Source organism: Kribbella hippodromi (assembly GCF_039531045.1).
Lineage (GTDB): Bacteria > Actinomycetota > Actinomycetes > Propionibacteriales > Kribbellaceae > Kribbella > Kribbella hippodromi.
Map to the genome: position 1 here is coordinate 1 of NZ_BAAAPH010000019.1, position 55,075 is coordinate 55,075.

General features: G+C 67.9%; 58 protein-coding genes and 1 tRNA gene (1 of these 59 cut by a window edge). 21 read left to right on the plus strand and 38 right to left on the minus strand.

What is annotated here, in order from left to right; genetic code table 11:
• Positions 1-916: 916 nt before the first annotated feature.
• Together ABD260_RS26395 and ABD260_RS26400 are read right to left on the minus strand one after the other, a co-directional pair.
• The gene (locus ABD260_RS26395) at positions 917-1,753 is read right to left on the minus strand and encodes an ABC transporter permease (RefSeq protein ID WP_344237478.1); all 837 of its coding nucleotides are present in this window, start codon (positions 1,751-1,753) and stop codon (positions 917-919) included.
• Entirely contained in the window at positions 1,750-2,619 is an 870-nt protein-coding gene (locus tag ABD260_RS26400; protein ID WP_344237480.1) for an ABC transporter ATP-binding protein, read from the minus strand. Before ABD260_RS26400 ends, ABD260_RS26395 begins: the two co-directional genes overlap by 4 nt.
• Positions 2,620-2,773: 154 nt before the next feature.
• On the opposite strand from ABD260_RS26400, the gene ABD260_RS26405 reads away from it, so the two are divergent.
• Complete coding sequence (locus tag ABD260_RS26405; protein ID WP_344237482.1) at positions 2,774-3,577, plus strand: GbsR/MarR family transcriptional regulator; 804 nt, start codon at positions 2,774-2,776, stop codon at positions 3,575-3,577.
• Here the strand turns inward: ABD260_RS26405 and ABD260_RS26410 are convergent.
• From ABD260_RS26410 to ABD260_RS26420, 3 genes are all read right to left on the minus strand, one after another.
• On the minus strand, positions 3,569-4,681 hold the full coding sequence (locus ABD260_RS26410; protein WP_344237484.1) for an NAD(P)/FAD-dependent oxidoreductase: 1,113 nt from the start codon (positions 4,679-4,681) through the stop codon (positions 3,569-3,571). The genes ABD260_RS26405 and ABD260_RS26410 overlap by 9 nt on opposite strands.
• Positions 4,682-4,812: 131 nt before the next feature.
• Positions 4,813-5,565, minus strand: a complete 753-nt coding sequence (locus tag ABD260_RS26415; RefSeq protein ID WP_344237486.1) for a hypothetical protein — start codon at positions 5,563-5,565, stop codon at positions 4,813-4,815.
• A gap of 121 nt (positions 5,566-5,686) precedes the next feature.
• The gene (locus ABD260_RS26420; RefSeq protein ID WP_344237488.1) at positions 5,687-6,520 is read right to left on the minus strand and encodes a SigB/SigF/SigG family RNA polymerase sigma factor; all 834 of its coding nucleotides are present in this window, start codon (positions 6,518-6,520) and stop codon (positions 5,687-5,689) included.
• Positions 6,521-6,843: 323 nt separating this feature from the next.
• Here ABD260_RS26420 and ABD260_RS26425 point away from each other — a divergent pair, with 323 nt between their 5' ends.
• On the plus strand, positions 6,844-7,077 hold the full coding sequence (locus ABD260_RS26425; protein WP_344237490.1) for a DUF397 domain-containing protein: 234 nt from the start codon (positions 6,844-6,846) through the stop codon (positions 7,075-7,077).
• A gap of 239 nt (positions 7,078-7,316) precedes the next feature.
• On the opposite strand, the gene ABD260_RS26430 is transcribed toward ABD260_RS26425, so the two are convergent.
• Both ABD260_RS26430 and ABD260_RS26435 read right to left on the minus strand, forming a co-directional pair.
• Positions 7,317-7,535, minus strand: a complete 219-nt coding sequence (locus ABD260_RS26430) for a hypothetical protein (RefSeq protein ID WP_238352478.1) — start codon at positions 7,533-7,535, stop codon at positions 7,317-7,319.
• Positions 7,532-7,726: a hypothetical protein gene (locus ABD260_RS26435; protein ID WP_344237493.1), complete on the minus strand. Its 195-nt coding sequence runs from the start codon at positions 7,724-7,726 to the stop codon at positions 7,532-7,534. Before ABD260_RS26435 ends, ABD260_RS26430 begins: the two co-directional genes overlap by 4 nt.
• Positions 7,727-8,177: 451 nt before the next feature.
• On the opposite strand from ABD260_RS26435, the gene ABD260_RS26440 reads away from it, so the two are divergent.
• Positions 8,178-9,050 carry a helix-turn-helix domain-containing protein gene (locus ABD260_RS26440; RefSeq protein ID WP_344237495.1) on the plus strand — a complete coding sequence of 291 codons (873 nt, stop codon included), beginning with the start codon at positions 8,178-8,180 and terminating at the stop codon, positions 9,048-9,050.
• Positions 9,051-9,081: 31 nt separating this feature from the next.
• Here ABD260_RS26440 and ABD260_RS26445 read toward each other — a convergent pair whose 3' ends face one another.
• The 6 genes from ABD260_RS26445 to ABD260_RS26470 form a co-directional block, all read right to left on the minus strand.
• Entirely contained in the window at positions 9,082-10,236 is a 1,155-nt protein-coding gene (locus ABD260_RS26445) for a methyltransferase domain-containing protein (protein WP_344237497.1), read from the minus strand.
• Positions 10,229-10,483: an MvdC/MvdD family ATP grasp protein gene (locus ABD260_RS26450; protein ID WP_344237499.1), complete on the minus strand. Its 255-nt coding sequence runs from the start codon at positions 10,481-10,483 to the stop codon at positions 10,229-10,231. The genes ABD260_RS26445 and ABD260_RS26450 overlap by 8 nt, the downstream gene beginning before the upstream one ends.
• Positions 10,441-11,172: an MvdC/MvdD family ATP grasp protein gene (locus tag ABD260_RS26455; RefSeq protein WP_344237501.1), complete on the minus strand. Its 732-nt coding sequence runs from the start codon at positions 11,170-11,172 to the stop codon at positions 10,441-10,443. The genes ABD260_RS26450 and ABD260_RS26455 overlap by 43 nt, the downstream gene beginning before the upstream one ends.
• A 5-nt stretch (positions 11,173-11,177) precedes the next feature.
• Complete coding sequence (tgmA, locus tag ABD260_RS26460) at positions 11,178-11,447, minus strand: putative ATP-grasp-modified RiPP (protein WP_344237503.1); 270 nt, start codon at positions 11,445-11,447, stop codon at positions 11,178-11,180.
• A 268-nt stretch (positions 11,448-11,715) separates the two neighbouring features.
• A complete protein-coding gene (locus ABD260_RS26465; protein ID WP_344237505.1) occupies positions 11,716-12,576 on the minus strand; it encodes a helix-turn-helix domain-containing protein in 861 nt (286 codons plus the stop codon).
• Positions 12,577-12,831: 255 nt separating this feature from the next.
• Positions 12,832-13,458: a DUF2461 domain-containing protein gene (locus ABD260_RS26470; protein WP_344237507.1), complete on the minus strand. Its 627-nt coding sequence runs from the start codon at positions 13,456-13,458 to the stop codon at positions 12,832-12,834.
• A gap of 40 nt (positions 13,459-13,498) precedes the next feature.
• Between ABD260_RS26470 and ABD260_RS26475 the strand changes: the two genes are divergently transcribed.
• Positions 13,499-14,452 carry a quinone oxidoreductase family protein gene (locus ABD260_RS26475; RefSeq protein WP_344237509.1) on the plus strand — a complete coding sequence of 318 codons (954 nt, stop codon included), beginning with the start codon at positions 13,499-13,501 and terminating at the stop codon, positions 14,450-14,452.
• A gap of 5 nt (positions 14,453-14,457) precedes the next feature.
• Here the strand turns inward: ABD260_RS26475 and ABD260_RS26480 are convergent, their stop codons facing one another.
• The 3 genes from ABD260_RS26480 to ABD260_RS26490 form a co-directional block, all read right to left on the minus strand.
• Positions 14,458-15,585, minus strand: a complete 1,128-nt coding sequence (locus ABD260_RS26480) for an epoxide hydrolase family protein (protein ID WP_344237511.1) — start codon at positions 15,583-15,585, stop codon at positions 14,458-14,460.
• A 30-nt stretch (positions 15,586-15,615) separates the two neighbouring features.
• Complete coding sequence (locus ABD260_RS26485) at positions 15,616-15,882, minus strand: hypothetical protein (RefSeq protein WP_344237513.1); 267 nt, start codon at positions 15,880-15,882, stop codon at positions 15,616-15,618.
• A 221-nt stretch (positions 15,883-16,103) separates the two neighbouring features.
• On the minus strand, positions 16,104-16,391 hold the full coding sequence (locus ABD260_RS26490) for a DUF1905 domain-containing protein (protein ID WP_344237515.1): 288 nt from the start codon (positions 16,389-16,391) through the stop codon (positions 16,104-16,106).
• Positions 16,392-16,460: 69 nt separating this feature from the next.
• On the opposite strand from ABD260_RS26490, the gene ABD260_RS26495 reads away from it, so the two are divergent.
• On the plus strand, positions 16,461-16,982 hold the full coding sequence (locus ABD260_RS26495) for a GNAT family N-acetyltransferase (RefSeq protein WP_344237517.1): 522 nt from the start codon (positions 16,461-16,463) through the stop codon (positions 16,980-16,982).
• On the opposite strand, the gene ABD260_RS26500 is transcribed toward ABD260_RS26495, so the two are convergent.
• The 8 genes from ABD260_RS26500 to ABD260_RS26535 form a co-directional block, all read right to left on the minus strand.
• A complete protein-coding gene (locus ABD260_RS26500; protein WP_344237519.1) occupies positions 16,933-17,955 on the minus strand; it encodes a cation diffusion facilitator family transporter in 1,023 nt (340 codons plus the stop codon). The genes ABD260_RS26495 and ABD260_RS26500 overlap by 50 nt on opposite strands.
• Positions 17,952-18,353, minus strand: coding sequence for an ArsR/SmtB family transcription factor (locus tag ABD260_RS26505; protein ID WP_344237521.1), 402 nt, complete (start codon positions 18,351-18,353; stop codon positions 17,952-17,954). The genes ABD260_RS26500 and ABD260_RS26505 overlap by 4 nt, the downstream gene beginning before the upstream one ends.
• 43 nt (positions 18,354-18,396) lie before the next feature.
• Positions 18,397-19,035, minus strand: coding sequence for a response regulator (locus ABD260_RS26510; protein WP_344237523.1), 639 nt, complete (start codon positions 19,033-19,035; stop codon positions 18,397-18,399).
• A 76-nt stretch (positions 19,036-19,111) separates the two neighbouring features.
• Complete coding sequence (locus ABD260_RS26515) at positions 19,112-20,266, minus strand: sensor histidine kinase (RefSeq protein ID WP_344237525.1); 1,155 nt, start codon at positions 20,264-20,266, stop codon at positions 19,112-19,114.
• A gap of 7 nt (positions 20,267-20,273) precedes the next feature.
• Positions 20,274-20,756 (minus strand): hypothetical protein, encoded by a 483-nt coding sequence (locus ABD260_RS26520; RefSeq protein WP_344237527.1) that lies wholly within the window; start codon positions 20,754-20,756, stop codon positions 20,274-20,276.
• Positions 20,757-20,889: 133 nt separating this feature from the next.
• Complete coding sequence (locus ABD260_RS26525) at positions 20,890-22,500, minus strand: ABC-F family ATP-binding cassette domain-containing protein (protein WP_344237529.1); 1,611 nt, start codon at positions 22,498-22,500, stop codon at positions 20,890-20,892.
• A gap of 123 nt (positions 22,501-22,623) precedes the next feature.
• Positions 22,624-24,000, minus strand: a complete 1,377-nt coding sequence (locus ABD260_RS26530; RefSeq protein ID WP_344237788.1) for an ATP-binding protein — start codon at positions 23,998-24,000, stop codon at positions 22,624-22,626.
• Positions 24,001-24,035: 35 nt separating this feature from the next.
• Entirely contained in the window at positions 24,036-24,719 is a 684-nt protein-coding gene (locus ABD260_RS26535) for a response regulator (RefSeq protein WP_344237531.1), read from the minus strand.
• A gap of 167 nt (positions 24,720-24,886) precedes the next feature.
• Here ABD260_RS26535 and ABD260_RS26540 point away from each other — a divergent pair, with 167 nt between their 5' ends.
• The 6 genes from ABD260_RS26540 to ABD260_RS26565 all read left to right on the plus strand — a co-directional run bounded on the left by ABD260_RS26540 (position 24,887) and on the right by ABD260_RS26565 (position 31,759).
• On the plus strand, positions 24,887-26,680 hold the full coding sequence (locus ABD260_RS26540) for an ABC transporter substrate-binding protein (protein WP_344237533.1): 1,794 nt from the start codon (positions 24,887-24,889) through the stop codon (positions 26,678-26,680).
• Between the two features lie 4 nt (positions 26,681-26,684).
• Positions 26,685-27,665 (plus strand): ABC transporter ATP-binding protein, encoded by a 981-nt coding sequence (locus tag ABD260_RS26545; RefSeq protein ID WP_344237535.1) that lies wholly within the window; start codon positions 26,685-26,687, stop codon positions 27,663-27,665.
• Positions 27,662-28,675, plus strand: a complete 1,014-nt coding sequence (locus ABD260_RS26550) for an ABC transporter ATP-binding protein (protein ID WP_344237537.1) — start codon at positions 27,662-27,664, stop codon at positions 28,673-28,675. The genes ABD260_RS26545 and ABD260_RS26550 overlap by 4 nt, the downstream gene beginning before the upstream one ends.
• Positions 28,672-29,598, plus strand: a complete 927-nt coding sequence (locus ABD260_RS26555) for an ABC transporter permease (protein WP_344237539.1) — start codon at positions 28,672-28,674, stop codon at positions 29,596-29,598. The genes ABD260_RS26550 and ABD260_RS26555 overlap by 4 nt, the downstream gene beginning before the upstream one ends.
• 2 nt (positions 29,599-29,600) lie before the next feature.
• The gene (locus tag ABD260_RS26560; RefSeq protein ID WP_344237541.1) at positions 29,601-30,560 is read left to right on the plus strand and encodes an ABC transporter permease; all 960 of its coding nucleotides are present in this window, start codon (positions 29,601-29,603) and stop codon (positions 30,558-30,560) included.
• Positions 30,561-30,763: 203 nt separating this feature from the next.
• Positions 30,764-31,759, plus strand: a complete 996-nt coding sequence (locus ABD260_RS26565) for a 2-dehydropantoate 2-reductase (protein ID WP_344237543.1) — start codon at positions 30,764-30,766, stop codon at positions 31,757-31,759.
• Between the two features lie 63 nt (positions 31,760-31,822).
• On the opposite strand, the gene idi is transcribed toward ABD260_RS26565, so the two are convergent.
• On the minus strand, positions 31,823-32,380 hold the full coding sequence (idi, locus tag ABD260_RS26570) for an isopentenyl-diphosphate Delta-isomerase (RefSeq protein WP_344237545.1): 558 nt from the start codon (positions 32,378-32,380) through the stop codon (positions 31,823-31,825).
• A gap of 224 nt (positions 32,381-32,604) precedes the next feature.
• Between idi and tyrS the strand changes: the two genes are divergently transcribed.
• The gene (gene tyrS / locus ABD260_RS26575; protein ID WP_344237547.1) at positions 32,605-33,831 is read left to right on the plus strand and encodes a tyrosine--tRNA ligase; all 1,227 of its coding nucleotides are present in this window, start codon (positions 32,605-32,607) and stop codon (positions 33,829-33,831) included.
• On the opposite strand, the gene ABD260_RS26580 is transcribed toward tyrS, so the two are convergent.
• Positions 33,815-36,994, minus strand: coding sequence for a DUF2961 domain-containing protein (locus ABD260_RS26580; protein WP_344237549.1), 3,180 nt, complete (start codon positions 36,992-36,994; stop codon positions 33,815-33,817). The genes tyrS and ABD260_RS26580 overlap by 17 nt on opposite strands.
• Positions 36,995-37,180: 186 nt before the next feature.
• On the opposite strand from ABD260_RS26580, the gene gndA reads away from it, so the two are divergent.
• Together gndA and ABD260_RS26590 are read left to right on the plus strand one after the other, a co-directional pair.
• Complete coding sequence (gene gndA / locus ABD260_RS26585) at positions 37,181-38,620, plus strand: NADP-dependent phosphogluconate dehydrogenase (protein ID WP_344237551.1); 1,440 nt, start codon at positions 37,181-37,183, stop codon at positions 38,618-38,620.
• Between the two features lie 74 nt (positions 38,621-38,694).
• Positions 38,695-39,183 (plus strand): DUF6319 family protein, encoded by a 489-nt coding sequence (locus ABD260_RS26590; RefSeq protein ID WP_344237553.1) that lies wholly within the window; start codon positions 38,695-38,697, stop codon positions 39,181-39,183.
• 244 nt (positions 39,184-39,427) lie between these two features.
• Here ABD260_RS26590 and ABD260_RS26595 read toward each other — a convergent pair whose 3' ends face one another.
• Positions 39,428-40,441, minus strand: coding sequence for an alcohol dehydrogenase catalytic domain-containing protein (locus ABD260_RS26595; RefSeq protein WP_344237555.1), 1,014 nt, complete (start codon positions 40,439-40,441; stop codon positions 39,428-39,430).
• Between the two features lie 166 nt (positions 40,442-40,607).
• Entirely contained in the window at positions 40,608-40,766 is a 159-nt protein-coding gene (locus tag ABD260_RS26600; RefSeq protein WP_344237557.1) for a hypothetical protein, read from the minus strand.
• A 227-nt stretch (positions 40,767-40,993) separates the two neighbouring features.
• Between ABD260_RS26600 and ABD260_RS26605 the strand changes: the two genes are divergently transcribed.
• The 3 genes from ABD260_RS26605 (at position 40,994) to ABD260_RS26615 (ending at position 43,341) form a co-directional block, all read left to right on the plus strand.
• A complete protein-coding gene (locus ABD260_RS26605; protein WP_344237559.1) occupies positions 40,994-41,530 on the plus strand; it encodes a DUF6817 domain-containing protein in 537 nt (178 codons plus the stop codon).
• A 21-nt stretch (positions 41,531-41,551) separates the two neighbouring features.
• Positions 41,552-42,481: an alpha/beta fold hydrolase gene (locus tag ABD260_RS26610; RefSeq protein WP_344237561.1), complete on the plus strand. Its 930-nt coding sequence runs from the start codon at positions 41,552-41,554 to the stop codon at positions 42,479-42,481.
• Positions 42,482-42,930: 449 nt separating this feature from the next.
• Positions 42,931-43,341: a hypothetical protein gene (locus ABD260_RS26615; RefSeq protein ID WP_344237563.1), complete on the plus strand. Its 411-nt coding sequence runs from the start codon at positions 42,931-42,933 to the stop codon at positions 43,339-43,341.
• A gap of 110 nt (positions 43,342-43,451) precedes the next feature.
• Here ABD260_RS26615 and ABD260_RS26620 read toward each other — a convergent pair whose 3' ends face one another.
• The 9 genes from ABD260_RS26620 to ABD260_RS26660 form a co-directional block, all read right to left on the minus strand.
• Entirely contained in the window at positions 43,452-44,174 is a 723-nt protein-coding gene (locus tag ABD260_RS26620; RefSeq protein ID WP_344237565.1) for a PIG-L deacetylase family protein, read from the minus strand.
• 78 nt (positions 44,175-44,252) lie between these two features.
• On the minus strand, positions 44,253-45,551 hold the full coding sequence (locus ABD260_RS26625; RefSeq protein ID WP_344237567.1) for a D-arabinono-1,4-lactone oxidase: 1,299 nt from the start codon (positions 45,549-45,551) through the stop codon (positions 44,253-44,255).
• Positions 45,548-46,702: an amino acid deaminase/aldolase gene (locus tag ABD260_RS26630; protein ID WP_344237569.1), complete on the minus strand. Its 1,155-nt coding sequence runs from the start codon at positions 46,700-46,702 to the stop codon at positions 45,548-45,550. The genes ABD260_RS26625 and ABD260_RS26630 overlap by 4 nt, the downstream gene beginning before the upstream one ends.
• Positions 46,703-46,762: 60 nt before the next feature.
• Positions 46,763-47,401 (minus strand): hypothetical protein, encoded by a 639-nt coding sequence (locus ABD260_RS26635; protein WP_344237571.1) that lies wholly within the window; start codon positions 47,399-47,401, stop codon positions 46,763-46,765.
• 107 nt (positions 47,402-47,508) lie between these two features.
• Positions 47,509-48,765: a M15 family metallopeptidase gene (locus tag ABD260_RS26640; protein WP_344237573.1), complete on the minus strand. Its 1,257-nt coding sequence runs from the start codon at positions 48,763-48,765 to the stop codon at positions 47,509-47,511.
• 71 nt (positions 48,766-48,836) lie between these two features.
• Positions 48,837-49,937, minus strand: a complete 1,101-nt coding sequence (dapC, locus tag ABD260_RS26645; RefSeq protein ID WP_344237790.1) for a succinyldiaminopimelate transaminase — start codon at positions 49,935-49,937, stop codon at positions 48,837-48,839.
• Positions 49,938-49,988: 51 nt separating this feature from the next.
• Positions 49,989-50,327, minus strand: a complete 339-nt coding sequence (locus ABD260_RS26650; RefSeq protein ID WP_184835751.1) for a GroES family chaperonin — start codon at positions 50,325-50,327, stop codon at positions 49,989-49,991.
• Positions 50,324-50,587 (minus strand): DUF3618 domain-containing protein, encoded by a 264-nt coding sequence (locus ABD260_RS26655; RefSeq protein ID WP_344237575.1) that lies wholly within the window; start codon positions 50,585-50,587, stop codon positions 50,324-50,326. The genes ABD260_RS26650 and ABD260_RS26655 overlap by 4 nt, the downstream gene beginning before the upstream one ends.
• A 76-nt stretch (positions 50,588-50,663) precedes the next feature.
• Positions 50,664-51,707 carry a glucose 1-dehydrogenase gene (locus ABD260_RS26660; RefSeq protein ID WP_344237577.1) on the minus strand — a complete coding sequence of 348 codons (1,044 nt, stop codon included), beginning with the start codon at positions 51,705-51,707 and terminating at the stop codon, positions 50,664-50,666.
• A 91-nt stretch (positions 51,708-51,798) separates the two neighbouring features.
• Between ABD260_RS26660 and bcp the strand changes: the two genes are divergently transcribed.
• The 4 genes from bcp (at position 51,799) to ABD260_RS26680 (ending at position 54,550) form a co-directional block, all read left to right on the plus strand.
• A complete protein-coding gene (gene bcp, locus ABD260_RS26665) occupies positions 51,799-52,266 on the plus strand; it encodes a thioredoxin-dependent thiol peroxidase (protein WP_344237578.1) in 468 nt (155 codons plus the stop codon).
• A 358-nt stretch (positions 52,267-52,624) separates the two neighbouring features.
• Entirely contained in the window at positions 52,625-54,226 is a 1,602-nt protein-coding gene (locus ABD260_RS26670; RefSeq protein WP_344237580.1) for a substrate-binding domain-containing protein, read from the plus strand.
• Between the two features lie 51 nt (positions 54,227-54,277).
• Positions 54,278-54,358: transfer RNA gene (locus ABD260_RS26675), tRNA-Leu, on the plus strand.
• A gap of 24 nt (positions 54,359-54,382) precedes the next feature.
• Positions 54,383-54,550 carry a hypothetical protein gene (locus ABD260_RS26680; protein ID WP_344237582.1) on the plus strand — a complete coding sequence of 56 codons (168 nt, stop codon included), beginning with the start codon at positions 54,383-54,385 and terminating at the stop codon, positions 54,548-54,550.
• Here the strand turns inward: ABD260_RS26680 and ABD260_RS26685 are convergent, their stop codons facing one another.
• Positions 54,551-55,075, minus strand: partial view of a PEP/pyruvate-binding domain-containing protein gene (locus ABD260_RS26685; protein WP_344237584.1) — the final stretch only. 783 nt of this gene lie beyond the right edge of the window; only the last 525 of its 1,308 coding nucleotides appear in the window; its start codon lies beyond the right edge, outside the window — the gene reads right to left on this strand; the stop codon is at positions 54,551-54,553.

Sequence of the window (55,075 nt, forward strand, 5' to 3'; positions counted from 1 at the left end):
CCTCACGGCATAGGCTCCCTACCCAGCCAGTCCAACTTTCGGGGACCAGTTCACATCTGAAGGGCTAGCCCCTCAAACGGAGGGTTCAGCGATAGGTCGGAGTTGCCGGCGCAGGGCGGCGGGTGGTGCGGGCGGCGGGCGGTGCGGGCGGCGGGCGGTACGGGGCGGCGGGCGGTACGGGGCGGTGAGTGGTGTGGGCGGCGGACGGTGCGGACGGTACGGGGCGGCGGGTGGAGTGGAGTGGCCGGCGACGGATGGGATCGTGTCGCCGCTGCGAGGTGGCGGTTGGTGTGGCTCGGGGCCGGGCGGGTGGTAAGTGGTCGCGCGGTGGATGCCCCGGCTGGTGGAACTGCTGACATGCGCCGCCATGCGTCCGGCCGCACCCGCCGCTCGACCCCGCCGCTCGACGGATTGCCGCAGACGGGCCCCAGCTTGCCCGCTGAGGTGGTGGGTTGCCCCCTGAGAATTTGAGGGGGCAACCCTTCATCTGAAGGGCTATCCCCTCAAACGCAGGGCTCGGCGACAGGTCGGACTCGCCGGCGCAGGGCGGCGGGTGGTGCGCGCGGCGAGGCGGGTGTTGCGCGCGGCGCGGGGCGGCGGGTGGGTGCGGGCGGTGCGCGCGCAGCGCGGGGCGGTGCGCGCAGCGCGGGGCGGTGAGCGGCGCGGGGCGGGGCGGTGAGCGGCGCGGGGCGGTGAGCGGCGCGGGGCGGCGGTAGGCAGCGGGAGGTGCGGGCGGCGGAGGTTGGCGTGGATGGCGAGGGGCGGGGATTGGTGTCGTCGGCGAGGGGAAGTGGTTGATGTTGCCGGCGAGGGGAAGCGGGGGTGTCGCCGGCGGGGCGGAGGGCGGCCGGGGTGGTGTGGACGGTGAGGGGTGGGAGTTGGTTTTCACGGGGAGAGGTCGTTGGTTGGGAGCTTGTTAGGCGGCTCGTTGTAGGGCTCGGGCTCGGCGGGTGGCTAGTTTAGAGCCGGATTCTCGGCGGGCCATTCGGCGGAGGACGGTGGGGGCGAGGAGGAGGCCGGCGACTGCCCAGGCGCCTAGTACGGCGGCGGTCTCCAGGTGGCGCCAGGAGTCGCCGACCTCGACGACTACGGCCGAGTCCGGCAGTAGGGCGGAGCGCATGCCCAGGCCCATCCAGTAGATCGGGGTGATCTGGCCGATCCACGCGATCCAGCCGGGTAGTGCGGTGAGGGGGTAGAAGATGCCGGAGATTGCGATCAACCCGAGTACGGGCAGCTGGATCAGGCCTTGGGAGCGGGCGGTGGTGAAGACCGAGCCGAGGATCGCGCCGATCGGCAAGGTCGCGACCAGGCCGAGGACCAGGACCCAGATGAGCGTGAACCAGTTCGCCGAGCCGAGGGCGAGACCTTCGACCAGGAACAGGCCGGGGATCAGCAGGATGGCCAGGTCGGCGAGCAGGCCGCCCGCGACCGAGACGACCTTGCCGACGACGTACGCGAGCATGCCGTTCGGGATCGCCTTCGCGCGGAGCAGCGTGCCGTCCTCGCGGTCGGCGGTGAGTTGCTGGCTCATGCTGACCATGCCCATCGCCGCGTTCATCCCGAGGATGCTCGGTAGCGCGAGCGCGCCGAGCAGGATCCCGGTCGAGCCGAAGTCGCGGTCGCGGAGGAAGAACAGCGCCACCAGCATGAGTACGGGCCAGAGGAAATGGCTGAACAGTTCGGCCGGGTTCGTGAACGACTGCCGTAGCTCGATCAGTCCACGCTGCCAGCCGATGCGGATCGCCGGGGTCATTTCGTCTCCTGTCCTCGTACCAACGTGAGGTACGTGTCTTCGAGGGAAGCTCGGCGTACTTCGAGCTCACGCAGCGCGTCGCCGTACGTGACGAACAAGCCGCGCACGAACCCGGTCGAGTCGGACGTCGATTCGCGGAAGTGCTGACCGTCCACGGACCACCGGACGTCGTCCTGACCAGCGATCAAGGTGGTCAGCTCGGCGGTCGTGCCGGATGCGATGATGCGTCCGCCCGCGAGTACGAGGATGCGGTCGGCGAGCTTGTCGGCCTCGTGCAGGTCGTGGGTGGTGAGCAGGATCGTCGTGTGCTGCTCGACCGCGAGCCGCCGGACCAGCTCGTGGAACTCCGACCGTGCCTCCGGGTCGAAGCCGACGGTCGGCTCGTCCAGGAACAATACGTCGGGGCGGCCAACGATTCCGATCGCGACGTCGAGGCGGCGGCGTTGGCCTCCGGACAGGGTTTTGATCTTCTGCTTGGCGAACGGGGTCAGACCGACCGCGTCGAGGAGTTCGCCGGTCGGCCAAGGGCGCGGCGCGGCGGAGGTCGAGTACGGCGCGTAGTACCGGCCGAGGTGGTGCAGCAGCTCGCGTACACGCCAGTTGCCGTGGTCGCGCCAGGACTGCAGCACGATGCCGAGCCGGGATCGCCACTGCTCGTCACCGGCGGCCGGGTCGACGCCGAGAACCTCGACCTCGCCCGCGGACCGGAGCCGGAAACCTTCCAGGATCTCGATCGTCGTGCTCTTGCCGGCACCGTTCGGCCCCAGCAGCGCGAGCACCTCGCCGGGGCGCGCGGCGAAGGACACGTCGCTGAGTACCTCGGTGTCGCCGTACCGCATCCGGAGTCCGTCCACTGTCATCACCATGGCCTGGAAACTACGTTGCGTTCACCAAACCAGCAATCAACTACAGGCCCAGAGGTCTGGAAAAACCTAATAAAACCAGGCATTCTGTGCAATGAGAGTGCGAGAGAACGCAACTCGTTGCAATGGGCTGACAGCAAACGCACGGAGGTACGGGATGCCTGGAGGTCGGCTGAGCCACGAGGACCGGCTGGAGATCGCGGCCGGCCTGACCGCCGGGCTCGGGTACGCCGAGATCGCGCGGCAACTCGGCCGCCCGACATCGACGATCACCCGCGAGGTCGCGCGCAACGGCGGCGCGGGCGGGTACCGGGCGGATCACGCGCACTTCGCGACCGCCTCCCGCGCCCGTCGCCGCCGGCCGGCCGCTCCGGGCGAGCGGCCGCGCACCGGGGACCCCCGGCAGGAGTACGTCGAGCGCTTCGCCACGATGATGGTCGAAGGCGGACTGCCCCGGATGGCGTCGCGCGTACTCGCACTGCTCTATACGTCAGACACCCGTACGCTGACGGCGGCCGAGCTCGTACGCGAACTGCACGTCAGCCCGGCGTCGATTTCGAAGGCGATCGGCTACCTGGAACGGGTCGGCATGGTGTACCGCGAGCCGGACCCGGAGCGCCGGCTCCAGCACTATGTGATTGCCGAGGACGTCTGGTTGAAGGCATGGGAGGTGAGCGCCGGCACCAATCTGAACTGGGCGGAGACCGCGGCCGAGGGCGCTGAGCTGCTCGGGCCGGACAGTCCGGCGGGCGAGCGGCTCGCGCAGATGGCGGCGTTCTTCGGGCGGCTCAGCGAGGACATGACCGGCGGCGCCGGCTTCGTCGATTGCTTGTCCGTACTCGCGACGCTCTGGGAGGCGGATCAGCTGCTCACGGTCGAGGAGCTTGCGAGCGAGCTGGAGTGGCCGGTTGAGCGGGCCGCCGACGCGATCACGTACGCGGTCAAGAACAGTTCACGGTAGGAGCGTACTGAGCATCCTTCGAGTGACGCCGCCGTCGGCCAGACCGAGCTCGACCAGATCGTCGAAGATCTGCTGGTCCCCCGCGGCCGCGCGAATCCCGGCGTTGAGGATCCGCTCCGAGCGACTGAGTTGAGCGATCAGCGCGGTGTGCCGGAGGTGCCTCGACAGCATGCGGGACGTGCGGCGACGATACGGCGTACCCGCGTCCGAACTGTTCGCGCGCAGAGCCTCCGCGACGGCGCGACCGGCATGCATACCGGTGGCGACCGCGTAGTAGATGCCTTCGCCCGTCATCGGGTTGATCAGGCCGGCCGCGTCACCGGCGAGCAGCACCGGGCCGCGCGGCGGACGCCAGGTCCAGCCGGCGAGTGGCAGGTGATGGCCCCACCACGATTCGCCGCCGTCGGTCGCGCCGGGGAGCAGCGTTTCGAGATTGCCGAGCAGATCGGTCCGCGTCGGGCGCGGGCGGTCGGCGGCGAGCAGTTCGCCGTACCCGACGTTGGACCACCCATCGCCACGGTCGAACGACCACGCGTATGAGGGCTGACGGCCGGGACCGTACGCGATCACCTGACTCGCGGCGCGATCCGGCGGCGTCGGCGCGTACCCACGAATCGCCAGCGCGACCGGGCCCGCTTTGGTGCCGAGCTCGCGGCGTACGACGGAATGCGCACCGTCCGCGCCGACCACGAACCGCGCCTTGAGCTCACCGTCCAGCGTGACCTCGCGATGGTCGATCGTCAGCTCGCGGACGCGCCGCCGGACAAGCTGCGCTCCCGCTGCCTGCGCCGCCGCGACGAGCCGCTCGTCGAACACCGCGCGCGGCACCACCCAGGTCGGGCGATGCATCTCCCGGTCGACGCCGACCTCGCCCTTGTTGAGCACGAACCGGCGCACCGGCGTCCAGTCGTCGAGGATCCCGGTCACCCCGACCTCGGCGAGCAGATCGAGTACGTGCGGCGCGATCCCGTCACCACACGCCTTGTCCCGCGGAAAGTCGTGCCGGTCCAGCAACAACACCGACAAAGTCGGATCCGCCGCCAACGCCCCCAACGCCGCACCAGCCCCGGCCGGCCCAGCACCCACAATCACCAGATCCCACACATCGCACAGTCTGGCAGACCGGATGACCTCGGCAGATGGACAGTACGTATACGCCCACTGACCGCTCAGCTGACCGTCCGCCCTGGGGGCGGAGGCGCGCAGTGGACATATACGTACTGTCCAGATGCTGCTCAGGTGCCGGGGCGGCGGCCGGGTTTGTTGGGGCGGCGGGGGGTGGGGGTGCGGCGGGTGCGGGGGGAATGAGGTGTGGCGGGGCCGGAGGTGGTGACTGGGCGGGCCTCGTCGAGGTCCACGATCTTGGGGGGCGGTGGGACGAAGAGGGGGATGGTGTCCTCCCTCGGCGGTGGTGGCGGCGGCGGTTCGGTTGGCTTGGCGCGGGCGGCGGATTCCTTGCTCACCTTCGGCCGGGGCGCCGCCACTGCGGGGGCCGCGACCGGCGGGCGGGTGGACTTGCGGTGCGGCAGCCGCGTACTCAACTCGATGCCCAGCGCACCGATCAACTTGCGGCAGGCAACGATCGAGACGGCGACCGCGAAAACGGTGCAGCCGGCGAACAGGACCGACTGACCACCGGCGGCCCAGTTGTGCGGGTCGGTACGGATCATCGCCGCGATCATTGCCACCACGATCGCGTTGGTGATGCCGACGGCAACGGCCAGCCCGACCGTACGCAGCAGCACCCGTCGTTCCAGGCCGACGTCGTCCGCGGCAGCGACCAAACCGGCGATCAGGCCGGCGAGTACCGGCACTGTATAGACAAGGGCGAGGGTGAGGCCCGGGCTGGCGACGAGATAGAAGATGTCGAACACCAGCGCGGTACCGGTCAGTGCGGCCGCGAAGCAGATCACCATCGGTGGGTACGCGCGTACCACCGCGACCGCGTCCGCGGGCACGGTCTTGAACATCCGCAATGCCAGAAGCAACTACCCATCCCCTCGTCAACCCCCATTGTGCAACCCGCCGCCACCGGGCGTGAGTCACGACCACCAGCGAGTCGTGACGCACGCCCGGTCGGAGCGCGGGCTGCCGTTGAGAGGCGAGGGGTTAGGCGGCGGCCTGGACCGGATCGAGCTTGTCCCGGAGGTCGTCGAGGATGCGGCGCAGCACCCGGGACACCTGCATCTGGCTGACGCCGATGTCGTTGCCGATCTCGGACTGGGTCCAGCCTTCGACGAACCGGAGCTGCAGGATGCGGCGGTCGCGCTCACCCAGATCGGCGAGCACCGGTTCCAGCATCTCGACCGTCTCCAGCTGGTCGATGGTCGCGTCCTCCTCGTCGGCGACCACATCGGCCAGGGTCAGCTCCGCGTCCACCTCGGCCGGCCGGTCCAGCGACAGCACGTTGAAACAGCCCCGGGCCGCAAGCGCCTGCTCGATCTCGGTCACCTCGACCTCGAGGTGCTCGGCGATCTCGACCGGGGTCGGTTCGCGGTTCAGCTCCTGCTCCAGCTCGGGCAGCTTGGTGGCGATCGTTCCTTGCATCTCCTGCAGCCGGCGCGGAATCCGTACCGTCCAGGCGCAGTCGCGGAAGTACCGCTTGACCTCGCCGCGGATGGTCGGGATGGCGAACCCGATGAACGGGGTGTCCGCCTCCAGCCGATAGTGGTGGGCGGCTTTCACCAGACCCAGGTAGGCGACCTGTTCCAGGTCATCGGCCTCGGCGCCCCGGCCGCGAAAGCGGCGCGCGATCCCCTTGGCCATTTCCAGATTGAGCTCGACGACTTGCTCGAGCAGTTCCTGCCGTTCGTCGGCATCGGTGCTGGCGGCCCGGCGTTCCATCAGTTCCCGGGTGGCTGCTTCTCGTGCGGTCCGATCGATCGGACCGGTCCGCTCAAGCGGACTCGGGGCCGAAGCCCGCTCCATGGTGCTCGTTCCCATTGGTATGACCTCGCGACTGTCTCGTCACGGCGTGGCACTTAGCTGAACCACGGTCATGCCTGCAGGAGAAGTCGTACCCACTACTCCGGATCTCATGCATCGCGTTCCGGATGTCGTACAGGCGGGGGTACCGGAGACGTACGCGTGGTCCATGAGCGGCTGATCCGTCACCGACGGCGACGAACACGCCGTTCCAACGAGCGTTTGACCTCGACACGGTGACAGGAAGTAAGGAAGCGGACACATGACCCCAAACCGTGTACGATGCAAATGCAAGCCCAAATGCACGTGCATATGCCAAGTACGTATGGAAGGTGCAGCTGATGACTGCGATCTACAACGGCATGCCTGGCGACTCGAACACCGAGCTGACATGGCGCAAGAGCCAGCGAAGCGGCCCTCAGGGCAACTGTGTCGAGGTGGCGAAGCTCCCGGACGGCGGTGTGGCGGTACGCAACTCCCGCTTCACCGAGGGCCCGGCGCTGGTCTTCACCAAGGCAGAGATCGAGGCGTTCTTCGGTGGAGTCCAGGACGGCGAGTTCGACTACCTAGCCTGATCCTTACAACTGCGTAACACAGATCAAGGGCCCCTTCGCCAGGCGAGTGACGAAGGGGCCCTTCTGCGTGCCCGGAGCGGCGCCACTCGATCCGTACGCGCCGAGTTGGCCGGCGGACCGAGAGGGCGCTGGAGGTCAGGTGGTGCGGACATGGAAACGCCAGGTCCGGCTCTCCGGCGAGAGTCGAACCTGGCGTGCTCGAGGGGCGGGGTACGACAGGTACAGAACAGTACAGAGGACTACTGGACGGTCAGCGGCCAGAGCTGCTCGCTCGGGAGCTCCGAGGCCTTGCCGGTCGCCGCATTGTCAACGGTGATTCGCAATCCGGTGAACTTCGGCGTCATCACCTTCTGATAGCGCGACGCACGATCGGGCTCGGCCGCGTACTCCGCGATCAGGTGGTCGCCCAGCCAGATCCGCACCATCTTCCGTCCTCCTGCCGTTCTGTCTGTGGTCATGGCGCCATGCTCACGATCGGGTCGCCGTCCAGCTGCCGGACGCCGCGCAGCCAGCCTTCGAAGGCCCAGCGCTGTTGCTCGGGGCAACGCGCCACCAGTTCCTGGATCTCCCGCTCGGTCAGCTCTTCGGGCGCGTGCCCGCCGGCCCGCGCGGCCGTACGTTGCGCTGCCCCACTGTCGTCGTCGTTCATCGACTCGGGTTCCCCAACCAGTCGTGCCGGTGGCGGTGCCGCCGGCGGTCTGTAGGACCGGCCTGCCGGATCACGCGAGGTCACTTTTCGCGAGATACAGCTCACCTTCTGTGCATGAATCAATCATGGCGTCAGCACGCAGCGAATGCAAGCGCCCGATGCACGTGCATCCGCACGTTTTCCAATTCGAGACCACAATCGGCCGGTTTCCGCCTGAAGCAGGCTGGATCAGGCGCGTCGAACGGTGTTCGTCAGCACGTCGAATGGATAACTTTGTACTGACAAAGTGGCTGATAGGGCGATCGGCTAGGCTGACGCTCCGTGATCGCTGTTGCGGGTTGGCCGGCCATTGGTAAGAACTTCGGCAGATCTGCCTGCCGTCGTGCGATGATGTCCCCTCGCGGGTGAGATTCCCGCTGGTGACGATCGCCGGGGCCGCTGGGAGGTGGGTGTGACCGAGTCGGGCGCGCAAAGCGGGCCGACCGCGCTGCGCATCATCCTCGGAGCACACCTTCGCCGGATGCGGGTGGCCGCTGGGATCAGCCGGTCCGACGCGGGCTGGGAGATCCGCTCGTCCGAGTCCAAGGTCAGCCGGATGGAGCTGGGCCGGGTCGGCCTGAAGGAACGCGACGTCGGCGACCTTCTTACTCTCTATGGTCTCGACGACGAAGAAGAGCGTGGCCGGCTGCTCGCGCTCGCCCGCGAGGCGAACAACCCCGGCTGGTGGCACCGCTACGGCGACGTGCTGCCGAGCTGGTTCCACTCTTATCTGGACCTGGAAGCCGCGGCGCAGCTGATCCGTGTCTACGAGCTGCAGTTCGTGCCCGGTCTGCTGCAGACCGAGGAGTACATCCGCGCGGTGATCCAGCTGGGTCGCGGGATGATCGCGGCCGAGGAAGTCGAGCGCCGGGTCACCCTCCGGACCAACCGCCAGGAGATTCTGACCCGCCCCGATCCGGTGCGGCTCTGGGCAGTCATCGACGAAGCGGTCCTGCAGCGCCCGATCGGCGGCGTCAAGGCGATGCTCGCACAGATCGACCACCTGATCGAAGCATCCCAGTACCCGAACGTCACCCTCCAGGTGATGCCCTTCACGGTCGGCGGCCACGCGGCAACCGGTGGCGCGTACAGCATCCTCCGCTTCCCGGAGCAGGACCTTCCGGACATGGTCTACATCGAGCACCTCAGCAGTGCCCTCTACCTGGACAAGCTCGAAGACCTCGACCAGTACACCGCCACCATGGAAGCCCTCTGCGTCGCCGCCCCACCCCCGAGCAAAACCCGCGACCACCTCCTGCGCATCCGCAAAGACGTCGAACGCTGAGTTCTTCCCGCCGCGACCGGTCACGGTGGGATCACCCGGGGCGAACACTGTCGTCCTCACCAGGCAGGCTCACGGTCGAACGCCCTTGAGAGTCCACCGTCACCGTCCAGGTCTCCTTCGCCGGCCGGCCGGCCCTGCTCCAGGTGCCGTAGGCCTGTTCGGTAACGGCCCAGAGATCCTGCTCGCCGCCGTGGTGCACGTTGCCGTCGGCAACATGGGCCCATGACTCGGCACGCGGGCCGCTGAGGGAGGCCGCGCCATCCGGCATTCGCGCGAACGTGATCTCCGGCGTGGTGCACCAGAGATACAGCCGGAAGTCCGGGTCGTCGAGTACCTTGGCCGCAAGTGTCGTACGCCGCGACGCGGTCTGCTCCGCACGCCGCTGATGTTGTGCGTCGGTGAGTTCAGGAACCGGCTCGCCGGCGGAGGCGAAGTCCGGCACCTGGCGGGCGCTCATGAAGTACCCGCGCGGATCCATCAGGCTCCCGGTCGCCGACCTGCCGTCCGGATCGATGACAAGCTCCAGCCACGCGCCGATGGTGTTGTTGTCCGGCGCTCGAAGATCGGCGAGGACAACCCCGCCGGCCTTACCCCAACGGATCCATTCGTACGGCACCTGGGCAATGGCATGCGTTGCCAGGATGCGATCGTACGTGTCATCGGCCGCCTGAAAGGACGGGTGCCAGCCGAGTGCGGCGAGGCGCTCCCGTGCCCGGGCCGTCAGTTGCGGGTCGATGTCGATCGTGGTCACCGCCTGGTCCCCCAAGAGGTGGCACAGGATGGCGGCGTTGTACCCGGTGCCGGTGCCGATCTCCAGGACGTGCATCCCAGGCTCGATCTCGAGCTCCTCGATCATGTCCGCCATCAGCGCCGGCGCCGAGGACGAGCAGGTGAACGCCGTCGCACCAGGTTGCCCGGCGATCGGCTTGACCTGGGTGATCAGAGCCTCATTCGTGTACACGGTGTGGAGCCAGGCCGGATCGGTCGCATCGACGACGCCATCGATCGTGGTGACGCCGGCCGCGTTCTGCTTCAACCGGAAGAACTCCGGGACGAAGGCATGCCGGGGTATCTCGAGAAACGCCCTTTCGAGCGCAGGGCTGTGCAGGTAGCCCTCTTGCTTGATCGCCCGGACCATCGACTGTGCCAGCGATCGCCAGTCCGGGGCAGGGTTCGGGTCAGTCATCACGGCACTCCAGGAGATCGGCAATTGTCGCGGTCAGTGGAAGACCTGTTTCCAGTTCGAGCCAGTGCCACTGGCCACCGCTGTTGCACTCGTACCACCACCAGCGCCCATCACGGCCGAGACCGAAGTCGAAGGCGCCGAACAACAGACCGAAGCGTTCGAGGTACGACTCGCACGCCCGCACCACGTCATCAGGCGTGTCGATCACCTGGTAGCTGACGGACGTGTAGTCGCGCCGCCAGTCCACGTGGGGCGAATCGATCCGGACGCTGAATTCTTCCGGCCGATCATCGTCGTACGGACATCGGCGACCTTGTCGACGCACTGCTGAAACAGGTGCAGCGTGGTCCCGATGGTGTCGTCGAGATCATCGGGTTGGACCTCGTCCACCCAGATGACCGAGCAGTCGCCGGCTTCGGTGCGCAGGTCGCTCGCATGCAACGGTTTGTACAGGACACGGTCGTACGCGGCAGCGAACGCGCGCGCTTGATCCGGAGCATTCGTGATCAACGTCGGCGGTACGGCGAAACCGGCCTCGTGAGCCACGGTGAGCTGCCTCGGCTTGAAGTCTGCTTCCAGCGAGCGCCAGATGTGGTTGACCCAGCGCGCCCGGATGCCCGACAGGACACCACCCATGCCGTACCGCGCCTGATCCGCGGCGAAACGACCATCGCGCTCGGTCATCGCGGCCGGTGCCTGGTACGGCGACGGCCGGCGGTAGTAGACCGACCTGACGCTGTGCAGCTCCAGCTCACGACTAGCGGTACGCAGGATGCTCCGACCGGCGCCGTAACGGGCAGCCACCATGAGCTGACCGTTCAGTACGTCCGCCGGATCGCACCGCACTACGGGGACATCTCGTGCGTTCAGCTCTTCGATCACCACATCCGAGGTGGGATCGTCGACGCTGGTCAGCACCAGTACGGGATAGGTCATTGTCGTCAGTCGGGTACGTAGGTGACGACGCGCGTGTCATCAGGTGAGTCGCCGTGCTGACCGTCGCGGCCGCCGGTCGGCTGGCTGGTGACGGTCTGCCGAGACGTTCCGTGCTTCGGCGGTCCGGCCTGCGCGACCCGTCCGGCAGCGTCGCGGTACACGGTCAGTTGGGTGGCGGGATCGATTGTCATCGAGGCCGGCGCAGTTTCACCCGGTACCTCTTTGATGGGTGTGGCGCGGGTCAAGCCCCACGGGCGTGCTGTTGAGCTGGGCATGGCGAGGTCCTTCGGCGCAGGAGGGTGGAAAGCAGGACGGGCACGGGCGTCAGGGGGCCGGCATGCCCGCCCCGCTGCTCATTGGGTGTGGCCAACTTGTGTGGTCATGGGAACGACCGTACGGAGGGTGACGCCCCGGACACCATCCGAATCTGAGCGTGCGAAAGGCTGCTCAGGATGCTGGAAACGGACGTCCGCGGCGGGTTTCAGCGCGGCGTGGTCCGATGGGACGCCCGAAACGCGAGGTTGTGGATAGTGGCGCGGCAGCTCAGGGGTTGATCAAGTTGCCGATGAAGGCGGTGGTGTCGCGGGGGCTGAGGGCCATGGCTCGGAGGTGGTCGAAGACCAGGCCGTAGCGGTCGATTTCGGCTTCGGTTTCCAGGAAGATGTCGCCGGCCAGGCTCTCGACGTACACGATGTCGGGGGCTGTGGGGCCGAAGTTGAGCCGGACGAAGGCGCCGGTCATGCCGGGGTGGGCGCCGCGGTCGAACGGGATCACCTGGAGCATGATGTTCGGTTGCTCGCTCAGCTCCAGTAACCGGGCCAGCTGCGCGCGCATGACCGCGCGCCCGCCGACCTCTCGCCGGAGGGCCGCTTCGTCGATCACTGCCCAGAACTCGAGCGGATCACGGTCTTCGCGCTGCCGGCTCAGCACGATCTGGCGTTCGAGCCGGGTGCGGACGTTCTGCTCGACCTCGTCGGCGTCCATCGGCAGGCCGTCGAGCACCGAGGCGCGGGCGTACTCCTCGGTCTGCAGGAGTCCGGGGATGTAGAGCGACTCGTAGTTGTGCGCGGCCTTCGCTTCCGACTCGAAGCTGATGTACGCGGCGTATCCGCGGGGAATGACGTCCGTGAACTGCCGCAGCCAGCCGGGCTGCTTCGCGCCTCGGGTCAGCTCGATGAGCTCGGTGCGGCGGGCCGGGGTGACGTTGTAGAGGTCGAAGAGGGTTTCGAGGGTGCCGAGGTGGGGTTTGGCCTGGCCTTTTTCGATTCGCCAGAGGGTGCCTTGGTTGACGCCGGTGCGGTCCTGTACCTGTTCGCGGGTGAGGGCGGCCTCGGTGCGGAGGATGCGGAGTTCGGTGGCGAGACGGCGCAGCCGCACTGTTGGCGGGCCGGCTGGTCTCGGCATTGTCCACAACCTCGCGTTCTCGACTCCGAACGGTACGGATCCCGATCGATCGGCCGTCCAGCGGGACCTGACCACCGTCCAACGGACCGATACCGGCACCCAGATTCGTATGGTACAAGAACCGTCACCCTCCGTACGGTCTTGTCAGGTCAATCCTCTTGGGCGAGCCAGAGGATGAACCGGCGGGGTCGGTGGCGGTCTCATCAGCCGCGGAGCTTGTGGAGTAGTCGTCACAGGCGGTCGGCTCCGCCTTCCCTAGGTGTTGTCGGTCAGCCAGGTGATGAGGGGGGTGGTGGCTCGCCAGTCGGTGCGGATTTGGGTGGTCAGGGCGGGGGTGTGGATGAAGGGTTCGAAGCCGTAGTTCTTGCCGACCGTCAGGGTTTTGTGGCGGAGGAGGTCGATGCGGGGGTGGTCGGGGTCGTAGCCGCGGGGGGTGGTTTTGAGTTTGTCGCCGCCGATGGTCCAGCCGGCCTTGGTGAGTTTGGCGAGGAGTTTCTCGAGTTGGCGGCCGCGGCGGTCTTCGGCGATGGCGGTGCGGAAGCGGGCCAGGCGGTCGGGGGTCGCGTCATAGAAGCCGGCGCCTACGCGTACGCCGGGCGCTGACACCTGCACGTACCATCCGGTGGCCGGCGCGACCGCGACGTACGCGCCTTGATGGGTCTTGTACGGCGTCTTGTCCTTGGCGAAGCGGACGTCCCGGTACGGGCGGAACAGCTTCGCGGCACCGAACTCCTCCTCGAGCTCGGCCGCCAGCTCCGTCATCGGCGCGCGCACCGACTCCTCGTAGACGTGCTTGTGCGCCGTCCAGAAGGACTTGGTGTTGTCCATTTCGAGATCGTCGTAGAAATCCAGCGCCGCCGCCGGGAAACCGGTAAAACTCATAGCGACACGATAGTTCCCCGGCAGCGAACGGACGGACCCCATGCGCGCGATCCAGGTCACCGAACTCGGCGGCCCCGAAGTCCTCGTCCCGGCCGAGCTCGACCCGCCGGTCGCCGGTAAGGGCGAGTTGCTGGTCGAGGTCAGTGCGGCGGGGGTGAACTTCGCGGACACCCATCGCACCGACGGCTCGTACCGCGGTGGCGTGACGCTCCCGTTCGTACCGGGCGTGGAGATCATCGGGCGTACGAAGCGCAACCGCCGCGTCCTGGCGGCGATCCTCGAGAAGGGCGGTGGGTACGCGGAGTACGCGGCAGCACCGAGTGATCTGGCCGTCGACGTACCCAAGGAGGTCAGCGACGGGCAAGCACTCGCGCTGCTCATTCAGGGCCTCACCGCCTGGCACGTGCTCCGGAAGAGCGCGCGGATGGACTGCGGCGACACGGTCCTCGTCAACGCGGCCGCCGGTGGGGTCGGCTCGCTCGCGATCCAGCTCGCCAAGCACTTCGGCGCGGGGCAGGTGGTCGCGACCGCGTCCAGCCCGGCCAAGCGCGAGCTCGCGCTGGAGCTCGGCGCGGATGTTGCCGTTGACAACAGTCTGGACGGGTACGTCGACCGGGTGCGGGCCGCGACCGACGGCCGGGGTGCCGACATCGTGCTGGATCCGGCCGGTGGGCCGGCGATGCTGGCCGGGATCGACTGTCTGGCCGACTTCGGCCGGCTGATCAACTACGGCAACGCCGCGCGAGTCGGGCGGCCCGCAGTCGATCCGAGTTCGCTTGCCCAGCGCAACCTTTCGGTCGGCGGCTTCTGGCTGGCGCCCACGCTCCGGCAGCCCGGGATGTACGCGCATCCGCTGTCCGCGATGCTCGAACTGACAGCCGAGAAGAAACTGCACCCGCTGGTCGGCGCCGAGTACCCACTGGAGGAGGCGCGCCGTTCACACGAGGACCTGTTGTCCCGCCGCAGCACCGGCAAACTGATCCTCAAACCGTAAAGTCCTCAAGCCGTAAGAGCCCCGAAGAACGCGCGGATGTCGGCCGCCAGCACCTCCGGCTGTTCGAGCGCGGCGAAGTGACCACCCTGCGGATGGCTGGTCCACCGGACGACATTGTCGGTCGCCGCGACCTTGTGCCGAAGCGGGATGAAGTTCTCATGCGCAAGATCGAGCAGCGCCGTCGGCGTACGCGACGGCTCGGCCGGCTGACCCCAGTACGCAGCGTGGGCGCGCTCGTAGTAGATCGCGCCGGCCGATCCCGCGGTCCGGGTCAGCCAGTAGAGCATCACGTTGGTGAGCAGTGCGTCGCGATCAACCGCGGACGCCGGGTCCGTCCAGGTCGCGAACTTCTCCGCGATCCAGGCCAGCTGCCCGACCGGTGAGTCGGTCAACGCGTACGCCAAGGTCTGCGGCCGCGTCGATTGCAGATCGGCGTACCCCTGCTCTTCGGTCGCGAACTCCCGCGCCCGCCGCCATGAGGCCCACGTACGTTCCCGCTCCGCGACGTCGAGCGGCGCGAGCTCCTCCGGCGTCGGCTCGGACGTCGCGCCCCCGCCCGGGATCAGGTTGAGGTGTACGCCGACCACCCGCGCGGCATCGATCCGCCCGACCTCACGCGCGATCGCCGCACCCCAGTCGCCGCCCTGCACGCCGTACCGGTCATACCCGAGCCGAGTCACCAGCTCGGTCCACGCACGGGCGACGCGCTTGAATTCCCAGCCGGGCTCAACGACCGGTCCTGACAGCGTGAAACCGGGGATGGTCGGCAGGATCAGGTGGAAATCCCCGAGCAGCTTGACGAGCTCGGTGAACTCGACGATCGAGCCGGGCCAGCCGTGCGTGATCACCAGCGGGAGCGCGTCCGGCGACGGCGAAGGCAGGTGCACGAAGTGGACGTTCGCGCCATCGATCGTGGTGGTGTACTGCGGCCATTCGTTCAAGCGCGCTTCAGCAGTACGCCAGCCATATGAGTCCCGCCAGTACGCGACGAGCTCCCGCAGGTACGCCACCGGAACGCCCCGCGACCACGCCGCACCGGGCAGTTCGGACGGCCAGCGCACCTGGTCGAGCCGGCGGCGCAGATCGTCCAGCTCGCTCTCCGGCACATCGAGCCGGAACGGTTCAATCGTCACACCGGAATGATGGCCTACCGATGCCTGAACTCAGGCGCTGACCTTGGCGCGGTCCCGGAGCACCTTGATCGCGATCGCGCCGATCAGGCAGAGCACCCCGGCGATGATCACCACGATGGTCAGCGTGCTCGCGCCGTTCAGCGCGTTGTCGCAGGCCATCGGCGTGATCCCGGCGGCGGGCTGGAAGGCCGAGCCGCAGCTCGTACCGCCGGCCGACACCGACCGGAAGCCGAGCAGCGCACCGGCGAGCAGCAGCACCGCCCCGGCCGCGCCGAGAATCTTGTTCAGTGTGATCACGGCCGGACCCGGCCTGATCCCGGGCACGCCGACGGCACGCCCCGTGAGCCCCGTAGCACCTCGTTCACTCCTGACTTCGACGGACCACCCAAGCATCGAATTTACGGTCAGGTAAACGACGATCCACAGCCTACGACCCGGTCAGGAGCGATTCTTCACGCACTCCTTACTCACGACATGACCGGCTGTGACGGTGATCTCAGATCAAATGGAAGTCACTGTCAGCCGAGTCGTTCTTCCAGATGAACGGTGATCTCGTCCCCCGGCTGCTTGCCGAGCAGGTCCCGCAGCTCGCCCTTCACCGGCAGCTTGTGGGTACCGTCGCCGAGCGCCATGAACGAGCTCTCGAACGGATGCCCGTCCATCGTGCCGCGCACCTTGACCAGCCCGCGGGTGCCGAAGTACTCCGCCGAATCCGGCATCTTCAGGTACGTCCAGCCGCCCTTCGCCTCGCTCTTCAGCAGCGGCGCGGTGAACGTCCGGTCCAGTTTTCCGGTCTTGCTGCTCATCGTGAGCTCCTCTCTACACCCCTTGGTAGAGACTGCTGATCCGATTTCGACATCCCTATTCTGGATCTTGTGCAGATCACCATCCGGCCGGGCGCGCGGGCCGACGTACCGGCGGTGCTGGCGCTGCTCGACGGGGCGACCGAGTGGCTGGTGGCACGCGGCCAGGTCGAGCAGTGGGGTACGGCGCCGCACTCCACCAGCCCGCGCCGCGTCGCCCAGATCACCGGCTTCGCGACTGATGGCGAGCTGTGGGTCGCCGAACTCGACGGGCGGGTGGTCGGCGCGCTCGCGGTCGGTGCCGCGATGGAGTACGTGCCGCCGGCCGACGAGCCCGAGCTGTACGTACGACTCCTGGTCACCGACCGCGCTTCCGCCGGACGGAACCTCGGCGGCGTACTCCTCGACCATGCCCGCGACCTGGCGCGGGCAGCGGGCGTACGGCTGCTCCGGGTCGACTGTTTCGCCGGCGGTGACGGCGCCCTCGTGCGGTACTACGAGAAGCAGGGCTTCACGCGGGATGCCGAGTTCGCCGTCCGCCGGGTCAATGAGCCGGACTGGCCGGGTCAGCTGCTGGTGCAGCACCTGCAGTAGTAGCAGCGTCCGCACGGTGAACAGCGCCGTGGGAGTCGCTGCAGTGTGCCGCGCGGGTGTCAGCGGTCGCGTGATCGACCTGCAGCGTCGAGTGGGTCAGGTGGTGGCGGTCGGCAAGTACTTGCTCGATCTGAATCCTGATCTGGTGGCAGTCGAGCCCCTCCGCGACCAGTACGTGCGCGGACGCGGCAGGCTCGCCGGAGGTGATCTCCCAGACGTGCAGGTCGTGTACTTCGACCACGCCCGGTACCCCGCACAGCTCCACGCCGAGGGCCTGCGGGTCGATCGCGGTCGGCGCGGCTTCGAGGAAGATCCGGCCGGACTCGCGGACCAGGGAGATGCCGGCCTTGAGCATCAGGGCCGCGACGACCAGGGCGGCGATCGCGTCGGCGCGGGCAAAGCCGGTCAGCAGGACGACCAGACCAGCGATCGCGGTCGCGATGAAGGCGAACAGGTCGTTCAGGATGTGCTGGAAGGCGCCTTCGACGTTCAGGCTGGAGCGGTTGGCCTTGCTGATCAGCCAGGTGGCGAGGACGTTCACGGCGATGCCGACGACGCCGGTGATCAGTACCAGGGCGCCCTTGACCTCGGGCGGGTTGATCATCCGGCTGACTGCTTCGTACACGAAGTAGACGGCGAGCAGGAGCAGAGTGATGCCGTTGGCTTGGGCGGAGAGGATTTCCACCCGTTTGAAGCCGTACGTGAAGCCGCCCCGGGGTGGTTTGGCGGCGAGACGGATCGCGAGCAGGGCGAGGGCGATGGCGATCGCGTCGGTGAGCATGTGCGCGGCGTCGGTCACCAGGGCCAGCGAACCGGCGGCGAACCCGACGATCACCTCGGCGATCATGAACCCGACGATCAGCGCGAGCGCGCCACTCAACAGCTTCCGGTCGGCGTTGGCGCTCACCCCATGCCCGTGACCGTGCCCGGCACCACCAGCACCGTGCCCGGACTCCCCGGCCGGGGCGCTCACGACTCGGTCCTTTCCGGGTGGATGGCGTCGGTGTGCTCGGTGTGGGCGACGGCCAGGTCGACCAGCATGCGTACGTGGGCGTCGTCCAGGCGGTAGAACGCGTTCCGCCCGTCGCGGCGAACAGTCACCACCCGGTGCGCCCGCAGCAGCCGGAGCGCGTGCGAGGTCGCCGACTCGCTCAGCCCGGTGATCGCGGCCAGATCGCAGACACACAGCTCCCCGTCGAGCAGCGCGACCAGCAGCTTCAGCCGGCGCGGGTCGCCGAGCAGGCTGAAGACATCCGCCGTGTCGACGATGTCCCCCTCGCCCGGCATCCTGGCATTGACGCTCGCCACCCGCTCCGGGTCGACCAGCCGCACGTTACAGGCGTCAGGCTGCACATCTGCAGAACTGTTCATATATTCAAGGTAGGGCACCTCCCCTACCCAGCGCAACCACGCGTCAGGTCAGGCCGAGCCGGTACGCGTAGGCGACGGCTTGGGCGCGGTCGCGGAGGTTGGCCTTCGCGAAGAGGTGGTTGATGTGGGTTTTGACGGTGGCTTCGCTGACGACCAGGTGGCGGGCGATTTCGGTGTTGGAGAGGCCTTCGGCGATCAGGCGGAGGACTTCCAGTTCGCGCGGGGTCAGGCCGGAGTCGGCGACCTGGACCGGCCTCGGGGCGGTCGCGGTGCCTTCGATCAGGCGGCGCTGGACCTCGGCGTCGACGATCGACTGACCCGCGGCGGCTGCCTCCAAAGCCCGGCCGATCGACTCGGCATCCGCGTCCTTCGTCAGGAAACCACGGGCACCGGCACGCAGCGCGGACAGTACGGACTCGTCATCGCTGTACGTGGTGAGTACGACCACCTCGGTGCGCGGATGATCCGTCCGTACCAGCCTCGTCGCCTCGACCCCATCCATCCTTGGCATCCGCAGATCCACGAGCAGTACGTCCGGGTCATGTTCCGCGACCAGCTGGACCGCTTCCTGGCCGTCCGATCCGGCCGCGACCACGTCGATCCCGGGCAGCAGCTTCAGCAACGTCACCAGCCCGTCGCGCACCACGGTCTGATCGTCCGCGACCACCACTCGCAAACTCATCCGCGTCCTCGCTTCGCTCCGGGCGCGGCTGAGGCACGGACCGCGCTGTACTTTCTGGTGAACTCGCTTCGCTCCTTCACGCCGGCACCTCGAGCTCGACTCGCCAGCCCGTCGAAGTCGGGCCGGCTTCCAGTGATCCGCCGACCAGGTCGGCACGTTCGCGCATTCCGAGCAGACCATAGCCGCCCGGCGCCGCGTTGCCCGGGCGCGTACCCGGCCGGTCCTCGATCGTCAGCCGGACCTTCTCCGCGTACGCCAAGGTGACGCGTACTGGTGCATGCGGCGCGTGCTTCCGGGTGTTCACCAGCGCCTCCTGCACCGTGCGGTACAGCGCGCGCATCACGTCGCTCGACAACTCCCGTACCTCTCCTTCGACGATGAACTCCGCCGTCGCGCCGCTCTCCAGCCGGTACGCCGTGACGAGATCGCCGAGCGCCCGGACATCCGGTACCGAATCCTCCCGCAGCGCCGCGACCGCCCGCCGCGCCTCCGCCAAACCGTCAGCCGCCAGACCCTGCGCCCGCGTCACCTGCTCAATCGCCTCCGCCGACGCCCCGTCCCGTACGAGCATCAGCCGCGCACCCTGCAGGCTCAGCGACAACCCGGCCAACGAATGCGCGAGGACGTCGTGCATGTCGCGCGCGATCCGCGCCCTTTCGGCCAGCGCCGCCGCCCGCCCGTGCTCCTCGATCGCTGCCTGTTTGCGGGCCAATGAGACCTGCAAGTCCTCCAGTTGCTGCTCGCGCGTCCGCCGGTTGATCGACGCCAGCGTGAGCGCCAGTACGCCGAACGCTGACCCGAACGCGGCCGGCAGCGAGTGGGTGGTGACGTACAGCGGAACGCTCGCGCCGAGGATGCCGATGCCGACAACCACCCAGGCGAGCGGCGTCGGCCGGTAGTACCTGACCGCGGACCTCGTCACCCAGAACGGTGCGACGATCATCGCGCTCCCCGGTAGCGCGTACCAGAGCAGGGAACCGGCGATCCCGAAGACGAGCAGGCCGTACCCGGCGCGGCCGAGTGGTTCGCCGTACCGCTGCAGGAACAGCGAGATGTTGCTGATGACAACGATCACGCCGAGGGCGACGATCACCCCGTACGGGAAGCGCTGCTCGTCCTTGCTCCGGGCCGCGACCACGACCGTGACGGCGGTCAGGATGCTCGGCACCGCCCGCAGCAGCAGACCAGGTACGGAGGACTCCCGTACCTGGTCCGCGAACTTGAAGTCCATTGCCTCATCATGCCTGCTGAGCGGCGAACGGGATGTCCAGAGCCAGTGAGCGGCGGTAGACCATCGCGTTCTGCGCGGCGATCGTGATCCCGATGGTCAGCGCCAGCGTCGCCTGACCGAAGGAGCTGTGCGGCCAGATCGCCGCGGCGGCGAAGGAGGTACCGATCCGGAGACCGATGGTGACCAGCCACAGCACCAGCGTCGCCGAGGTGCCCTTCTGGAAGAGGCCCTGGTCGGTGCTGGTCAGCCGGATGCTCGCACCGCGGGCCAGACCGAGACCGAACAGGAACACGCAGTCGAGGACGAGGAAGGCGAGCTCACCGGTCGTCGCGGTGTGCATGGCCGAGGACAGCATCAGCACGCCGGCCCCGAGCAGGATCGCGGGCATCACCACCAGCGAACGTTGCGTCACCAGCGAGCCGGTCACCTGCCGGCCGATCACGCGCACCAGCACCAGCAGGCCTACCAGGATTCCGATCACGGCCGACATTTCAGTGTCCTTTCGAGGGGTTGTTCCGTTGAGAACAACACTCCTCGGATCGGCTGTCGCGGACGTCAGCCCGGAGGTGAGACCTGGGTTGAACCGGGTCTCCACCCCTGGGTTGACCCCGTTGAGGCCGGCTTCAGGCCAGGGACACCAACTCGAGGTAGTCGTCCGACCAGAGGTCCTCGGTGGCGTCCGGGAGCAGCAGCACCCGGTCCGGCCGGAGCGCCTCGATCGCGCCCTCGTCGTGGGTGACCATCACGATCGCGCCCGGGTACCCGCCGACCGCGCCGAGCACCTCGTCCCGCGAAGCCGGGTCGAGGTTGTTGGTCGGCTCGTCCAGCAGCAGCACGTTCGCGCCGGAATGCACCAGGCCGGCCAGCGCCAGCCGGGTCTTCTCGCCGCCGGACAGTACGCCCGCGGGCTTGTTCACGTCGTCGCCGCTGAACAAGAACGATCCGAGCACGTTCCGTACCTCACCGTCCGTCAGGCCAGGCGCGACCGACGCCAGGTTCTGCTGGACGGTTCCGGCCAGGTCCAGGGTGTCGTGCTCCTGCGCGAAGTACCCGAGCCGCAGGCCGTGACCGGGTACTACCTGGCCCGCGTCGGGCTGTTCGCGCCCGGCGAGCAGCCGGAGCAGGGTGGTCTTGCCCGCGCCGTTCAGGCCGAGGATGACCACGCGGCTCCCCCGGTCGATCGCGAGGTCGACGCCGTCCAGCACCTGCAGCGCGCCGTACGCCTTCTTCAGGCCGATCGCCGAAAGGGGCGTACGCCCGGAAGGCGCCGGATCGGGCAGGCGGATCCGGGCGACACGGGCTGCGCGGCGTACCGGCTCGAGGTCCGCGAGCAGCTTGTCCGCGCGCCGGGCCATGTTCTTGGCCGCCACGGCGGTGCTCGCGCCGGCCTGCATCTTCGCCGACTGGGCGTGCAGGACCGCTGCCTTGCGCTCAGCCGTGGCGCGTTCACGGGCGCGGCGGCGCTCGTCCAGCTCCAGCTGTTCCAGGTATTTCTTCCAGCCGGTGTTGTGCAGGTCGATGGTGCGCCGCTGCGGGTCCAGGTGGAAGACCCGGTTGACCGTTGCCCTGAGCAACTCGCGGTCGTGGCTGATCACGATCAGGCCGCCGGAGTACGCGAGCAGGAACTGCCGCAGCCAGAGCACCGAGTCGGCATCCAGGTGGTTGGTCGGCTCGTCCAGCAGCAGGGTGTCGTGCTCGGCGAACAAGATCCGGGCCAGCTCGACGCGGCGGCGCTGACCGCCGGACAGCTCGCCGATCGGCTGCTCCAGCGCGCGGTTGGGCAGGCCGACGCCGGCCGCGAGCCGGGCCGCTTCGGCCTCCGCCGCGTACCCGCCGCCGGCCTGGAACGCGGCCTCAGCCCGCGCGTACGCGGCCATCGCCTTTTCCTGCGCCTCTTCTTGGGCCTCGCCGGTCGCGGTGCTCATCGCGGTTTCGGCCTGCCGGAGCTGACGGACCGCGGTGTCGAGGCCACGGGCGGACAGGATGCGGGACGTGACGGTGATCGCCGGGTCGGCTGCGCGCGGGTCCTGCGGCAGGTAGCCGACCGAGCCGGTGACGGCGATGTCACCCGCGGCCGGGCGCTCTTCGCCGGCCAGGGTCTTCATCAGCGTGGTCTTGCCGGCGCCGTTCCGGCCGACCAGGCCGACGCGATCCCCGGCGCCGACGGTAAAGGCCAGGTCGCCGAGCAGAAGCTGAGCGCCGACGCGAATCTCTACACCGCGAACGGTGATCATGATGGTTACTCTCCGTGATAGCTAGTGGACACACTTCACCCGTGGATGCGTGTGTGCAGCTAGACACAGAGGCAAGTAGCCATGAACCAACAGTAACCGGGCGACCCAAGCCCGGCATCCGATTTATCCGGATTTGGCCGGGAGTTCGACGATGAAGCGGGCGCCGCCGCCGGGGCGGTCGGTGACCTGGATGGTGCCGTGGTGCCAGAGGACGTGGCGGGCGACGATGGCCAGGCCCAGGCCGACGCCGCGGCCCCGGCCGGAGGTTTCGCCGCGGCCGAAGCGTTCGAAGATCTGGGTACGGTCCTCGGCCGCGATGCCCGGTCCGGCGTCGTCGACCGTGATGATCACGCCCAGCCCGCCGGCCCGTACGCCGACGCCCTTGCAGCCGCCGGCGTGGTCCTCGGCGTTCTCGACCAGGTTCGCGATCACGCGCTCCAGCCGCCGCTTGTCGGCCTGCAACGTGAGGTGCTCGGCATCGGGCTCGACCGTCGTCACCTCCCGCCCGGCTGCCGCATCCGCCGCGGCCCGGACCAGATCGGCGATCCGTACGATCTCCCGGCTGCCCCGGTCACCGCCGTCGTCCCGCGAGATCTCCAGCAGGTCGATCACCAACCGCCGGAACCGATCCAGATCGTCACCGAGCAACTCGACCGGCTCACGGACAGCAGCAGGTAACTCGGCGCGATGGTTCTGGATCAGCTGCATCGAGTTGAGCATCGTCATCAGCGGCGTACGCAACTCGTGGCTCACGTCGCCGGCGAACCGCGCGTCCGCCGCCACCCGCCGTTCCAGATCCGCCGCGGTCTGGTTGAACGACCGCGCCAATCCGCCGAGATGCGGATCGTTCTCCGCCTGCAACCGCTCGTCCAGCTTCCCGGTCGCGACCGCGCTCGCCACCCGCGTCAGCTCGGCCAGCGGCCGCAGCGCGACCGTACTCGCCAGCCGCCCCACCGCGAGCCCGATCAGCGCGGTCGCGAACGCCGCACTGATCAGCGTGAGCTTCAAGGTCCGCAAAGTACTGTCCAGCGTTGTCAGCGGATGCCACTCGAAGAACGCATCGCCCTGCCGCCCGAGCGGTACGCCGACCGCGAGCACCGGCTGCCCGTTCACCTCGATCCGCCGCTGGACGACGCTGCCGCCGAGCGCCGTCTGGATCACGTCCGGTGGCAGATCGGACGGCTTTCCGGTCAACGCGTACCAATGGTCTTCGAGGTACATCATCGACGCGGCCGCGTCCGTGGAGGGCAGGCTGTTCAGTACGTCCATCGGCCGTACGCCCGGCAGCAACGTCGGGTTGTCGCACTCGGCCTGCTCATGGCCCGGCCGGCAGGACGTCGGCGCGCCGAACAGCCCGTACCGCAGCGCGGCAGCGTTGTCAGCGGTCACCACCACCGCCGACGAATCACGTTGCTCGGTCAGGTAGTCGGAGACCACGCTCCAGGTCACGATCGCCAGCACGGATGACAACCCCAGCGCCAGCAGGCCGTAGGCCAGCATCACGCGGCCTCGCAGGCTGACCCGTCCCAGCAACGTCAGCTCACCAGTCGGTAGCCCAGGCCACGCGCGGTGACCAGGTGGGTCGGGCTGGCCGGGTCGCGTTCGATCTTCAGCCGCAGCCGCCGGACGTGCACGTCGACGATCCGGCTGTCCCCGAAGTAGCCGTACCCCCAGACCTTCGACAGCAGTTGTTCCCGGCTGAGCACCTTGCCCTCGGCGCCGGCAAGCTCGGCCAGCAGCTTGAACTCGGTCCGGGTCAGCGGCAGCGCCTCGCCGTCCCGGGTCACCTCGGCGCCCAGTACGTCGATCCGCAGGTCGCCGACCTCGAGCAGCTCGGCCTGCCGGGCGTTGGCCGGCTCGACCCGCCGCAACAGCGCACGGATCCGCGCCGACAGCTCCTTCGCCACCAGCGGCTTCGTCACATAGTCGTCGGCGCCGGCCTCGAGCCCGGCGACCACGTCGTGACTGTCCGTGCGCGCGGTCACCATGATCACCGGTACGTCGCTGGCCCGGCGGATCTCCCGGCAGACGGTGAAACCGTCCCGGTCGGGCAGCATCAGATCCAGCAGTACGACGTCCGGCGGCTCCCGGCGCAGGGCAGCGAGCGCGTCGTACCCGTTCGCCGCCTCCGCCACCTGGTAGCCCTCGTCTTCCAGGGCAAGCCGGAGTACGCGCCGGATGCGCGGTTCGTCATCGACCAGCAGCAGGCTGTGTGCCACGGGTCCAGTGTTGCGCACCGGCAGGCCTGGTGGTTGTTACGACTGTCATGAATCCGACATCTGCGGGCGGGGGCCGGGTGACAACCTCTTGACGGTTCGGTGCACGCACGTTCCGGACGCGGCCACAAGTCCTAACTTCGGCGCTATCGAGTCCCGGAGGAGGACCAATGGCCAGAAGACGGCTGGCGGCATTATCCCTTGCCGCCGTGGCGAGCATTCTAACGCTCGCGGCTTGTAGCAATGGCGGCGGAACACCGTCCGGATCCGGAGGGTCGGCCGGCACCCCGGTCACCGGCGGCACCCTGAACATGCTGGGCGCCGGCGATGTCGACTACATGGATCCCAACGTCAGCTACTACTCGATCGGTTACCTGAACCTGCGGATGTGGAGCCGCCAGCTGTTCACGTACCCGGCCGATCCGAACAGCGACAACACCAAGCCGGTGGCGGATCTGGCCACCGACATCCCGACGGCCGCCAACGGCGGGATCAGCTCCGACGGCAAGACGTACACGATCAAGCTCCGGCCGGGCGCCAAGTGGAGCACCACGCCGGCCCGCCAGGTGACCGCGGCGGACATGGTCCGCGGCGTGAAACGGACCGCGAACCCGGTCCAGCCGTTCGGCGGCATCCCGGACTTCGCCAACCTGATCGTCGGGTACAAGGCGTTCGCGGACGGATTCGCCAAGGTGGCGAAGTCACCGGCCGCGATCGAGGCGTACATCGAGAAGACGCCACTGCCCGGTGTGGTCGCCAAGGACGACACGACGGTCGAGTTCCACCTCACCCAGCCGGCCACGTACTTCGTCGACATGCTGACGCTGCCGGCCTTCTCGCCGGCGCCGATCGAGGCACTGAAGTACCTGCCGGCCAGCACCGAGCTGGGCAACCACTACCCGTCCGACGGCCCGTACAAGGTCGACTCGTGGGTACCGACCAAGTCGATCACGTACACCCGCAACCCCGCGTGGGACGCCGCCTCCGACCCGGTGCGGAAGGCGTACGTCGACAAGATCGTGGTGAACGAGACGGTCAGCCAGGACTCGATCCAGCAGCAACTGCAGACCGGTACGCCGACCGCGGACCTCGAGTTCGACGTCGGCCCACCACCGTCGCAGCTGCCGGCCCTGATCTCCAAGAAGGACCCGAACCTGAACCTGGGCATGACGGCGTCCAGCAACCCGTACGTCGTCTACAACACCGCGTCGCCGAACAACAACAAGGCGCTCGCGAACGTGAAGGTACGGCAGGCGATCAGCTACGCGATCAACCGTGACAACGTCCTGCAGGTCCTCGGCGGCAAGACCATCAACCCGCCGCTGACCCACGTACTGCCGGACAACATCGTCGGCTCGAAGCAGATCGACCCGTACCCGTACAACGTCGACAAGGCCAAGCAACTGCTGACCGAGGCGGGCTTCCCGCACCTGACGCTGAAGTTCCTCTACCGGAACGCGTCCGAGGGCAGCAGCAAGGCGTTCCAGACCATCCAGCAGGACCTGTCCAAGGCAGGGATCAACGTCGTCGGCGTACCGTCGCCGAACGCTGACTTCTACGTGAAGTACCTGCAGGTGCCGAGCGTCGCCCGGCGCGGTGTCTGGGACCTGTCGCTGGCCGGCTGGGGCGCCGACTGGTACGGCAACGCGGCGCTGTCGTTCTTCAACCCGCTGTTCTCCGGCGATCCGTCGTTCCCGCCGATCGGCAGCAACTTCGGCCTGTACAACAGCCCGGCGACCAACAACCTGATCGACCAGGCAGTCAAGGCACCGACCGAGGACCAGGCCTCCGGGCTGTGGGCCCAGGCCGACGCCCAGGTGATGGCCGACGCGCCGTTCTTCCCGTTGACCAACCCGAAGAACGCGAACTACCACGCGGCGCAGGTACACAACGCGAACTACGTACCGGCAATGCAGATGTTCGACCCGACCAATGTCTGGCTGGACAAGGACAAGCAGGGCTGACCTGATGGCACTGCTGGAAGTAAGGGACCTCAGGGTCTCCTTCGACACCCCGGACGGCACCGTCCGCGCCGTCCGGGGGTTGTCGTTCGACGTGGAAGCCGGCCAGACGCTCGCGGTGGTGGGCGAATCCGGGTCCGGCAAGAGCGTCGCCACCCAGACCATCACCGGCCTCACCCGCGGCGCCAAGGTGTCCGGTACGGCGTTCTTCGACGGCACCGACCTGATCACGGCGGATCAGTCGACGCTGCGGCGGCTGCGCGGTGACCAGATCGGGATGATCTTCCAGGATCCGTTGTCCAGCCTGCATCCGCAGTACCGGATCGGCTGGCAGATCGTGGAGATGATCCGGGCTCACGACCTGGAGATCAGCAAGCAGGCGGCCCGGAAACGGGCCGCCGACCTGCTCACCCTGGTCGGCATCCCGCGGGCGGCGGAACGGATCGACGACTATCCGCACCAGTTCTCCGGCGGGATGCGGCAACGGGTGATGATCGCGATGGCGATGGCGCTCGACCCGGCGCTGCTGATCGCCGACGAACCGACCACGGCGCTGGACGTGACCGTGCAGGCGCAGGTGCTGAACGTGATGCGCCGGCTGCAGGAGCAGTTCGGTACGGCGATCATCCTGATCACCCACGATCTCGGCGTGGTGGCGGAGATGTCCGACGAAGTGGTGGTGATGTACGCCGGCGCGGTGATGGAACGGGCGCCCCGGCGGGACATCTTCTACCGCAACCACCACCCGTACACCCAGGGCCTGCTGGCGTCGCTGCCGGCCCACAGCGGGGACCGGCTGACCCCGATCCCGGGGACTCCGCCGAGCCTGATCAACCTGCCGAAGGGCTGCCCGTTCGCGCCCCGCTGCCCACACGTGTTCGACAAGTGCAAGACCGAGACGCCGCCGCTGGCCGACGTCGGCCGCGACCCCCGGCACCAGTCGGCCTGCTGGTTACCGCACGAAACGAATGAGGCGATGGCTTCATGAACGACGAAGTGCTGCTGAAGGTGGAGGACGTCCGCAAGGAGTTCCCCACCCACGCCCGGGAGGTGGTCCGGGCGGTGGACGGAGTGTCCCTCGAGGTGCACACCGGTGAGACCCTCGGCCTGGTCGGCGAGACCGGGTGCGGGAAGTCCACGCTGGCCCGGTGCATGGCGCACCTGTACGACGTGACGTCCGGCTCGGTCTGGTTCGAGGGCAAGGACATCACCAAACTGTCCCGGAAGGCGATGCGGCCGTTGCGCCGCGACGTGCAGGTGATCTTCCAGGACCCGTACGGCTCGCTGAATCCGCGCCGCCGGGTCGGGTCGATCATCGGTGACCCGTTCGCCATCCACGACATCTCGTCCGGGGCCGAACGGAAGAAGCAGGTCCAGGACCTGATGGAGCTGGTCGGGCTGAACCCCGAGCACTACAACCGGTTCCCGGCCGAGTTCTCCGGTGGCCAGCGGCAACGGATCGGGGTGGCGCGGGCGCTCGCGCTGCGGCCGAAGCTGGTGATCTGCGACGAGCCGGTGTCCGCGCTGGACGTGTCGATCCAGGCGCAGATCATCAACCTGCTGGCGGATCTGCAGAAGGACCTCGGCCTCACGTACGTGTTCATCTCGCACGACCTGTCGGTGATCCGGCATGTCAGCAACCGGATCGCGGTGATGTACCTGGGCAAGATCGTCGAACTCTCGCCGACCGCCGAGTTGTTCGGGCAGACCCGGCATCCGTACACCCGGGCGCTGCTGTCGGCACTGCCGGCGCCGGACCCGGACACCGCGGACAGCCGGCAGCAGATCATCCTCGGCGGGGACATCCCGTCCGCGACGAACCCGCCGGAGGGGTGCAGGTTCCACACGCGGTGCCCGAAAGCCCGATCCGACTGTGCGACGTCCGAGCCACCTTTGATCCCGATCCTGGACGATACGGACGCCCACCGAACCGCCTGCTTCTATCCGTTGACCGTTGGCGAGGATTTGTCGACGGCCGTACCGGACCTCGCATCATGACCGCCTCGATCGAGATGGTCGATGTCCTCGACGAACCCAGAACGATCGAGGGGCGGAGCCCGTTCATCCTGGCGATGCGGCGGCTGCGCAAGGACAAGGTCGCGATGATCTCGCTCGTCGTGATCCTGCTGATCGTGCTGATGGCGATCTTCGCGCCGGTGTTCGCGGCGGTCACGGGGCATCCGCCGAACGAGCAGTACCGCAGTATCGGACTCACCCCGGACGGGTTGCCGCGCGGGCCGAACGGCACGTTCTGGTTCGGCACCGACGACCTCGGCCGGGACATCCTGGTCCGGATCGCGTACGGCGCCCGGATCTCGCTGCTCGTCGGCGTGATCTCCACGGCGATCACGGTCGCGATCGGAGTCGTACTGGGACTGGCGGCGGGGTTCCTCGGGGGGATCACCGACACCATCCTGGCCCGGCTCATCGACGTGGTGCTGTCCGTACCGTTCCTGCTGGTGGCGATCGCGCTGGTGTCCATCACCGGACCGAGCCTGACCGTCACCGTACTGGTGATCGGCTTCTTCAGCTGGGCCTCGGTGGCCAGGATCGTCCGTGGCCAGGTGCTGTCGTTGCGGGAACGCGAGTTCGTCGAGGCGGCCCGGTCGCTCGGCGCGAGCAACAGCCGGATCATGTTCGTCGACGTACTGCCGAACGTGATCGCGCCGGTGATCGTGTACACGACCCTGCTGATCCCGGTGGTGATCGTGACCCAGGCGACGTTGTCGTTCCTCGGGCTCGGGCTGCCGCCACCGACCGCCGACTGGGGCGGCATGATCAGCGCGTCGCAGAACTACTACACGACCGCGTGGTGGTTCATCCTGTTCCCAGGTCTGGCGCTGCTGATCACCACGCTCGCGTTCAACCTGTTCGGTGACGGGGTCCGGGACGCCTTCGACCCCCGCGCAGATCGGACCTGATCATGGGCATGTTCCTGATTCGCCGCCTCGGACACGGACTCCTGGTGCTGTGGCTGATCAGCGTGGCCGTGTTCGGCCTGTTCTTCATTGCTCCGAGCAACGTCGCGCAGACGCTGGCCGGCCGGCAGGCGACCCCGGAAACGATCGCGCTGATCAAACACCGGCTCGGTCTCGACCTGCCGGTCTGGAAGCAGTACCTGCACTTCCTCGGCAATGCGCTGAAGGGCAACCTCGGATACGACTACTACCACCAGGTGCCGGTGACAACGATCATCGGGCAGGCGTTGCCGATCACGTTGTCCCTGGCTCTCGGTGCCTCCATCTTGTGGTTGTTGCTGGGTGTGTTCAACGGTGTGATCTCGGCGGTGCATCCGCGCTCGCTGGCGGACCGCGGGCTGACGTTGTTCTCGTTGTTCTTCTATTCGTTCCCGTCGTTCCTGCTCGGCTTGCTGCTGCTGTACTTCCTGTACTTCCGCTTGACACTGGCTGGGTTCAACTGGTTCCCGGCCGGCGGGTACGCGCCGCTCACCGGCGGTATCGGGCCGTGGTTCCAGCACTTGTTCCTGCCGTGGATCGCGCTGGCATTGTTGCTGGCGGCAACGTACACGCGGTTGACCCGGGGATCGATGCTGGATGTTCTCGGCGAGGACTACATCCGGACGGCGCGGTCGAAAGGGATTCGGGAGAGCCGGGTGATCGTGCGGCATGGATTGCGTAGTGCGATGACCCCGGTGGTGACCCAGTTCGGGATCGACCTCGGGCAGTTGATCGGTGGAGTGGTGGTGACCGAGACGGTGTTCAGCTTGCCTGGTCTCGGGCAGACCGCGGTGGTCGCGATCAACCAGCAGGATCTGCCGGTGATCATCGGCATTGTGCTGTTCGCCTCGGCTGCTGTGGTGGTGGCGAACATCTTGGTGGATATCGCGTATGCGGTGCTGGATCCGCGGGTGCGGCTGCATTAGCACCAGAATTCCCAGGGTTCCTTGGTCGGGTTTCGCCCTGGGAAGTACCGAAGGACGGGTGGTGGTTGGGTACGAATGATCTGCCGGAACAGATCATCCGTATCAGCACCGGCCACCACCCGCCCTCCGCCGACCACTACCCGTTCTTCGGTACCGATCCCCACCGCGGGACGCCCCACCACCGCCTTCGGTACGTTGGTTTGGTGATTGTTGTTTATGGGGCGGGGAGTATCGGGTGTTATGTCGGCGGGCGGCTGGCGGCGGCCGGGCTGCCCGTGACGTTTGTCGGGCGTGCGCGGGCGGCTGCCGAGGTGGCGGAGCATGGGTTGCGGCTGACCGACTACCTGGGGGCTGATCTTCGGGTCGCGGACGTCCGGTTCTCGACGACGCCGCAGGGGGCAGCCGGGGCGGAGTTGGTGCTGGTCACGGTGAAGTCGGCCGGTACCGAGCAGGCGGCCGCGGAGCTGGCGGGCGTCCTTCGGCCTGGAGCTGTTGTCGTAAGTTTCCAGAACGGGGTGCGGAACGCGGACGTACTGCGGGCCGGGCTTCCGGAGCAGATCGTGGTGCCGGGGATGGTTCCGTTCAATGTCGTGAGCCGGGGCGGCGGGGTGTTTCATCAGGGCACCGAGGGCGCGTTGGACGTGCAGCGGGACGCGGCGTTGGCGCCGTACGTCGACGCGTTCGAGCGGGCCGGGCTGCCCCTGACGCAGCACGAGGAGCTCCTGCCGGTTCAGTGGGCGAAACTGCTGCTGAACCTGAACAACCCTATCAACGCGCTCTCGAATCTGCCGTTGCGCGAGGAGCTTTCGCAACGGGCGTATCGGCGGTGTTTGGCGGCGGCGCAGAGCGAGACGCTGGGGTTGCTGGACGCAGCCGGGGTACGGCCGGCGCGGTTGCTGGCGTTACCGATGCAACGGTTGCCATCAGTTCTGCGGTTGCCGGACTTTGTCTTCCGCCGAGTGGCTGGAGCGATGCTTGCGATCGATCCGTTGGCGCGCACGTCGATGTGGGAGGACCTGGAAGCCGGGCGGCCGACGGAGATCGACTATCTGAACGGTGAGGTGGTTCGGCTGGCCGATTCGCTGGGGCGGTCGGCGCCGGTGAACGGGCGGCTGGTCGAGCTGATTCGCGCGGGTGAGGTGAGCCGGCGGTCATGGTCCGGGGCGGAGCTCCTGGCCGAGCTTCGTCTTGTCATGTGAGACCAATGATCTTGTAGGCGGGTGTTTGTGGCAGCTGTTGCCGTACACGATGATCTGCTGGAGTCAGACGTGCGCGGCGGGCGGTAGGTCGGCTGAGTCGGCGAGCGGCCAATCGTCCGGCGGTGCGGTGAGTTGAGCAAGTTGCTCCAGGCACCATGGCGACAGGTCGGTCAGGGCGCGTAGTTCAGCCCACTCGACCCAGCGGTAGTCGATCACCTCGGACGGCGCCGGCGTCGGGTCGCCGGTCCAGCGCACGCGGTACACCGGGCACATCTCGTTCTCGACGATCCCGTTCGGCATCTCCGCGCGGTACCGGAACTCGGGAAGCACCAGATCAGCCGACGCGACCGTGATCCCGAGCTCGTCGGACAGCCGGCGCCGGACCGCATGCTCCAACGGCTCGCCCGGCAGTGGATGCCCGCAGCAACTATTGGTCCAGACACCCGGCCAGGTCGGCTTGTCGAGGGCGCGCCGGGTCAGCAGCACCCGCCCGGCCGCGTCGACCACGTAGCTCGAGAACGCGAGATGCAGCGGCGTCGCGGCGTGGTGCACGGTCGCCTTCGGCTCGGTCCCGATCGCGTGCCCACGCTCGTCCAGCAGTACTACCCGTTCCTCGGTCACCCCCAGAGCCTATTCCGGTTCCGGCAAAAGCGTACGGACTGCTAACCTGGGGCCCGTGATCAAGCAGCGTGTGGCATATCGACCGGCTCTGGGAGGAGCCGGCGCTCGGTAGTACCCGCACCCGCTGCACCCAGAGCCTCGAGGCAGGAACCGTTCGGTTCCTGCCTTTTCCGTGTCCGGAGGCACTGGGCGATCGGTGGTGCCTCCTTCCCGAGAGGAGACCCATGAATTCCGTGATCGAGCGATTACGGCGTACCACCGACACCGTCGTCGGCGCGGACGACCTGCGCGAACGGCTGGCGAGCGGGCGGCAGCTGCGGATCAAGTACGGCGTCGACTGCACCGCGCCGGACCTGCACCTCGGCCACGCGGTCAACCTGTGGATGATGCGCCAGCTGCAGGACCTCGGGCACCGGGTCGTGTTCCTGCTGGGCGATCTCACCACTCGGGTCGGTGATCCGACGGGTCGGTCCGAGACCCGGCCGGTCCTCACCCCTGAGCAGATCGAGGCCAACGCGGCGTCGTTCCTGGAGCAGGTTTCGCTGGTGCTGCGCACCGACCCGGAGGTGTTCGAAGTACGCCGCAACTCGGAGTGGTACGACGCGATGTCCATCGCCGAACTCTTGGGGTTGTTCGCGCAGGTCACGCAGGCACAGCTGATGAGCCGCGACATGTTCCGGGAGCGCGTCGCGGCCGGGCGGGAGATCGCCGTGCACGAGCTGGTGTACCCGGTGCTGCAGGCGTACGACAGTTTCGCGATGCGGAGCGATCTGACGATTGTGGGGTCGGATCAGCTGTTCAACGAGCAGCTCGGACGGGTGTTCCAGCAGCGGCTGGGGGCGCCGCCGCAGGTCGTACTGACCACGACCATCACGCCGGGGATCGATGGCCGGGCCAAGCAGTCGAAGTCGTTGAACAACTACATCGGGCTGACCGACAGCCCGCGGGACAAGTTCGGCAAGTTGATGAGCATCCCGGACGAGCTGGTCGGGCCGTACGCCCACGTCTACACCGAACTCCCCCTCGCGGACGTAGCCGCCCTATCCGCCGCCACCTCGGGCGCTGACGGAGGTGGGAAGGGTGGCGGTCGCGCGGCCCGGGACGCCAAGCTTCGGCTGGCCGCGGCGGTCGTCACCCGCTACCACGGCGCCGGCGTGGCGAAAGCCGAACTCGACAACTTCCGCCACACCTTCACCGATCACGGCGAACCGGCCGACATCCCACACATCGCGTACGCGGCCGACCGCGCCACCATCCTCGACCTCCTCCAAGCAGCCCGCCCCACCGAGAGCAAATCCAGCCTCCGCAGACTCCTCCGCCAAGGCGCGGTAACCCTCAACGGCCAACGCCTCACCGACCCCACCACCCCCGTCTCCCTGACCACCCCGCTGACGCTCAAGTCCGGCCCCCGAACCTGGCATCGGATCACGTCGGTCAGGAGTTCAGGTTGAGGTTGAGTACGTCGAGGCCGACCAGGTAGCCGGTGGCGGAGGGGTTCTTGCCGGTCAGGGTGATGGTCAGTTGGTGGTCGCCGGCGGTGAGTTGGGAGGTGCCGAGGTCGACCTGCTGGGTGCCGACGCCGGCCGGCTGGTATCCGTCGAAGGTCACCGGCGCGGCGTTGTCGACCTGTACGTTAACGATGCCGTAATCCGCCGCCTTGGTGAGAACCGTCGACAGCTTGTACGAGCCGGTCGTCGGCACGGTGAACTTCAGGACCGTCTTGTCACCCGCTTTCGAGCCATGAATCCACGCCTGCGCGCCGCCGGACCAGCTCACGCCGCAGCAGTTGCCCTGCGCATCGACCGCGACCGTCGACGACACCGGAGGCAGCATGGATTCACCCTCGATCCGGAGCGTACTGCCGGTGGTCGCCTGCACCGCGGCCGACTTCGCCCCGGTGTGACCGGCCAAGTCCACAGCTGCGATCCGGTACGTCCACGCCTCGTGCAGGCCGAGGTTGCGATGCAGGAAACCAGGCAACGGTGTCGTGCCGAGCAGCTTCTCCACTCCGCCGGCCTTGGCGCCGTACACGTTGTAGTACGCGATCCCACTGTCGTCGCTGACATCGTTCCAGGTCACGTTGATCGCGTTGTCCGTACGCCCGGCCGCGCTGACGCCGGCGACCGCGCCGGGCGCCTTGTTGTCCTTGTACGGGATGCTCAGCGACTGCACCACATACGCCGAAGCCGTCCACGCCGTTGAGGCCGGACCGTTCGGCTTGAGCTCGATGTCCAGCCGGGTCTTGCCGAAGGTGATGGCCGAAGGCAACTGATAATTGTCGTCGAGCCAACGTTGATGAGTGTTGCCGAGCGGCTGCAGCCAGGTCCCGGCATCCTTGCCGTTGACAATCACTCGTACGCTCTGCCCCGCGACATTCTGATCACTCGTGCGCCGCAACGTGACGCCACGGTTGGCGGGATCGATCTTCACGCTGAACTTGACCGGCTGGGTGGTCGAACGGACCTGGTCGGTCAGCGTGATGTCGTCATGATCGCCTTCGTACACAGCGCTCAGCTCCGCCTGCGTGCCACCATCGGTGTACCCGTGCTGCCCGCGACTGGCCGCCGACCCGGTGTCGATCCGGTCGGTCTCGCGGGCGCCGAACTTCGCCGCCGTGTACAAGAACGCGGTCGAGCCGTAGATCGCCGGGTGGTCGTCCTGCTGACCGTGCTCGATCCCGAAGGTCAGCTGGTTCTCGTACGCGACCGAGTCGGTGATGTGCAGCCGCCACGCGCCGTCGCATTCGTTCGTGCAGAACCCGGCCCGTACCTCGTGCGCCGAGTTGCCGTGGAACGGTGTCGAGTAGGTGCCGGCGTTGAAGTACCAGCCGGACTCGTAGTAGTCCTCGGTGCCGGTGCCGTGAATCGCGGGCGTCCGCTCACCATCGGCGTACACGCGCTCGTCGCCTTCGAGGTAGCCACGGGTGTTGCCGTCGGCAAACAGTCCCTCCATCGTCTGGGAGACACCGACGAACTTGCCCCGGCCGGTCATGTCGGCGAAGTTCCAGTCGCTGCCCTGCGTGGTCTCGCCGCGCTTCGAGATCGCGGTGAAGTAGCCGGTCTTCCCGGTGGCCAGCTCGGCGGCGACGCGACCGTCCCGAGCTGCGGTCACCTCGGCTTGACCCTTCAACGCGTAGGCCGTGGGGTTCACCAACGTAACGGTGGCGCGGCCAACGTACGGCATCGGCCACCAGGAGGAGTACCAGCCGTCGGGGTCCATCGCGAAGAACAGCGAGTGCACCGGGTTCTCGCCGAGCCCGGAGCCGAAGAACTCGCCCAGCGGCGCGTCGACACGCAACTTGTCGTCGATCGTCACCTGGACCCGGACGCCGGACAACAACGTGTCGGACGGCTTGACTCGGGCGGCGTCCGCGTCGGTCGCGGCGTACGTCATCGCGTGCTCGCCGCTCCAGTTCTGCTTGCTGATCGTGTAGCCATGCGCCTGCTCGTCGGCGACATGGTTCGGTCCGACATCGAGTGTGTCGGTGCGCTTGAGCTGTCCGCCGACAGTCGAGTCGGCCCAGTACGCGAACTCGTTGAAGTCGAGATCCGACGAGACGAACTGGTTGGTCACCGTGATCTGCGACTTGCCGGCGGTCAACGCGGCCGGAAGCTCGACGGACTGGTCGTGCCACTGCGCGCCCTGCGCCTTCAGCGGCGCCCACTCGCCGGCCGGTGCGCCGTCGACGAGGATCTTCGCCCGCTGGTTGCCGATCCGCAGATCCATCCGGCGGGTCAGTGTCACGCCGGTGTTGGCCGGGTCGATCTTGACCTTGAACGAACTGCCTCCGACGAACGCGCGGCCGTCGTCGGCAATGCTCTTCAGATCCAGGCCGACGATGTCCGGCAGCTTCACCCGGAGCGCGCTGAGCTCACCCGGACCGGACACGTCGGCGAGCTTGACCTGCTTGCCCGGGGCAAGGTTCAGCGGCGTACTGGTGGTGCGCGCGTTCGGCTGTACGGGCTTGGGGTCCTTGGTGCCGGCCGCCTTCAGCAGGGCGAGCACGTCTTCGGCCTTGTCGGTCGGATCGAAGGTCTTGATGCCGTTCGCGTCCGGGAACTGACGGTAGTCGACGTGATAGAAGTACGGGTTCGTCTGCGTGGTGATCCGCATCGAAGAGCGGTACGGCATGGGTACGCGAATGTAGACGCCACCACTGGTCTGTACGCCGTTGGCCACCAGCGGGAAGCTGAACGGTGCACCGAGCTTGCCGTCGACGATGTCCTGCAGCGAACCGTGCAGGACCTGCTTGCCGTCCAGTTCGACCGTGATCGTGCCGGTCTTGCTGACGTTGCCCTCGTCCCGGGTGAACCAGATCGACGCGACCTCGCCGGGACCGGAGTCCTCCGCGATCACGCAGCCGGCGTCGGTGGTCCGCAGACAGGAGTAGGTGCCTTCGAAGCCGTCGTTGTTGGTGCCGTCGCGGCCGAAGCTGGAGAACTGCTTGGTACGTACACCGGTCTGGAGCTCGGGCAAGCGGTCCAGGTGCCGGTAGACGTCCCAGCCGACCGGACCGTTGGCGTTTCCGGCGCTTGGTGGGCTTGCGGATGCTGCGGTCGCACCGGTCAGCAGCAGGACCGAAGCGACGAGTAGAACGACGGCACGACGGAGCATGGGCGGCCTTTCTCCGTGACGGCGGGAAATCGATTTCTGAGATGTCTACCATCTCTCCAGGCCGGTTGAGAAGGGTTCACGCGGCCCTACTTCGCCCGCGTCCACAGGTCGGCCCGGGGCACCGGCCGGTTGCCAGGCGCGGGAGACTGGGCGCGCACACCTACTTTGAGATTGCAGGAGATGGCGATGAGCTCTGAGAAAGCCCAGATCGGTGTCACCGGCCTAGCGGTGATGGGCCGCAACCTGGCCCGGAACCTGGCGCGCAACGGGTTCAGTGTGGCCCTGCACAACCGCTCGCAGGCGCGCACCGACGCGCTGGTCGCGGAGTTCGGCTCGGAGGGCACCTTCGTCCCGTCGACGGACCTGGCCGGCTTCGTCGAGTCGCTGGAGCAGCCGCGCAAGGTGATCATCATGGTCAAGGCCGGCGCGCCGACCGACGCGGTCATCGACGAGCTGGTGCCGCTGCTCGACGAGGGTGACATCGTCGTCGACGCCGGCAACGCGCACTTCGCCGACACCCGGCGCCGCGAGGCCGCGCTGCGCGACAAGGGCCTGCACTTCGTCGGCTCCGGCGTCTCCGGTGGCGAAGAGGGCGCGCTGAACGGTCCGAGCATCATGCCCGGCGGCTCCCCCGAGTCGTACGCGGCACTGGAGCCGATGCTGACCAAGATCTCGGCGCACGTGAACGGTGAGCCGTGTTGCGTACACGTCGGGCCGGACGGCGCCGGGCACTTCGTGAAGATGCTGCACAACGGCATCGAGTACGCGGACATGCAGCTGATCGCGGAGGCGTACGACCTGCTGCGCCAGGTCCTCGGCCTGTCGCCGGCCGAGCTGGCGGACGTGTTCCGGGACTGGAACACCGGCGACCTGGAGTCGTTCCTGATCGAGATCACCGCCGAGGTGCTCAGCCAGACCGACCCGACCGCCGGCGGACCGTTCGTGGACATCGTGCTCGACCAGGCCGAGCAGAAGGGCACCGGGCGATGGACCGTACAGTCCGCGCTCGACCTGGGCATTCCGGTCAGCGGGATGGCCGAGGCGGTCTTCGCGCGGTCGCTCTCCGGCGACGTGGTCCGCCGGGAGGCCGCGGCCGGCGTACTGCCCGGACCGGCTTCGCCGAAGGCCGATGTCGACCGGGACGCGTTCATCGAGGACGTACGGCACGCGCTGTATTCGTCGAAGCTGGTCGCCTACGCGCAGGGGTTCGACGCGATCCGGGCGGCCAGCGAGGAGTACGGCTGGAACATCGACCTCGGCGCGATGGCCACGATCTGGCGCGGCGGCTGCATCATCCGGGCGCGCTTCCTGGACCGGATCAAGGAGGCGTACGACCGGAACGCCGACCTGCCGTCGCTGCTCGTCGACGACTACTTCCGGGACGCGGTCGCGAGTGGGCAGGAGGCGTGGCGCCGGGTGGTGGCGACGGCGGCGACCGTCGGCGTACCGGCTCCGGGCTTCTCGGCGGCGCTGTCGTACTACGACGGGCTGCGGGCGGAGCGGTTGCCGGCGGCGCTGATCCAGGGGCTGCGCGATCTGTTCGGGGCGCACACGTACAAGCGGGTGGACCGGGACGGAAGCTTCCACCTGGAGTGGTCGGGCGATCGGTCCGAGACGGCTCAGTAGTTCGATTGGCGCTCTAGTCGAACGTGTGTTCTAATAGTCGCACAGTGCCAGTACCTAAGGAGATCGCCGCAACGATGACTGTAGACACTCTGGCAGTAGACGCGCCGTCGGGCGACACCGACACTCCCGCCACTTCCGGCACCGGGTTCGCTTCGGAGTCAGCTACTCCGGCTGCGTCGGTTGCTTCGGAGGCTGCGAGCTCGGCTGCGACCTCGGCTCCGGCCGGCGAGGCTGCGCCTGCTCCGGTGGCCGAGAAGCCGAAGAAGGCGCCGGCCAAGAAGGCGGCCGCGAAGAAGGCGAAGACGATCGAGCTCACACTCACCGTCACTGGGACCGCCGACGGTGAGTGGCGCGCCGAGCTCAAGCAGGGCAGCACGTTCCTGGCCCGCGATCTCGCTGTCGCCGCGGCGGCCGTGTCCCGCGCGGCCAAGGAGCTGCACGAGGACCTGTCCACCCCGATCGACGAGGTGATCGAGGAGGCCCGCTCCCAGCAGGCCGCCAAGGTCGCCGCCCTGGAAGCCGAGCTCGAGGCGGCCCGCGCCGCCCTCGCCGAGCTCGACTGACCAGAGCTCGACTGACCAGAGCTCAACCGACAACAGCTCCACCGGCATCGGCTCGACTGGAGCCGACTGTCACCCGACGTCCCGTGGCCGGTCAACTTCCCTGATCGGCCACGGGAGCAAGTGCAGGGGCCCGTCCGCAACTGTGTGAGGTGGTTGCGGGCGGGCCCTGAGTGCTTACTTGTCCTCCGGCTTGCTACTCCGGCTCGGCTGTTACTCCGGCTGGGTTGTTACTCCGGCTGGGTTGTTACTCCGGCTGGGTTTTGAGGACTGTCCGGAGGTTGGCGTTGGGCTGGTGCTGCCAGGCGGTTTCGGCTTGTTCCAGCGGGTACGTCTCGATGATCGGGCGGATGTTCTTCAGCACGGCGAAGTTCAGCGTGTCCTCTGAATCCTGCGCGACCCCGGAGTACCAGCCGGACACCGACAACCGCCCATCGGTCAGCGCGTGCCCGGTGACCTCGATCGGGTCGCCGCCTTCCAGCACGATCAACTGACCGTTCGGCCGCAGCCCCTTCACCAGCTCCGACTGCAACTCCGCCCGGGACACCGTCGCGAGGACCACAGCCGCGCCGCCAAGCGCCTTCAACGCCGCACCCGCGTCGCCCTCCGTACTGTCGATGTACTCGTCGGCCCCGAGCTGCCGGGCGAGCTTCTCTTTCGCCCGCCCGCGATTGATCGCCACCGTCCGGAACCCGAGCTTGTCGGCGAACTGGATCGCGAGATGGCCGACCCCGCCGACGCCCTGCACGGCGACCGTGTCCCCCGGCCCGGCGTGCGCGTGCCGCAGCGCGTTGAACGCGGTGATCCCGCCACACATCAACGGCGCGGCTTCCTCGAACGACAAACCGACCGGTATCCGTGCGACCGCATCCTGCGGAGCCACCACGTACTCGGCATACCCACCGTCGTACGAAGTGCCGACGATCTTCCGGTTCACGCAGTTCGTGAAGTCACCGCGCCGGCAGAACTCGCAGGTGAAATCCACCCCACCGGACCAGCCCACCCCGACCCGCTGCCCGGCCTCCCAGATCGTGACGCCATCGCCGACCGCGTCCACGACCCCGGCGATCTCATGCCCGGGGATCCGCGGCAGCACCGTACCGAACAGCGCGTTCCGCGGGATCGCGTCGCCGCCGCAGATCCCGCACGCGTGCACCCGGACCCGTACCTGCCCTGGGCCCGGCTCCGGAATCGGCACGTCCGTGACCACGAACGGACCACCCGCCTGCTGAACCTGAGCCGCCCGCATGGTTCCACTCATCCTTGCTCTCCCTCAGCCTGTCCGCTCGTCTCCCCCAGACTCTGCCTGTACTCGCCGAAGTGGAAACAGAAACGCGCCAGCGAGGGTTCAAGCAGTCGTTGTAGGCGATGGAGCAGTCAGCAGACAGGCCCGCCGTACGCTCTTGCCTGGGGCAACCAGCTGACGGCTACTGCTTGTCCGCGGTGACCGCCGGCTGGTGGACGCCGCTCGGGGCCGGCTCGGGTGCGTGACCGGCCGAGCTCAGCGCGCTGGTGACCGTGATGGTGAGCAGGGTGGTCGTGGCGAGCGCGGCGACGAGGGTCCAGCGGGCTGCGGTGTTGCTCATGCCCCAATCGTCGCGCCACCGGCCGCCGCTGGGAACGGTTTCGCGCCGGAATCAGGGCGTACTCCGGGGTCCGCTCCGGTGGAGTCCTGACCCGGTGAACCCGGAATGAACGGGATGTGACCGAGACGGCACGCCGCAGGTCTGGGCGGGCGTGCTGGGTTGGCCTTACCGTGGGTGCCCTGGGCCGGTCCGAGGGCCCTGACCGCTCCGCGTCGAGAAGGGGTCAGATGAGCACTTTCCAGGACTTGGGTTCGCTGCTGATGGTGCGCGGCGCCGACGAGCTCGATCACGCGGGCGGCAGCCTGTACGTGCATCTGCACCGGGTCGCGAAACGGCTGGGTTCGCTGGGTGCGTCGGACACGCTGATCGAGGCGGGACTGGCGCACGCGGCGTACGGGACGGACGGGTTCCCGGCGCACTTGTTCGACTGGCGAACCGAGCGCCCGGTGCTGGAGTCGGTGATCGGAACCGAAGCCGAGCTGATCGTCTACCGGTACGGCGCCTGCGACCGGGAAACCACCTGGCGCGACCTCGCCGAGCACCGCACCGTCACCGATCGCTTCACCGGCACCTCGGAGGAGCTCGGCAGCGAGGACCTCCGCGACTTCGTCGACCTCAGCATCGTCAACGAACTCGATGTCCTAGATCACGACGCGGACCTGGCCGACGACCTCCGGGCGTTCCTTCGCGACCAGGTCCCGCGCTGGCAGTCGCTCGCCTCCCCCGCCGTCCTCACCGAGGCCCACCGGATCCTGCAGTTGTAACGGTTGGTCACACTTGGGGGCGTGAAACGGTTCTTGCGGCGGGCGCTGGTGGGGATCCTGGCGCTGTGGCTGGTCGTCACGCTTGCGTCGTTCGGCTACAACCTGGCCACCGACGGGGACGCCGCGCCGCCGGCCGGGCTGAAGTTCGTCGAGGCCGGCGGGATCAACACCCGGTATGAAAGCTGGGGTACGACCGGTACGCCCGTCGTCCTTGTCCACGGCGCGGCGGAATCCGTCGACACCTGGTCCCGGCTGGTGCCGCTGCTCGCGACGAACCACCGCGTGTACGCGTACGACATCACCGGCTACGGGTACTCCGAGCGGAAGGCGCCGTACACGATCGAGGAACTCGCCGGGCAGCTGCTCGGGTTCCTGGACGCGATGCATCTCGGCGGAGCGGGGCAGCCGAAGCCGATCCTGGTCGGGCATTCGCTCGGCGCCGGGGTCGCGGCCGAGGCGACGCTGGAGGCGCCGAGCCGGATGGGCGGGATCATGTTCCTGGACGGCGACGGGCTGCCGCTGCCTGGCGGGAACTCCGGACCGCCGCGGTGGTTGATCATCCCGCCGTACCGGACGTCGCTGTTCCGGCTGGTGCTTGATCAGGGGTGGCTGCTGAAGAAGATCTACAACAGCGTGTGCATGCCGGGTTGTCCGCCGATGAACGTGGACGAGTGGACCCGCCCGTTCCGTCAGCCCGGAGCCGAGAAGGCACTCTGGGAGATGACCGCCAACGGTATCCCCGCCGTCGCGCCTGACCGGCTTGCCAAGTTGCGTGATCTGCCGCTGCCCAAGTCGGTCGTCTTCGGCGCCCTGGACACCAACGGCGGAAACCCCACCGAAACCGCCACCCGAATCGGTGCCCCCTCCCCGACCATCATCCCCGACGCCAACCACCTGACCCCCATCTCCAGCCCCACCCAAGTAGCCGCAGCCATCAACACCCTCCCCTAGCGCTACACGCTGGCTGGGCAGCAGGTGGCTGGAAATCTGGTTGGGGTGTCCCCTATGGGTTCCGTCAAGCGAATGCCGACCCGGGCGTACGGTGCCCCAAACCGGTTTGGGGTGGTTGTGTAGGTGGAGTGGGGAAGGTTGTACACCTGGAATGGGCCGTGACACGCCCCAAACCGGTTTGGGGGAATGGAGCGACGGATCATCGCAGCCAACAACAGCCTCTGCCGGCGCAACAGGCTGGTCGGGTGGCAGGTGGGTGGAAAAACGGTGGGGGCGACGGATGATCGCAGCCAGCAACCGCCTCTGACAGCGCTACATGCTGGTAGGTAGCAAGTGGGTGGAAAAACGGTCAGGGGCGACGGATGATCGCAGCCAATAACCGCCTCTGACGGCGCTACAGGCTGGATAGGTGGCTGGAAAAGTGGTGGGGGGCGACGGATGATCGGGGTATGGCTCGTTATGAAGTGGTTGCGCGTGCGATGACCGGTCGGCGGATGGCCGACTCCGACTACCTTGAGCTTGCCCTGAAGTCCTGGTCGCTGGACAAGGGGATGCGGTTCCAGCGGGTCGAGGATCTGCCCGACGGGTCGATCGCGATCGTGCTGCAGCAGAAGCTGTCGCCGCGGAAGCACGACGCGGCCTGCGCGATGGCGAACCGGAGCCTGGCTCAGCTCGGCATCCCGGCCGGCCAGGTGCAGCAGATCGACCTGCACCGGATGACCCGCAAAGGCGGCCGCGCGCTGGTCCGCTCCTGGCGCGGCCCCGGCAACCCACCCGGCACCGCGGGCGACCGCGAACCCCGCCACCCCAAGCCCAACCCACCCCACCTGAACATCTCCCTGGACCTCCCGACCGAATAACAGCCGTCCTGCCCGATCTGTGCACATCCGGTGCGGACCGCGGACACTTCACCAGCTGTCCACGGTCCCTGCAGGATGTACGAGGTCCGCGGAGGTCGCGAGCGGATCGCCTACGGGGTGAAGACCTCGAAGCGGGTGCCGTACTTCGTGCCCAGCTGGGTGCCGGCCGGGCGGGAGGTGCCTTCGAGGAATTCTTCGGGGTCGAAGTCCGGCCAGCCCAGGCCGTCGATGTACGCCTGGTGGGCCTTGAGGGACTGCACGCCTAGGTCGAAGGTGTCAGTGGTGTCGACGCCGTGCCGGGCGGCGGGTGAGCCGGACGCCCACACCTGGCGTACGCCGTCCCACTTGTCGCCCGCGTCGGGGAAGATCCAGCGGTTGGCGGCGTCGCGGACCGCGTCCAAGGTGGCGCGACCGGTGTTGATGTGGTCGGCCTGGTTGAGGAGGACATCGCCGTCCCAGGTGTCGCGGAAGTTGTTCGTGATGACGATCTCCGGGCGGTGCCGGCGGATCGCGGCGGTGATGACGCGGCGGAGCGCCACGCCGTACTCGATGGTGCCGTCCGGCTGGCCGAGGAACTCCACGGTTGACACACCGACGATCCGGGACGACTCGATCTGCTCGGCCTCCCTCAGCGGCCCGCATTCGGCTGGGTCGACGCCGTCGATCCCGGCTTCACCTGACGTCAGCAGGCAGTACGTGATCTGCTTGCCCTGCCCGGTCCAGCGCGCGATCGCGGCCGCGGCGCCGAACTCCAGGTCGTCCGGGTGCGCGACCACAGCCAGCGCCTGCTGCCAGTCCTCGACGACTGGCTCGAGCGGTTCCAGAGCATTCATGTCCGCAGGCTAAGCCCGCGGACAGCCACTGCACCAGGACACCTGCGCCGCGGCCGCCAGCCGAAGAGCACCGCAGGCTCAGCCGAACACCTGGCGCGTGTAGGCGTTCTCGAAGACTCGTTGTGGATCCAGCCGGTCGCGGACGGCGACGAAGTCGTCGAAGTGCGGGTAGCGGGTGCGCAGCTCCGACGCGGTGAGAGTGTGCAGCTTCCCCCAATGCGGCCGGCCGTCATAGTCGGCAACGATCCGCTCAAAAGCCTGGAAGTACGGGTCGTGCGGCAGCCGGTGGTACTGATGGATCGCCACGTACGCCGTCTCGCGCCCATGCGCCGTCGACAGCCAAATGTCGTCCCGCGCCGCCACCCGGACCTCGATCGGGAACGGGATCCGCGCCCCCGACGTATCGATCCAGTCCCGCAACCGCCGGATCACCTCGACCACGTGCTCGCGCGGCACCGCGTACTCAGACTCGCGGAAGACCACGTTGCGCTCAGTACAGAACACCTTGTACGACGCATCGATGTACTCCCGGGCCGACAGTGCGCGCGACGCGATCCGGTTGATCCGCGGCACCATCCCGGGCCGCCGGACCGCGAGCCGATTGGTCAGCTCGAAGACCTTGTTCGACAGCAACTCGTCGTCGACCCAGCCGCGAACCCGCCCCACCGGCGCCGCGTCGACACCTGCGCCGACCCGGTTGTTCCGCTTCGTCAGCGCCAGCTCGGTGTGCGGGAACCAGTAGAACTCGAAGTGATCGTTGCCGTCGGCAAGCTCATCGAAGCCGTCCAGTACCTCCGGCAGCGGCAGCGGCATCTCCTGCGCGCGGAGCAGGAAGGCCGGTACGCACTGCAGGGTCAGCGAGCTGATCACGCCGAGCGCACCGACCGAGATCCGCGCAGCGGCGAAGACGTCCGGGTTCTCCTCGACTGAGCAGTGCAGCACCGAGCCGTCCGCGGTGACCAGGTCGAGCCCGGCGACCTGGGTGGCGAGGCCGCCGAGCCGCGCGCCGGTGCCGTGCGTGCCGGTCGAGATCGCACCGGAGATGGTCTGCTTGTCGATGTCGCCGAGGTTCGCCATCGCCAGGTCGAACGCGGCCAGGCCGGTGTTGAGCTTCCGCAGGCCGGTGCCCGCGCCGACCGTGACCCGGCCGCTCTGCTGGTCGGCGTGCGTGATCGACGACAGCCGGTCGAGCCGGATCATCACCTCTTGCGGCACCGAGCAGCCGGTGAACGAGTGCCCGGCGCCGACCGCCTTGAGCTTCTTCCCCTGCTCGGCCGTGGATTTGACCAGGGCGGCCAACTCGTCCGTCGAGCCTGGGCGCAAGGTCTCGAGGCCGGTCGCCGATTCGGTGCCGGACCAGTTCTGCCAGCTGCTCATCCGAAGTTCTTCCCTTCACCGCGGTAGGTGACCAGCTCGGTCACCTGCTCGCCGTCGACCGCGTGGACGACGTCGAACCGCTCAAGCATCTCCCCTGCTTTGGCGTAGCGCATCCACACTCTGTCTCCAAGATGGAGCCGTTCGGACGATTGTCCTTGCACCGGAGTCTGCACCTCGCCGGCCCCTTCCGCGCCGACCAGCTTCAGTCCCGCTGGCCAGGCAGGCGATGGCAGCCGGGACTTCTTCGCCGGGCCGGACGCCACGTACCCGCCGCTGAAGAGCGTGGCGATCCGCGGCGCGGGCCGGCGGACGACGTCCAGCGCGTACGCCATCGCCGGTTCCGGCCGGAAAATGTCGTACTTGTCGAACAACGTCGGCCCGTACAGGCCGGAACCGGCGGTGACCTCGGTGACGACCGGATCCGCACTGCTGACCTCGAGGCTGCCCGTACCACCGCTGTTCACGATCCGCAGCGGGCCGATCTGCTTCACCGCATCCACGACCGCGCCGCGGCGGTCCGCGAGCTCGGCAGCCGAGCGGCGCTTCACCCATCGGATCGCCGGCGAGGTGTCCGGCAGCCCGGCGATCTGCGCCTCGTAGAACATCACTCCGGCCAGCTCGAACGCGTCGTCGGCGGCCACCGTACGCGCCAGTGCCGCGACCTCGGCCGGGGTACGCAGCGGCGAGCGGCGGACGCCGAGGTGCTGGCCGAAGACCCGCAGCGACGCGTCGACGTCGAGGCAGACCTGAATCCGGGCGTCACCGGCCGCGGACGCCTTGATGAAGTCGAGGTGCTCCGGGGAGTCGATCATCAGCGTGATCCGGGCGGCCGCTTCCAGGTCCGCGGAGAGCTCGCGCAGCGCCGTCCGGTGCGTGGTCGGGTAGCCGAGCAGGATGTCGTCGACGCCGTTTCGGGCCAGCCAGAGGGCCTCAGGGAGCGCGTAGCTCATCACCCCGCGGAACCCCGGCAGCTCCAGCGCGGCGTCGATGAGGGGCCGGCAGCGGACCGACTTGGACGCGATCCGGATCGGTGTCCCCGCGGCGCGCCGGACCAGGTCGGCGGCATTCCGCCGGAACGCGGCCAGATCGATGACCGCGTACGGCGCGTCCAGCCCCGCGGTCAGGCGGGCATACCGATCAAAGTCACCCATGATCGGAGTGTAAGTCACAAAATACTGAAAGGTAATACAACTTTTCGCTCAGTTTGGGGGCTATTCGATGACAGCCTCCAGCGCCGGTACGAGGGCGCGCGCCCAGTCGGCCTGCTGATCCGGTTCAGCCGAGGTGGTGGCGAGCAGGGAGACCGTGGACCCGTGCAGTACGGCCAGGTCGACGTACGACTCCGCTCCCGCGTACGCCCGCACCGCCGCGGAAGCGGACTGGTCTGTCCACAGCTGTCTGACACTCAAATCGCCACCGGAGCCACACGCCTGCATGCGCTGCTCGTAGCCCTTGTAGTACGCAGCGGCCTGGTCAGAGTTGCTGAAACGAAGCAAGAGCGCCGTAGCCGGTAGAGCCGTGGCAGTGCGATAACTGCCAGTCAGCACGTACGTGGGAACTGGCAGCGCGCCGCTAGCCGGACTGCCCGCGCAACCGGACGGTAGTGCCTCGTACGACGCCTGATGCGGATCGCGGCGTCGGGTCCAACTGTTGTTGCCGACGAAACCGGCCTCTGCACCGCCTGGGTCGGTGTAGGTCTTCCAACCGGGTCCGAGCTTGTCAGGCGCCGGCAGGTTGCGTTCGGTGAGCGGTCCGGCGTTGGGGGGTGGCGGAGCGGTCGCCTGCTCGGGTACCTGTGGTGGGACGGCCGCATCTGTTGGTTTGGTCGTACTCAACGTGTTGGTCGGCACCGGAACTGTCCCACCGACCGTGCTGGGTACAGGAGTGGGTTGAGCTACCGGCTTCGCGCTGCAGCCAGCCAGGACCACCGCCAGTACACCAGCAACCGCTACGCCTCTCACTTCGGCTCGAAGTGCTGGTAGTCCGGCTTGGCCCAGCGGGCGCCCCAGAAGTAGCCCTGCCCGGCCAGTGCCTTGGTAGTGGCGCTGTTCGCGAACAGCATCCCCGGTCGTACGACTGAGCGGTTGCGGTACGCCAGCCCGTTCGACGGGTACCAGACTCCGTTCGCCGCCAGGTACGGGTTCTCCACGGTGTTGACATCGATCGCCCACCCGTACGAGTGCGGCGACAGCGAGTACGGATCGCCCGTGACCCGGCGGCAGTTGAACGCGGAGGTGTTGTCGGCTGCCATCGCTTTCACGTCACTGCCGCCGAACACGTCCACTCGCCGCATCTGCCGCACCGGGAACTTCGCCGCGAGACTGGAAGTCCAGACCGTGATCATCTTCGACACCGCGGCATCACGCAGGATCAGCTCGCCGCGATGCACCCGGCCGTCGAAACCCCAGTAGTTCAGCTGCAACAGCCGCAACGACGACGGTGCGACCGGACAGCCGGCTCGGTACGTGTACTTGACCATCGCGGCGGACACCGCGTACACCTTTGGATTCAGCGCTGCCTTGATCACGATGCTCGCCAGCCCGGAGTACTCCATAGCGGCCTGGCTGACGTTCCGAGTCACCACGCGTACGGTCCGCGTGGACGGCAGGTCGTCCGGTACGCGGAACCGGAAGTTGCCCTTGGCATCCACTGTGGTGACGCCGAGCAGCTGCCACTTGCCACTGCCGAGGTAGGACTGCAGTGCGAGCTCCTGGCGCGGTTCGGCCGGCACCATCCGGCCGGTCACGGAGACGCCGGTAAGTGTCGCGTACCAGGCCGCTGGCGGGTTCAGCACGATCTTCCGGTCCTGGATCGGCACTGTTCGGTACGGGGAGATCGCCAGCGCTGTCTCGGCTTTGACACCGATCATCGTGCGGAACGACCAGGTACCAGCCGTCGCGGACACGTAGTTGAACCGGTACGCGCCACCAGCAGCAGTACGCGTCGAGGCGCGCAGTACCCAGGCACCTGGTACGCGCTGCCACAGGGTGATGTACGAGCCCGTTACCGGCTTACTGAGCTTCCCGGCGAAGACAGTCGGCTTGTCCTCCCAAGAGGCCGCCGGCTGGTCCAAGCTGATCGACCACTCCGGCGCCGGCGTACTAACAACCGGCGTACTGACAGCCGGCGTACTGACTGCCGGCGTCGGAGTTGGTGTAGGCGTTGGTGTAGGAGTAGTGAGCAGCACCGCAACAGCCATGACGAAGCGCCTCATCCGCTTCTCCCTCCCTTGGACGTCAACTACCTCCTATAAGAGGCAGTGACACCAGGAAGAAGTCACAGCTACTACTGCTCCAGTCGTTTGACCGCTGCGTCGATCCGCTCGTCAGTACCAGTCAGGGCGACGCGTACGTGTCGCTCGCCCGCCCTTCCGTAGAACGCTCCAGGCGCAACCAGGATGCCCAAGTCGGCCAGTGCACCCACTGAGCCGTACGCGTCGTACGACGGGTGCGACGCCCACAAGTACAACCCACCGTTCGACAGCGTGATCTCCCAGCCCGCACTGGTCAGTGCGTCCCGCAGCACCGCCCGGCGCCGCAGGTACCGGCCACGCTGCTCCTCGACATGCACGTCGTCCGCGAACGCAGCAGCCATTGCGGCCTGGATCGGCGACGGCACCATCAGCCCGGCGTGCTTCCGGACAGCGAGCAGCTCAGCCACCACCGTGGGGTCACCAGCAACGAAGCCACCGCGGTACCCGGCCAGGTTGGACCGCTTGGACAGTGAGTGCACCGCCAGCAGGTTGTCGAAGCTGCCACCGGACACGTCCGGATGCAGGACCGACACCGGCTTCTCGTCCCAGCCGAACTCGGTGTAACACTCGTCGCTGACCAGTAGTACGTCATTTGCCCGGGCCCATTCGACCGCACGGCGCAGGTCCGCGGCCGGGGTGATCTCACCGGACGGGTTGCGCGGGGAGTTCAGGTACGCGACGCGCACCGCACCCTCGTACGCCGATGGGTCCCCGACCGGAACGCTGGTCGCCCGAGCAAGCGCAGCACCCGCCTCGTACGTCGGGTAGGCCAGGTCCGGGATCAGCACCGTGTCACCGGAACCGATGCCCAGCAGCGTCGGCAGCATCATGATCAGCTCTTTGGTACCGATCACCGGCAGGATGCCGCTCTGCGGGTCCACTCCAGTCACGCCGAGACGCCGGTCCATCCAGTCCACCGCGGCCTGGCGCGCCGACGCCGTACCGAGGGTGGTCGGGTACGCCGGAGCGTCCGCGGCCTCGGCCAGCGCCTTCTTGACCAGCTCCGGCACCGGGTCGACCGGACTGCCGACCGAGAGGTCGACAATGCCGTCCGGGTGCCCGGCCGCCTTCTGCTTGTAAGGGGCGAGCTTGTCCCACGGGAAGTCTGGCAGCCGGCTGGAGGTCTCGAAGATCACCCGGTCATTCTCCCCCACCCCGCGCGCAGCCCGGAGAAGGTGTCCAGGTCAGAGATAGAGCCCGGTCTGACCGTCTTCCAGGCGGCCGGCCGCGACCGCGTGCAGGTCACGCTCGCGGAGCAGGATGTAGTCGTCGCCGCGCACCTCCACCTCGGCCCGGTCCTCCGGGTCGAACAGCACCCGGTCGTCGACCTCCACGGTGCGTACGTTCGCCCCGACCGCGACCACCTTGGCCCAGGCCAGCCGGCGGCCCATCTGGGCGGTGGCGGGGATCAGGATGCCCGCCGACGACTTGCGCTCGCCCTCCTGCTCGAGGGAGACCAGGACGCGGTCGTGCAGCATCCGGATCGGCAGTTTGTCGTCGGAGAGCTTCTTGCGAGGAGTCACCGGCGACCCACCAGGCGACGGATCACCAGCAGCACGCCGACCACACCGGCCACCGCGCCGGCGACCGCGACGATCTTCTGGGTCCGCAGCCGCCCCTGCTCGTCGAAGACCTGCGACTTGGCCTGCTCGACCTGGCGCAGGGCCACGTTCTTCGGGTTCGCCCGGTCGACCAGCTCGTCCACGGTCGAGGCCAACCGCAACCGGGTGGCGGCGATGTCCGCCTCGATCTGCTCGGCGGTCCGAGCCTTCGTGTCCGACACCTGTCGAGCTCCCTTCCCTCGGCGGGGCTGCCCCGGGATGCCCGGGCCTGCCCCTCTTCACCACCATCCTCGCAGGTCATCCCCGCAAGTCCACGACCACCTTGATGTCATCCGGTTCCCGTACCAATGCGCCGGGCCAGTCGGACAGCGGTACGGTCCGCGTCACCAGCCGCTCCAACCAGGCGCGATCAGCCTTGAGCAGCACGTCCACAGCGTCCGCGTAGTGCCGTTTGGCCGCATTGACTGTGCCGACCAGTACTGCGTTGCGGATGACCAGCTGCCGGACCAGAGCGTCGAGCTGTACGTCCACGGTTGCCGGACCGGGGTGGATACCCGCCAGGCACATCACACCGGCCGGCGGGAGCAGGTTGGCGCAGTCGAACACGACCTGTCCGACACCGGTCGCCTCAATCACCACATCCGGTACGACAGCCAGCTGCTGGAGGTCAGTGAGGTAAGTACCGCCCAGTGCTCGTACCAGCTCTGGTTTCGGACCGTCCGTGACTCGGTCCAGTACATGTACGTCGTACCCGCGCTGCCGTGCGATCAGTGTGGCGAGTAGGCCGATCGGGCCGGCACCTGTCACCAGTACGTGCTTCGGGTCGAACCAGGACCGGGCACCTACCTGATCCACTTGTTCGAACGCCTTGGCGAGGATGCTGGTGGGCTCTACTAGTACGCCGAGCTGATCTAGGGCAGGCGGGACCGGTACGGCGAAGTACGGGTCGACGCGCCAGCGCTCCGCGCCGTACCCGTCCATGCCGTTGATACCGCGCTCGGTGTACTGGCCGTTGCGGCAGAAGTCCCACTCACCACGTGCACAGGCCGGACAGGGCACCGGGTCGGGTCGGCGCACCACCCCGGCGACCAGGTCGCCCGTAGCGAAGCCGGAGCCCGCTGGTGCCTCTAGTACCTGCCCGAGTGACTCGTGCCCGATCACCAGCTGATCCGACCCCGGCGGTACGCGGCCCAGCGCGCCGGACAGCAGCTCCAGATCGGTCCCACAGATGCCCGTCAGCAGGCCCTGCACCAGGATCGAACCGTCAGCGGCCGGAGGCTCCGCGACCGCACCGACCCGCGCCGAGTCGGACTTGCCGGGAATGACAGTCATGGCCCGCATGACCTCAGGCTAAACCCGCGACAACGGACGCCCAGTACGCGACCGGCACGCACGTACGATGTCGGCAGCAGCCCTACCCGTGGAGGACCAGATGTCCGAACGCCTGTCCGTCGGCGACACCGCACCCGACTTCACCCTGCCCGATGCCGACGGCAACGACGTGGCGCTGGCGAGCCTGCGCGGGAAGAACGTGATCGTCTACTTCTACCCGGCCGCGATGACCCCGGGCTGCACGAAGCAGGCCTGCGACTTCCGGGACTCGCTCGACTCGCTGCAGGCCGCCGGGTACGCGGTGCTCGGGATCTCCCCGGACAAGCCGGCCAAGCTGGCGAAGTTCCGCGAGCGGGACAGCGTGACGTTCCCGCTGCTCAGCGACCCGGACAAAGCGGTACTGACGGCGTACGGGGCGTTCGGCGAGAAGACCATGTACGGGAAGAAGGTGACCGGGGTGATCCGGTCGACTTTCGTGGTCGATCCGGACGGGAAGATCGCGGTCGCGCAGTACAACGTGAAGGCCACCGGGCATGTCGCGAAGCTCCGCCGGGATCTCGGACTCTGACCCGATTCCGGACCGGAAACGCGCTTTGGCGCAGGGAAACCTGCAACCGTTTCATTCGACCGGTCCAGAGAACGGTCGTTTGAGCAAACTCCTGCTGTGATTTGGATCACAGCCATACTTCACCGTACCGCAGCGGAACCGGCACGCAGGGTGAGTTTTTCAGCGTTCCTGTGAAAAAGCCGTACTCCCGGCCGGGTTCCGGTTCGGCGACGGGTGTGTCACGACCGTTGGTGGCCCCCACCGCGACCTGCCGAAACCGGGTAATCTGCGCGCGCAGTCAGCCTCTGGGAGGGAGGGACCTGCCGCGATGGGAAAACATTCCTCTGCGGTCACGCGAAGTAACAACAACCGTCGCTCGGTGTACATCACCGCGGTCGGCATTCTGGTACTGACCCTGGGCGCGGTGTTCGTGGTCCGGTCCTTCGGATCGTCCTCCGGCGCCGACGGGTTTCTCGGCGGCAGCAAGCCGTGCGACGACCCGACCCAGATCCAGCTCGCGACCACACCGGAAATGCAGCCCGCGATCGACGCGGCGACCAAGTCGCTGACCGCGAAGGGCGGCAAGGACGGCAACCCGTGCCTGCAGTTCACCATCAGCGCGGCACCGTCCGCCCAGGTCGCCCGGGACGTCGCGCACGGCAGTGACACCCGGCCCGACCTGTGGATCCCCGACTCCTCGCTGTGGGTCGCCCAGGCCGACGACGGCCAGACCGTTCCGAACATCGCGGTCGCCTCGATCGCGACCTCGCCCCTCGTACTAGTCGGCCGGCGGACGAACTTCGCCGACACCTCGTCCTGGTTGCGCAGTCTCGCCGGCGCGAGCCCCGCCCTGCTCGACCCACTGAACACGTCGCCGGGTGCGCTGACGCTCCTTTCGGTGCAGGTGGAGCGGCAGAAGACGTCCGCCTCCGACACGCAGGTGTCCCAGGTGATCGTTCCGATGGCGCAGCGCCTCGGCTCGATGGCGAAGCCGTACACGGACGTCAGCGCCCTGTTCGGTCGCGCCGACCAGGACGGCAGCACGACCGTCGTACCCGCCTCCGAGCAGAGCTTCGTGAAATACCAGGACGCGCACCCGGACACCCAGCTGAAGGCGATCCAGCCGGCCACCGGCACGCTGACGCTGGACTACCCCATCGTCGTGACGGCCAAGTCCGATACCGACCAGGCGGACCAGGCGGCGAAGGCGCTCGGCGGCGAACTGATGTCCGACGCCAGCGCCCAGGCCCGTGACCAGGCCGGATTCCGGGACACCTCGCTGAGCGCGCTCAGCGGCGGCCGCGGCGTCGGCGATGTCAGCCAGCTGACCAAGCCGACCAGCGAGGCCATCGACAGCACCCTGCAGAACTGGACCCGGCTGTCGCTGTCCACGCACTCGCTCGCGGTCGTCGACGTGTCCGGTTCGATGGCCGAGAAGGTCGGTGCCAAGACCCGGATGCAGCTCACCGTCGAGGCGGCGACCAGCGGCCTCAACCTGTTCCCGGACACCGCGAAGCTCGGTCTGTGGACGTTCTCGACCCAGATCGGCCCGGACAAAGCCGATTACAAGCAACTCGTACCGATCGCGCCGCTGTCCAAGGTGCAGCGCGGCAAGATCGTCGGCCAGCTCAAGATCCAGCAGCCGATCCCCGGCGGCGGCACCGGCCTGTACGACACCGCGATCGCCGCCGTCCGCCAGGTCCGGCAGCAGTACGACCAGAGTGCCGTGAACACGATCCTGCTCTTCACCGACGGCAAGAACGACGATCCGGGAAGCCCGACGCTCGCGCAGGCCGTCCGTACGCTCCAGGGCCTGCAGGACCCGTCCCGCCCGGTCCGCATCATCGCGCTCGGCATGGGCCCGGAGGCGAACGCCGACGAACTCAGCGCCCTGGCCCAGGCCACCGGCGGCCAGGCCTACGTCGCCCGCAACCCCGGCGACCTGAAAGGCGTCTTCATCGACGCCCTCCAAAGCCGCTGACGCGCAAGCCTCCCCGTAAGATGTCCTCGCGGGGAGGCACAGCGCCCCTCAGCGAGAGTGGTGGAATGGCAGACACACCGGCTTTAGGTGCCGGCGCCCCCGGGCGTGCGGGTTCGACTCCCGCCTCTCGCACAGGTTCAGCAGTAGCATCGGGGTATGGGCAAGCAGGTGGCCACTGTGCTGGTGGTGGCCTTGATGATCGTCCTCATTGTCGGGATGGATGTGCTGTTCTTCCGGCATCAGTTCTGGTTGCGGCTGATGGCGAACGTGGGGATCGTGCTGGTGTTCCTGGCGTTCTCGCTGCGGTTTCTGAGGCGCTCCTGATCAGAGGTGTACGGCGCCGGTGGTGGCGTCGAGGGTGAGGGGTGTACCGGTTCGGATGCGGGTGGTGGCTTCCGGGACGCTGACGATCGCCGGGATGCCGCGTTCGCGGGCGACGATGGCGGCGTGGGACAGGACGCCTCCAACTTCCGTGATGACGCCGGCGACGATGGTCAGCAGCGGCGTCCAGGCCGGGTCGGTGCAGCGGCACACAAGGATGTCGCCGGGGCGTACGTCGGCGAAGTCCTGAGGGCCACGGACGACCCGCGCCGGACCGACCGCGGTACCGCGGCTCGCGGGCACACCGGTGAGCGTCGCGGGGACTGGGACGCGTGATGCCCCGCTGGGTGATGGCGCGGCCGGGATTGGGGCGGTGCTGGAGATTGGGGTGGTGCTGGGGGGTGGGGTGGTGATGGGGCGGGACTGGAGTAGCCAGAGCTTGTTGTCGGCGATGGCCCATTCGATGTCTTGGGGACCGCCTAGGAGCTGGCTGACCTGGTTGCCTAGGGCGGCTAGGTGGGTGGCGGT

What these genes read in the sequence shown, in the direction of transcription:
- ABD260_RS26395 (WP_344237478.1), bottom strand. Translation starts at nt 1,753, where the DNA reads ATGACCCCGGCGATCCGCATCGGCTGGCAGCGTGGACTGATCGAGCTA.
- ABD260_RS26425 (WP_344237490.1), top strand. Translation starts at nt 6,844, where the DNA reads ATGACTGCGATCTACAACGGCATGCCTGGCGACTCGAACACCGAGCTG.
- ABD260_RS26525 (WP_344237529.1), bottom strand. Translation starts at nt 22,500, where the DNA reads ATGATCACCGTTCGCGGTGTAGAGATTCGCGTCGGCGCTCAGCTTCTG.
- tyrS (WP_344237547.1), top strand. Translation starts at nt 32,605, where the DNA reads ATGAATTCCGTGATCGAGCGATTACGGCGTACCACCGACACCGTCGTC.
- ABD260_RS26605 (WP_344237559.1), top strand. Translation starts at nt 40,994, where the DNA reads ATGAGCACTTTCCAGGACTTGGGTTCGCTGCTGATGGTGCGCGGCGCC.
- ABD260_RS26405 (WP_344237482.1), top strand. Translation starts at nt 2,774, where the DNA reads ATGCCTGGAGGTCGGCTGAGCCACGAGGACCGGCTGGAGATCGCGGCC.
- ABD260_RS26520 (WP_344237527.1), bottom strand. Translation starts at nt 20,756, where the DNA reads ATGTCGGCCGTGATCGGAATCCTGGTAGGCCTGCTGGTGCTGGTGCGC.
- ABD260_RS26590 (WP_344237553.1), top strand. Translation starts at nt 38,695, where the DNA reads ATGACTGTAGACACTCTGGCAGTAGACGCGCCGTCGGGCGACACCGAC.
- ABD260_RS26470 (WP_344237507.1), bottom strand. Translation starts at nt 13,458, where the DNA reads ATGAGTTTTACCGGTTTCCCGGCGGCGGCGCTGGATTTCTACGACGAT.
- ABD260_RS26530 (WP_344237788.1), bottom strand. Translation starts at nt 24,000, where the DNA reads ATGCTGGCCTACGGCCTGCTGGCGCTGGGGTTGTCATCCGTGCTGGCG.
- ABD260_RS26595 (WP_344237555.1), bottom strand. Translation starts at nt 40,441, where the DNA reads ATGAGTGGAACCATGCGGGCGGCTCAGGTTCAGCAGGCGGGTGGTCCG.
- ABD260_RS26475 (WP_344237509.1), top strand. Translation starts at nt 13,499, where the DNA reads ATGCGCGCGATCCAGGTCACCGAACTCGGCGGCCCCGAAGTCCTCGTC.
- ABD260_RS26630 (WP_344237569.1), bottom strand. Translation starts at nt 46,702, where the DNA reads ATGGGTGACTTTGATCGGTATGCCCGCCTGACCGCGGGGCTGGACGCG.
- ABD260_RS26615 (WP_344237563.1), top strand. Translation starts at nt 42,931, where the DNA reads ATGGCTCGTTATGAAGTGGTTGCGCGTGCGATGACCGGTCGGCGGATG.
- ABD260_RS26435 (WP_344237493.1), bottom strand. Translation starts at nt 7,726, where the DNA reads ATGAACGACGACGACAGTGGGGCAGCGCAACGTACGGCCGCGCGGGCC.
- bcp (WP_344237578.1), top strand. Translation starts at nt 51,799, where the DNA reads ATGTCCGAACGCCTGTCCGTCGGCGACACCGCACCCGACTTCACCCTG.
- ABD260_RS26515 (WP_344237525.1), bottom strand. Translation starts at nt 20,266, where the DNA reads ATGGACTTCAAGTTCGCGGACCAGGTACGGGAGTCCTCCGTACCTGGT.
- ABD260_RS26560 (WP_344237541.1), top strand. Translation starts at nt 29,601, where the DNA reads ATGGGCATGTTCCTGATTCGCCGCCTCGGACACGGACTCCTGGTGCTG.
- ABD260_RS26455 (WP_344237501.1), bottom strand. Translation starts at nt 11,172, where the DNA reads ATGACCTATCCCGTACTGGTGCTGACCAGCGTCGACGATCCCACCTCG.
- ABD260_RS26465 (WP_344237505.1), bottom strand. Translation starts at nt 12,576, where the DNA reads ATGCCGAGACCAGCCGGCCCGCCAACAGTGCGGCTGCGCCGTCTCGCC.
- ABD260_RS26660 (WP_344237577.1), bottom strand. Translation starts at nt 51,707, where the DNA reads ATGCGGGCCATGACTGTCATTCCCGGCAAGTCCGACTCGGCGCGGGTC.
- ABD260_RS26505 (WP_344237521.1), bottom strand. Translation starts at nt 18,353, where the DNA reads ATGAACAGTTCTGCAGATGTGCAGCCTGACGCCTGTAACGTGCGGCTG.
- ABD260_RS26510 (WP_344237523.1), bottom strand. Translation starts at nt 19,035, where the DNA reads ATGAGTTTGCGAGTGGTGGTCGCGGACGATCAGACCGTGGTGCGCGAC.
- ABD260_RS26580 (WP_344237549.1), bottom strand. Translation starts at nt 36,994, where the DNA reads ATGCTCCGTCGTGCCGTCGTTCTACTCGTCGCTTCGGTCCTGCTGCTG.
- tgmA (WP_344237503.1), bottom strand. Translation starts at nt 11,447, where the DNA reads ATGCCCAGCTCAACAGCACGCCCGTGGGGCTTGACCCGCGCCACACCC.
- ABD260_RS26430 (WP_238352478.1), bottom strand. Translation starts at nt 7,535, where the DNA reads ATGACCACAGACAGAACGGCAGGAGGACGGAAGATGGTGCGGATCTGG.
- ABD260_RS26620 (WP_344237565.1), bottom strand. Translation starts at nt 44,174, where the DNA reads ATGAATGCTCTGGAACCGCTCGAGCCAGTCGTCGAGGACTGGCAGCAG.
- ABD260_RS26640 (WP_344237573.1), bottom strand. Translation starts at nt 48,765, where the DNA reads ATGAGGCGCTTCGTCATGGCTGTTGCGGTGCTGCTCACTACTCCTACA.
- ABD260_RS26625 (WP_344237567.1), bottom strand. Translation starts at nt 45,551, where the DNA reads ATGAGCAGCTGGCAGAACTGGTCCGGCACCGAATCGGCGACCGGCCTC.
- ABD260_RS26540 (WP_344237533.1), top strand. Translation starts at nt 24,887, where the DNA reads ATGGCCAGAAGACGGCTGGCGGCATTATCCCTTGCCGCCGTGGCGAGC.
- gndA (WP_344237551.1), top strand. Translation starts at nt 37,181, where the DNA reads ATGAGCTCTGAGAAAGCCCAGATCGGTGTCACCGGCCTAGCGGTGATG.
- ABD260_RS26550 (WP_344237537.1), top strand. Translation starts at nt 27,662, where the DNA reads ATGAACGACGAAGTGCTGCTGAAGGTGGAGGACGTCCGCAAGGAGTTC.
- ABD260_RS26555 (WP_344237539.1), top strand. Translation starts at nt 28,672, where the DNA reads ATGACCGCCTCGATCGAGATGGTCGATGTCCTCGACGAACCCAGAACG.
- ABD260_RS26600 (WP_344237557.1), bottom strand. Translation starts at nt 40,766, where the DNA reads ATGAGCAACACCGCAGCCCGCTGGACCCTCGTCGCCGCGCTCGCCACG.
- ABD260_RS26490 (WP_344237515.1), bottom strand. Translation starts at nt 16,391, where the DNA reads ATGAGCAGCAAGACCGGAAAACTGGACCGGACGTTCACCGCGCCGCTG.
- ABD260_RS26445 (WP_344237497.1), bottom strand. Translation starts at nt 10,236, where the DNA reads ATGACTGACCCGAACCCTGCCCCGGACTGGCGATCGCTGGCACAGTCG.
- ABD260_RS26545 (WP_344237535.1), top strand. Translation starts at nt 26,685, where the DNA reads ATGGCACTGCTGGAAGTAAGGGACCTCAGGGTCTCCTTCGACACCCCG.
- ABD260_RS26400 (WP_344237480.1), bottom strand. Translation starts at nt 2,619, where the DNA reads ATGGTGATGACAGTGGACGGACTCCGGATGCGGTACGGCGACACCGAG.
- ABD260_RS26420 (WP_344237488.1), bottom strand. Translation starts at nt 6,520, where the DNA reads ATGGGAACGAGCACCATGGAGCGGGCTTCGGCCCCGAGTCCGCTTGAG.
- ABD260_RS26680 (WP_344237582.1), top strand. Translation starts at nt 54,383, where the DNA reads ATGGGCAAGCAGGTGGCCACTGTGCTGGTGGTGGCCTTGATGATCGTC.